Annotated in this window: 58 protein-coding genes, 1 tRNA gene and 2 pseudogenes (2 of these 61 running past the window's edge); 19 read left to right on the plus strand and 42 right to left on the minus strand. The window is 70.7% G+C overall.

Annotated features, from left to right (window positions below; translation table 11 throughout):
- The 17 genes from ACN6LD_RS02895 to ACN6LD_RS02975 all read right to left on the minus strand — a co-directional run.
- A protein-coding gene (locus ACN6LD_RS02895) for a hypothetical protein (RefSeq protein ID WP_445042423.1) crosses the window boundary here: on the minus strand, positions 1-1104 show its 5' portion. It extends 1098 nt beyond the left edge of the window; 1104 of the gene's 2202 nt are visible here — the first part of the coding sequence; the start codon lies at positions 1102-1104; its stop codon lies off the left edge, out of view.
- Between the two features lie 180 nt (positions 1105-1284).
- Complete coding sequence (locus ACN6LD_RS02900) at positions 1285-1695, minus strand: hypothetical protein (RefSeq protein WP_445042424.1); 411 nt, start codon at positions 1693-1695, stop codon at positions 1285-1287.
- Positions 1696-1702: 7 nt separating this feature from the next.
- Positions 1703-2215 carry a hypothetical protein gene (locus ACN6LD_RS02905; RefSeq protein WP_445042425.1) on the minus strand — a complete coding sequence of 171 codons (513 nt, stop codon included), beginning with the start codon at positions 2213-2215 and terminating at the stop codon, positions 1703-1705.
- Positions 2215-2625: a phage tail tube protein gene (locus tag ACN6LD_RS02910; RefSeq protein ID WP_445042426.1), complete on the minus strand. Its 411-nt coding sequence runs from the start codon at positions 2623-2625 to the stop codon at positions 2215-2217. The genes ACN6LD_RS02905 and ACN6LD_RS02910 overlap by 1 nt, the downstream gene beginning before the upstream one ends.
- A 69-nt stretch (positions 2626-2694) precedes the next feature.
- Positions 2695-3432: a hypothetical protein gene (locus tag ACN6LD_RS02915; protein ID WP_445042427.1), complete on the minus strand. Its 738-nt coding sequence runs from the start codon at positions 3430-3432 to the stop codon at positions 2695-2697.
- A gap of 1 nt (position 3433) precedes the next feature.
- Positions 3434-3640, minus strand: coding sequence for a hypothetical protein (locus tag ACN6LD_RS02920; protein WP_445042428.1), 207 nt, complete (start codon positions 3638-3640; stop codon positions 3434-3436).
- 1 nt (position 3641) lies between these two features.
- A complete protein-coding gene (locus ACN6LD_RS02925) occupies positions 3642-4088 on the minus strand; it encodes a hypothetical protein (protein WP_445042429.1) in 447 nt (148 codons plus the stop codon).
- Between the two features lie 8 nt (positions 4089-4096).
- Positions 4097-4693 (minus strand): head-tail connector protein, encoded by a 597-nt coding sequence (locus tag ACN6LD_RS02930; protein WP_445042430.1) that lies wholly within the window; start codon positions 4691-4693, stop codon positions 4097-4099.
- A gap of 7 nt (positions 4694-4700) precedes the next feature.
- Positions 4701-4958: a hypothetical protein gene (locus tag ACN6LD_RS02935; protein ID WP_445042431.1), complete on the minus strand. Its 258-nt coding sequence runs from the start codon at positions 4956-4958 to the stop codon at positions 4701-4703.
- A gap of 9 nt (positions 4959-4967) precedes the next feature.
- Positions 4968-5354 carry a hypothetical protein gene (locus tag ACN6LD_RS02940; protein WP_445042432.1) on the minus strand — a complete coding sequence of 129 codons (387 nt, stop codon included), beginning with the start codon at positions 5352-5354 and terminating at the stop codon, positions 4968-4970.
- A gap of 75 nt (positions 5355-5429) precedes the next feature.
- A complete protein-coding gene (locus ACN6LD_RS02945) occupies positions 5430-6851 on the minus strand; it encodes a phage major capsid family protein (protein ID WP_445042433.1) in 1422 nt (473 codons plus the stop codon).
- A gap of 137 nt (positions 6852-6988) precedes the next feature.
- Complete coding sequence (locus tag ACN6LD_RS02950; RefSeq protein ID WP_445042434.1) at positions 6989-7795, minus strand: HK97 family phage prohead protease; 807 nt, start codon at positions 7793-7795, stop codon at positions 6989-6991.
- The gene (locus tag ACN6LD_RS02955) at positions 7792-8970 is read right to left on the minus strand and encodes a phage portal protein (protein ID WP_445042435.1); all 1179 of its coding nucleotides are present in this window, start codon (positions 8968-8970) and stop codon (positions 7792-7794) included. Before ACN6LD_RS02955 ends, ACN6LD_RS02950 begins: the two co-directional genes overlap by 4 nt.
- On the minus strand, positions 8967-9146 hold the full coding sequence (locus ACN6LD_RS02960) for a hypothetical protein (RefSeq protein WP_445042436.1): 180 nt from the start codon (positions 9144-9146) through the stop codon (positions 8967-8969). Before ACN6LD_RS02960 ends, ACN6LD_RS02955 begins: the two co-directional genes overlap by 4 nt.
- Before the next feature lie 12 nt (positions 9147-9158).
- Complete coding sequence (locus ACN6LD_RS02965; RefSeq protein WP_445042437.1) at positions 9159-10700, minus strand: terminase large subunit domain-containing protein; 1542 nt, start codon at positions 10698-10700, stop codon at positions 9159-9161.
- Entirely contained in the window at positions 10663-10965 is a 303-nt protein-coding gene (locus ACN6LD_RS02970) for a hypothetical protein (protein ID WP_445042438.1), read from the minus strand. Before ACN6LD_RS02970 ends, ACN6LD_RS02965 begins: the two co-directional genes overlap by 38 nt.
- Positions 10966-11090: 125 nt before the next feature.
- Positions 11091-11384, minus strand: coding sequence for an HNH endonuclease (locus ACN6LD_RS02975; protein WP_445042439.1), 294 nt, complete (start codon positions 11382-11384; stop codon positions 11091-11093).
- A 63-nt stretch (positions 11385-11447) separates the two neighbouring features.
- Between ACN6LD_RS02975 and ACN6LD_RS02980 the strand changes: the two genes are divergently transcribed.
- The gene (locus tag ACN6LD_RS02980; RefSeq protein WP_445042440.1) at positions 11448-12005 is read left to right on the plus strand and encodes a PH domain-containing protein; all 558 of its coding nucleotides are present in this window, start codon (positions 11448-11450) and stop codon (positions 12003-12005) included.
- Between the two features lie 236 nt (positions 12006-12241).
- On the opposite strand, the gene ACN6LD_RS02985 is transcribed toward ACN6LD_RS02980, so the two are convergent.
- The 21 genes from ACN6LD_RS02985 to ACN6LD_RS03085 form a co-directional block, all read right to left on the minus strand.
- Positions 12242-12442, minus strand: coding sequence for a hypothetical protein (locus ACN6LD_RS02985; RefSeq protein ID WP_445042441.1), 201 nt, complete (start codon positions 12440-12442; stop codon positions 12242-12244).
- Positions 12443-12563: 121 nt separating this feature from the next.
- Positions 12564-14756, minus strand: a complete 2193-nt coding sequence (locus ACN6LD_RS02990) for an FtsK/SpoIIIE domain-containing protein (RefSeq protein ID WP_445042442.1) — start codon at positions 14754-14756, stop codon at positions 12564-12566.
- An 84-nt stretch (positions 14757-14840) separates the two neighbouring features.
- The gene (locus ACN6LD_RS02995; RefSeq protein WP_445042443.1) at positions 14841-15020 is read right to left on the minus strand and encodes a hypothetical protein; all 180 of its coding nucleotides are present in this window, start codon (positions 15018-15020) and stop codon (positions 14841-14843) included.
- 16 nt (positions 15021-15036) lie between these two features.
- Positions 15037-15222 carry a hypothetical protein gene (locus ACN6LD_RS03000; protein WP_445042444.1) on the minus strand — a complete coding sequence of 62 codons (186 nt, stop codon included), beginning with the start codon at positions 15220-15222 and terminating at the stop codon, positions 15037-15039.
- 95 nt (positions 15223-15317) lie between these two features.
- Positions 15318-15629, minus strand: coding sequence for a hypothetical protein (locus ACN6LD_RS03005; RefSeq protein ID WP_445042445.1), 312 nt, complete (start codon positions 15627-15629; stop codon positions 15318-15320).
- Positions 15626-15778 (minus strand): hypothetical protein, encoded by a 153-nt coding sequence (locus ACN6LD_RS03010; protein ID WP_445042446.1) that lies wholly within the window; start codon positions 15776-15778, stop codon positions 15626-15628. The genes ACN6LD_RS03005 and ACN6LD_RS03010 overlap by 4 nt, the downstream gene beginning before the upstream one ends.
- On the minus strand, positions 15775-16893 hold the full coding sequence (locus tag ACN6LD_RS03015) for a hypothetical protein (RefSeq protein WP_445042447.1): 1119 nt from the start codon (positions 16891-16893) through the stop codon (positions 15775-15777). The genes ACN6LD_RS03010 and ACN6LD_RS03015 overlap by 4 nt, the downstream gene beginning before the upstream one ends.
- Positions 16890-17270: a DUF6907 domain-containing protein gene (locus ACN6LD_RS03020; protein ID WP_445042448.1), complete on the minus strand. Its 381-nt coding sequence runs from the start codon at positions 17268-17270 to the stop codon at positions 16890-16892. Before ACN6LD_RS03020 ends, ACN6LD_RS03015 begins: the two co-directional genes overlap by 4 nt.
- Entirely contained in the window at positions 17267-17596 is a 330-nt protein-coding gene (locus tag ACN6LD_RS03025) for a hypothetical protein (protein ID WP_445042449.1), read from the minus strand. Before ACN6LD_RS03025 ends, ACN6LD_RS03020 begins: the two co-directional genes overlap by 4 nt.
- Positions 17593-17751 carry a hypothetical protein gene (locus ACN6LD_RS03030; protein WP_445042450.1) on the minus strand — a complete coding sequence of 53 codons (159 nt, stop codon included), beginning with the start codon at positions 17749-17751 and terminating at the stop codon, positions 17593-17595. The genes ACN6LD_RS03025 and ACN6LD_RS03030 overlap by 4 nt, the downstream gene beginning before the upstream one ends.
- Positions 17752-17850: 99 nt before the next feature.
- The gene (locus ACN6LD_RS03035; RefSeq protein WP_445042451.1) at positions 17851-18093 is read right to left on the minus strand and encodes a hypothetical protein; all 243 of its coding nucleotides are present in this window, start codon (positions 18091-18093) and stop codon (positions 17851-17853) included.
- 41 nt (positions 18094-18134) lie between these two features.
- A complete protein-coding gene (locus ACN6LD_RS03040; RefSeq protein WP_445042452.1) occupies positions 18135-18770 on the minus strand; it encodes a hypothetical protein in 636 nt (211 codons plus the stop codon).
- Complete coding sequence (locus tag ACN6LD_RS03045; protein ID WP_445042453.1) at positions 18767-18967, minus strand: hypothetical protein; 201 nt, start codon at positions 18965-18967, stop codon at positions 18767-18769. Before ACN6LD_RS03045 ends, ACN6LD_RS03040 begins: the two co-directional genes overlap by 4 nt.
- Positions 18964-19506 carry a hypothetical protein gene (locus tag ACN6LD_RS03050; protein WP_445042454.1) on the minus strand — a complete coding sequence of 181 codons (543 nt, stop codon included), beginning with the start codon at positions 19504-19506 and terminating at the stop codon, positions 18964-18966. Before ACN6LD_RS03050 ends, ACN6LD_RS03045 begins: the two co-directional genes overlap by 4 nt.
- 11 nt (positions 19507-19517) lie before the next feature.
- Positions 19518-21143, minus strand: a complete 1626-nt coding sequence (locus ACN6LD_RS03055; protein ID WP_445042455.1) for a DEAD/DEAH box helicase — start codon at positions 21141-21143, stop codon at positions 19518-19520.
- Between the two features lie 336 nt (positions 21144-21479).
- Complete coding sequence (locus ACN6LD_RS03060; protein WP_445042456.1) at positions 21480-24167, minus strand: bifunctional DNA primase/polymerase; 2688 nt, start codon at positions 24165-24167, stop codon at positions 21480-21482.
- Positions 24168-24250: 83 nt separating this feature from the next.
- Positions 24251-24553: a hypothetical protein gene (locus ACN6LD_RS03065; protein ID WP_445042457.1), complete on the minus strand. Its 303-nt coding sequence runs from the start codon at positions 24551-24553 to the stop codon at positions 24251-24253.
- Positions 24550-24864, minus strand: a complete 315-nt coding sequence (locus ACN6LD_RS03070; protein WP_445042458.1) for a hypothetical protein — start codon at positions 24862-24864, stop codon at positions 24550-24552. Before ACN6LD_RS03070 ends, ACN6LD_RS03065 begins: the two co-directional genes overlap by 4 nt.
- Positions 24861-25091 (minus strand): hypothetical protein, encoded by a 231-nt coding sequence (locus ACN6LD_RS03075; protein WP_445042459.1) that lies wholly within the window; start codon positions 25089-25091, stop codon positions 24861-24863. The genes ACN6LD_RS03070 and ACN6LD_RS03075 overlap by 4 nt, the downstream gene beginning before the upstream one ends.
- Entirely contained in the window at positions 25088-25765 is a 678-nt protein-coding gene (locus ACN6LD_RS03080) for a DUF6907 domain-containing protein (protein ID WP_445042460.1), read from the minus strand. Before ACN6LD_RS03080 ends, ACN6LD_RS03075 begins: the two co-directional genes overlap by 4 nt.
- Positions 25766-25831: 66 nt before the next feature.
- Positions 25832-26089, minus strand: a complete 258-nt coding sequence (locus tag ACN6LD_RS03085; RefSeq protein WP_445042461.1) for a helix-turn-helix domain-containing protein — start codon at positions 26087-26089, stop codon at positions 25832-25834.
- A gap of 298 nt (positions 26090-26387) precedes the next feature.
- On the opposite strand from ACN6LD_RS03085, the gene ACN6LD_RS03090 reads away from it, so the two are divergent.
- Positions 26388-27056, plus strand: coding sequence for a hypothetical protein (locus tag ACN6LD_RS03090; protein ID WP_445042462.1), 669 nt, complete (start codon positions 26388-26390; stop codon positions 27054-27056).
- A gap of 3 nt (positions 27057-27059) precedes the next feature.
- Here ACN6LD_RS03090 and ACN6LD_RS03095 read toward each other — a convergent pair whose 3' ends face one another.
- Entirely contained in the window at positions 27060-28544 is a 1485-nt protein-coding gene (locus tag ACN6LD_RS03095) for a recombinase family protein (RefSeq protein ID WP_445042463.1), read from the minus strand.
- 36 nt (positions 28545-28580) lie between these two features.
- Between ACN6LD_RS03095 and ACN6LD_RS03100 the strand changes: the two are divergent.
- The 6 genes and pseudogenes from ACN6LD_RS03100 to ACN6LD_RS03125 form a co-directional block, all read left to right on the plus strand.
- Positions 28581-29174 (plus strand): annotated as a pseudogene (locus tag ACN6LD_RS03100) (CpaF family protein); the annotation flags it as partial.
- Between the two features lie 400 nt (positions 29175-29574).
- A complete protein-coding gene (locus ACN6LD_RS03105) occupies positions 29575-30423 on the plus strand; it encodes a type II secretion system F family protein (protein WP_445042464.1) in 849 nt (282 codons plus the stop codon).
- A gap of 64 nt (positions 30424-30487) precedes the next feature.
- Entirely contained in the window at positions 30488-31297 is an 810-nt protein-coding gene (locus ACN6LD_RS03110; protein WP_319189967.1) for a type II secretion system F family protein, read from the plus strand.
- 134 nt (positions 31298-31431) lie between these two features.
- Entirely contained in the window at positions 31432-31662 is a 231-nt protein-coding gene (locus ACN6LD_RS03115; RefSeq protein WP_319189969.1) for a DUF4244 domain-containing protein, read from the plus strand.
- Between the two features lie 61 nt (positions 31663-31723).
- Positions 31724-32137 (plus strand): TadE family type IV pilus minor pilin, encoded by a 414-nt coding sequence (locus ACN6LD_RS03120; RefSeq protein ID WP_445042465.1) that lies wholly within the window; start codon positions 31724-31726, stop codon positions 32135-32137.
- A 539-nt stretch (positions 32138-32676) separates the two neighbouring features.
- Positions 32677-33033: pseudogene (locus ACN6LD_RS03125) on the plus strand (Rv3654c family TadE-like protein); the annotation flags it as partial.
- On the opposite strand, the gene ACN6LD_RS03130 reads toward ACN6LD_RS03125, so the two are convergent.
- The gene (locus tag ACN6LD_RS03130; protein ID WP_445042466.1) at positions 32987-35653 is read right to left on the minus strand and encodes a DEAD/DEAH box helicase; all 2667 of its coding nucleotides are present in this window, start codon (positions 35651-35653) and stop codon (positions 32987-32989) included. The pseudogene ACN6LD_RS03125 and the gene ACN6LD_RS03130 sit on opposite strands and share 47 nt — an antisense overlap.
- Before the next feature lie 81 nt (positions 35654-35734).
- On the opposite strand from ACN6LD_RS03130, the gene bldG reads away from it, so the two are divergent.
- The 11 genes from bldG to ACN6LD_RS03185 all read left to right on the plus strand — a co-directional run bounded on the left by bldG (position 35735) and on the right by ACN6LD_RS03185 (position 52436).
- Positions 35735-36076 carry an anti-sigma factor antagonist BldG gene (gene bldG, locus ACN6LD_RS03135; protein WP_009189842.1) on the plus strand — a complete coding sequence of 114 codons (342 nt, stop codon included), beginning with the start codon at positions 35735-35737 and terminating at the stop codon, positions 36074-36076.
- 112 nt (positions 36077-36188) lie between these two features.
- A complete protein-coding gene (locus tag ACN6LD_RS03140; protein WP_319189975.1) occupies positions 36189-36617 on the plus strand; it encodes an ATP-binding protein in 429 nt (142 codons plus the stop codon).
- A 307-nt stretch (positions 36618-36924) separates the two neighbouring features.
- Positions 36925-39333 carry a sodium-translocating pyrophosphatase gene (locus ACN6LD_RS03145; protein ID WP_319189977.1) on the plus strand — a complete coding sequence of 803 codons (2409 nt, stop codon included), beginning with the start codon at positions 36925-36927 and terminating at the stop codon, positions 39331-39333.
- 193 nt (positions 39334-39526) lie between these two features.
- Positions 39527-40126 carry a small secreted protein gene (locus ACN6LD_RS03150; RefSeq protein WP_319189978.1) on the plus strand — a complete coding sequence of 200 codons (600 nt, stop codon included), beginning with the start codon at positions 39527-39529 and terminating at the stop codon, positions 40124-40126.
- 64 nt (positions 40127-40190) lie between these two features.
- Positions 40191-41711 carry a DUF7059 domain-containing protein gene (locus tag ACN6LD_RS03155; protein ID WP_445042467.1) on the plus strand — a complete coding sequence of 507 codons (1521 nt, stop codon included), beginning with the start codon at positions 40191-40193 and terminating at the stop codon, positions 41709-41711.
- Positions 41712-42209: 498 nt separating this feature from the next.
- Complete coding sequence (locus ACN6LD_RS03160; protein WP_319189982.1) at positions 42210-42407, plus strand: hypothetical protein; 198 nt, start codon at positions 42210-42212, stop codon at positions 42405-42407.
- A gap of 269 nt (positions 42408-42676) precedes the next feature.
- Positions 42677-45517, plus strand: coding sequence for a type I DNA topoisomerase (gene topA, locus ACN6LD_RS03165; protein WP_319189984.1), 2841 nt, complete (start codon positions 42677-42679; stop codon positions 45515-45517).
- 208 nt (positions 45518-45725) lie between these two features.
- Positions 45726-48986, plus strand: coding sequence for a dTMP kinase (gene tmk, locus ACN6LD_RS03170; protein ID WP_445042468.1), 3261 nt, complete (start codon positions 45726-45728; stop codon positions 48984-48986).
- A gap of 237 nt (positions 48987-49223) precedes the next feature.
- Positions 49224-50429 (plus strand): DNA polymerase III subunit delta', encoded by a 1206-nt coding sequence (locus ACN6LD_RS03175; protein ID WP_319189988.1) that lies wholly within the window; start codon positions 49224-49226, stop codon positions 50427-50429.
- Positions 50430-50677: 248 nt separating this feature from the next.
- Entirely contained in the window at positions 50678-52255 is a 1578-nt protein-coding gene (locus ACN6LD_RS03180; RefSeq protein WP_319189990.1) for an alpha/beta hydrolase, read from the plus strand.
- 107 nt (positions 52256-52362) lie between these two features.
- Positions 52363-52436 (plus strand) — tRNA-Thr (locus ACN6LD_RS03185).
- 234 nt (positions 52437-52670) lie between these two features.
- Here the strand turns inward: ACN6LD_RS03185 and ACN6LD_RS03190 are convergent.
- Entirely contained in the window at positions 52671-53429 is a 759-nt protein-coding gene (locus ACN6LD_RS03190; protein WP_319189992.1) for a hypothetical protein, read from the minus strand.
- A 7-nt stretch (positions 53430-53436) separates the two neighbouring features.
- Positions 53437-55292, minus strand: the end of a protein-coding gene (locus tag ACN6LD_RS03195) for a putative T7SS-secreted protein (protein WP_445042469.1). The gene runs 2911 nt beyond the window's last position; only the last 1856 of its 4767 coding nucleotides appear in the window; the start codon falls outside the window, past its right edge; the stop codon is at positions 53437-53439.

Genomic DNA, 55292 nt, shown 5'->3' on the forward strand with positions numbered 1-55292 from the left:
CGCGAGTGTGTAGGCCAGCGGCTCGAACACCGCCTTGTTCTGCATGGCGAACTTGATGAACTCGCCGGACACTTCGGTCAGCTGGCTCATGGCCTTGCGGTGGAACTCCTCCAGGGCCACCGCGGCGTTGTCGTTGAGCGCGTCGCCGCTGCGCTTGGCGGCCCCGCCGAAGTCGTCCATCGACCCCGACGCGCCCTTCAGGCTGGAGAGGAAGGCTGGGATCTCCTGGACGTTCATGTCCTCGAGCGGCGTGCCGAACAGGGCGATCGCTGTATTGGCCTGCTTGGCCGGATCCTTGATCCCGAGCAGACCGTCGATGATCTTCTGTGTGGCGCCCTGCGCGGACGACCCTCCCGCGAGGATGGCGTTCGCCATCTTCTGGGCGTCCAGGCCGATCGTCTTGTACGCCGCCGTCGACCCGGCCGACATGTCTGTCGAGCGGATCGTGAACTCCTTGATGGCGTCGCCGGCCTTGTCGATGCCGAACTCGCCCTTGGCGGAGGCGTCGACCAGCATCGAGAACGCCTGCTCACCGCTGTAGCCGAGGGTGTGGAAGAACTGGCTGTACTCGTCGGACGCGTCGAGGATGTTCTCTCGCAGCGACGCGGGCACCTTCTGCGAGGCGGCCGTGATGAGGTCGAAGGCCTGCGTCGCGTTCGTGGCCAGGCCGGAGTTCATGAGCGTGCCCACGCTCTGCACGGCCCGGTCCACCTCGACGTCGAAGGTGCTGGCGAAGTTCAACGCCTTGGCCGTCGCGTCTTCCAGGGTCGCGCTGGATGCCGTCGACATGCCCTTGATGGACGACATCACGGAGCCGACCGCTGTGTTGACCTGCTCCATCGACTCGCCGTAGGCGTCGGCGTACAGGTCGCCGGCCACCCCGCCGATGCGGGCCGACTCCTCCTTGGTGAGCCCCAGCTGGGCGGCCAGCTTGCTGTTGGCCTGGTCGATGCTGATGCCCTGCACAAGGCTCGCGCCGAGAGAAACACCAGCCATGGCGCCGATGCCGGTGGCCACCTGGTCGAACCGCTCCCGAGCCGAGGACAGGCCCTGCTCGGTCCGGTCCCTCGCGACCAGGTTGAACACCAGTGACGTGTCGCTCACCGCTGACCTCCCGTCCTGCCAGGGGTCAGCGGCCCCTGCTCTTGAGTTTTTCGGCCGCCTCTTGCTGGGCCTTCTGGTAGCTGTCGAGCCAGTTGAGGAGGGCGTCCTCCTCCTCGGCCGTCATCCGCTCCCACTCCCAGGGGCGGACGTGCAGCAGATGTGCCGCATCGCCCAGGCGCTTCAGGCGGCGATCGGCGGCTGGGCTTTTCCCTCTTCGTCGGGATCCTCGAAGGCCTCGGCGATCTGCTCGTCGATACGGGCGAGGACGGCCGCTCGCATGTCTGCGGGGGCACTCTCGGCAGCGGCCTCGCGCATCTCCTGCAGCTCGCCCTTGGAGTACGCCAGCTCCAGCTCGTCCCAGGCGAAGTCGACGTCGTCGAACTTCAGTGGCGGGTTCGCGCGCTTGAGGAACGTGTAGAGCAGGGCGCGCCGGCACAGGCTGCTGCCCTGCACGACCTTCTGTGTGAACTCCGTCCAAGAGCTGCCGGTCAGCCGCTCGATGCTTTCGCGTTCCGCGCTCATGAGCTTGCGCGGGTTGTACTTCCAGCGCTGCGGCTCGTCGCTGCCCTCGGGGCTGTAGACCAGGTACACGTCTGTCCTATCCAGCCCGGGCGGCGAGGCGCCGGGCCATGTTCTCCATGGCCGCCTCGACGGCCTGCTTGTAGACGCCCTCGCGTCCCTGGAAGCTGCGGTCGAACCAGTCGACTTTGCCGCGCTGCTGCACCCACACCTCACGGTTTCCGAACACGGGGTGCCGCCATCCGCCGGCGCGGTTCATGCGCTTGGGCGCGTTGGGGAAGTTGCGCACGTTGCGCGTCTTGAAGGCCTTCACCCGTGCGCCGGACCAGCGGCCACCCAGCTTCACCTCGGGCCGGATCTTCTTCGCGATGGAGGACCGCAGAGCGGGGGCGGTGGGCAGGCCGGCCGATGACACCGCCATGATCGACGACTTGGCTTCGGCGGCCGCGGGTTTCAGCGCGTTGCGCATGTCCGCCGCGAGTTCCTTGCGCAGTTGCTTGCCGTCCTCCTCCGCGCGGATCGCGCGGGTGAGAGCGGCGAGTCCCTCGTGGGTCTCGACGCCCAGGGCGAACGGCGGGCCCCCGCCGGCCATCAGGCGGTCGCCCGGGTCACCGCGCCGCTGGTCGGGAAGGAGACACCCACCGTGGCCTCGTCGCCGACGGACCCTTCGACGGGGTTCCAGGCCTTGATGAGGATGTTGCCGGTGTACTTCGGGTTGGACGTGCCGACCGCGGCCTGGTCGCCGCGCACCTCGAAGGCGACGACGGTGCCGAGCAGCGGCCACATGATGGAGTCCAGCTGCGAGGCGGCGAAGTCCTGCAGGAACTCGACCGCGAGCTCCGCGGACTTCAGCCCGCCGAGCACTTCCTTCCAGCCGGCGGACGAGTACGTCGTGACGTCCTTGTCCTCGACCTCGACCGACAGCTCGGCCTTCTTCGTGTAGGCGCTCAGAGCAGTTCCGTTGATGGACAGGTACTGGGCGAGCAAGACCATCTTGGCCATGACGCGGACCCCCTTCCAGGGCATGCTGACGGCCCCGGTGTGGGCCGGGCTGTGGGGTGGTGCAGGTGGCTACTGGATGCCGAGCGTGGCGGCGAACAGGATGCTGGGCGTGGTGCCGGAGATGGTCCAGGCGATGCGCCACCAGGCGTCCGTGATGGCGGTGCCGTCGGTGCGCAGGGCCTGCCCGCCGGCGGCGGCCGCGGCGGCGAAGGTGAGCCGGGTGGTGGGCGAGGCGAACGTGTTGTCGGCGGACGACTCCACGCGCGCCGTGATGCTCGGCGTGGTGCCGGTCGCCGACAGGACGTGCAGGGCCGCGTACAGGCGCTTGCCTGTGGTGACGGCTCCCACGTTCAGGCCGGTCCCGGTGCCGGTCGAGGTGCGGGCCGTGCCGGGCGGGTGGGCGAACTGCCCGCGCACCAGCGGCCACGACGACTTGGCGGTTCCGGACCAGGGGGCGACCTCGCCGACCGCGTCGAACAGCGTGTACGAGGAGCGCAGCGCGGACACGAGATACGCCAGGTCGCCGACGGCGGCCGCGTTGTTCGCGCTGATGGACCAGGGGCCGACACTGCCCAGCTGAGCCCAGCTGGCGTCATCGATCTTGGTGGCGTCGCCTGCCTCCCACTGCCCCTCTGCGGAGAGCTCGGCAGAGCCGAGCCCGGCGATGCACTCGTGCCAGCCGGCGGAGGCGTAGTTGGTGGTGTCCTTGTCTTCGAATTCCGCGGACAGCTCCACCTTGTTGGACTGGCTGGTGAGGTCGACGCCCAGGGCGAACGTCCTCACGTTGGTCAGGATCGTCTTCGACACGTCACCCCTCCTTAGGATCTGACGTCTTGTGGCTGCGGCCGCGCGGCTTGGCCGGCGGGCCCTCGTCGACGACCTCCTCGGCAACGCCGGAGGCGACCAGGTGCGCGGCCTCCGCGGTCGGCAGTTCGGCCGGCTCTCCCTTGGCCGGCCACGGCTGGCCGTTGCGGGTGGCCCCCTCCGGCATGTCGACCAGCATGCGAATCCGCATGTCAGTTCCCTTCTCCGATGACCTTGATCATCAGTTCGGCGCCGACATACGTGGAGCCGGCGTGCTCGTACCAGCGGTAGCCCTGCACACGCATCACATGCAGGTCATGAGCCAGGCCGCCCAGGGCGTACTCGCCGGGCGCCCCGCGCGCGGCCTCGATCGCAGCCTTGAGCGAAGCCGGGCCGGAGCCCGCCAGCATGCCGTCGAGGATCCGCTGCGCGGCCATGTCGTCAGCGCGGCCGACCAAGACACGGCTGGTGAACGTCAGCTCGTCCAGGCCCCGGGCCATGGCCTTGTCAAAGTCCTGCTCATACTCGGCGACGAAAAAATGCGGCGCCGTCGCGGCGTCCGGGACGTACCCCGTGCACGTCAGCTTGCCGATTCCCTCGGGCAAGACGACCGCCCGGGCGGCGTCGGCGATCGCCTCGCGGACAGCGGAGATCTGCATGGTCGCTCCTATCCGAAGCCGGGGAGGATGAACGGTTCGATCAGGGCCCACACGTCCGGGTCCCGGCGGGACAGATTGCGCACGCCCCACTCCGCCGAGCCGATGATCCCCTCGGGGCTGTCCTTGCGTTTGTAGAGGCGGGTCGCCTGGATCAGCGCGGCCTCGGTGACGTCGTCCGGGACGGCAGGCCAGCCGAACCGGGCGGTGACCCTCACGCGCCCGGTGTAGATGCCCCAGGTCCCGTTCACGCGCAGCAGGCCGGTGACCGGGCGGCCGTCGGCCAGCGCGTTGTCGGGGCTGGTCTCGTAGCCGGTCACGGCGGTCCAGGACGAGCCGGATCCAGTCTCGACGACCAGGCCCGTGGTGGTGCCGACGTCGTCGACGAGCAGCAGCTCCCCGCCGTCCTCGCACACGACCCGGCCGCCGAGCCGGTAGGAGCGCTGAACGGTTGTCGCGTCGAGCCAGAAGCGCCGGCCGGTCGCCCGGTCGATGCTGCGGGAAGCGGACGCCAGAGCTGAGTTGAGCAAGGCGTCCCGGCTGTCGTCGTCGGCCTCGACGCCGAGCTTCTCCTTCAGCGCGGGCAGCGTGCCGTACTCGTTGGCCACCGACCGCTCACTCCGCCGGCGGCGAGGGCTGCGAGGCGGCCGTCTTCTTCGCGGCCGTCTTCTTCGCCGCAGGCTTGCCCTGATCGGCGGTCTGCTGCGGCGGGGTGGCCGTGCGGCCCTGCGGATCCTCGGTCTGCGGGTCGTCTTCGACACGGAGCCGGGCGATTTCCTCGTCGACCTGGGCGACGCGGGCGGCAAGGCCGCGGCTGACGTAGCCCGCGCGCTCCCGCTTGAGCGCGGCGAGCATGTTGTCGGTGCTGGCCATGAGGCCTCCCTAGAAGATCACCGCGTCGGCGGTGTTCGTGACGTTGGTGTTGGCGGAGTACGTCAGCCGCAGGAACCGCCACGGCTGGTTGGGCCGAAGGATCTTCAGCGTGGTGCCTGCGGCGGTGAGAGCGAACGTGGTGACTGCCCCCGTGTCAGGAGTGGCGGTCTCCGCATAGGAGACGGCGAACCAGTTCGTGCCGTCCGCGCTGCCCTCGATGGCGTAGGTGCACGTGGGGGTCGCGCCGACGGCGGTGGTGACGGCCAGGAGCACAGGGCGCGCGACGGCGGCCCCGCGGTCGAGGATGTTCGTCGAGACGCCGTTGCCGGTCTGCGCGTCCGACAGCCGTGCCGCGTTCGGCAGCCGGTCGCCGCCATAGGCCTGAATCGTCGACATGCGGGTCTCCCGTCCCTGGTGTCGAGGTGGACCGCGGGGCCCGGGGAGTCGACCGGGCCGCGCAGTCAGGGACGGTCAGAACGCGGGCGTGACCAGGCCGGTGCCGCCGACCTTCTGAGTTCCGTTGGTGTAGCGGCCGAAGGTGTACGCGAAGTACGAGTACGCCACCAGCAGCACGCCCAGCGAGGCGGCGGCCGGCTGCTCGGCGCGGATGAACAGCGGCGCGTTCGGGTCCTCCCACAAGTGGCACTCCGAGGACGGGACGACGTAGATCTCGTCCTCGTTGGTGCCCGCCCCGAGGTTCGTCGCGATGTTGTTGTCGACGACGACCTCCAGGCCGCAGGGCAGGACGCCGCGCGGGCCGGAGGCGTAGGAGCTGTTCGGGTTCGCGACGCCGCCCGCCTGGACCGGGATCCCCGACCAGTTGATCAGGGGCCAGGTCGAGGACATCTGGGACGACAGCCAGTACCAGCGCCGCGAGTGCATGACCGCGTGGCTCGGGCGGCCCATCGCCAGCAGGGCCGCCTCGACGCCGGCCGCCGCACCGAGGACTTTCGGGTACAGCTCGGCGCCGGTCGGCGTGCCGTCGGTGTAGGCGTTGGCGTTCGCCATGTTCGTCAGACCGGTGGTGGCCTGGTTGAGGAGCGTCGAGTCGAGGACGGTGGCGACCCGGTTGAACAGGTCCTGCATCGTGACGTCCTCGATGCCCGTACCGCGGTCGATCGCCTGACGAGAGACGGTCTGCTGGCCGGCCGCCGTCTGCACCGGGACGGTGAGCAGCGTGTCGTCCATGTTCGTCTCGGACACCGCCGAGTTCTCCGACGCCTGCAAGGCCGCGCTGGACGCCGTGGTGACGCGGGAGATGTTCACGGACATGCCCGCCTCCGGCAGCGGGTGCCGATTGCAGACGTCCGCGAACGGGCGCAGCGCCGCCGTGGCCGGGGCGTACAGGTCCGTCAGGTACTGGGGCACCGTCAGGCCCGCGAACGCGCCCGTGCCGACCGCGCGCTGCATGTACTCGGCCCGCTCCACACGCTCCTCCCGCATGTGCTGGGCGAGCCGGTGCGAGGCCTCCACGTCCTGGAACAGGAACTGCCGGGAGACGTCCATCAGGAAGCCCTTGCCGAGCGGGTCGGCGTCCTTGCGGTAGGTCCGCTCTTCCTGGCCGACGCGGGCGACCTGGTCGTAAGAGGGCTTGCGGGTCTGGGTCTCCCGCACTTCCTTCTGCTTGGCCTCCCGCTCCTGCTCCTCCACCTTGAGCTTGTTCGTGGTGGCGAGCTTGTTCTCGATGCCGGTGATGTCGCTGCGGGCCTGATCGCGCGCAGCGAACAGCTCGGCGACACGCTGGTCCTCCTCGACGGAGAGGTTCGAACGGCCGTCCTGCTGCGCCTTGTCCAGGATCAGCTGGACCTCGGCGCCGCACTTCTTCAGCCGCTTCTGGGCGGCCTCCAGCTCGACCTCGATCGAAGCGATCAGGTCGTCGATGGTTCCGGGCATGGGGATGTTCCCTCCGTGCAGATGGGGTCGTGGTGGGTGCAGCAACAGCGGGGCCACGGCCCACCCGGGTCATCTGCCGGGCGGCACAGGGCCTGCCTCCGGGCGTCTGCCGGAGAGCGGGCTGTGTCTGGGGTGGCTCAGTCCTCGCCGCGTTCGACGAGCAACTGAGTGCGAAGCATGGAGACGGACCGGCCGGTGACGGCCGGGGCAGCCGCGCGGGTGGGCGCCGGCATCTGCGGCGCGGGCACGGGCGGGGAGGCGAGATCGGAACGCTGGGCGAGGCGGGAGTACGCCTCCCGGGCGACCAGCGCGGGAAGGTTCGGGATCAGGTCCAAGAACTCCCCGGACCGGGCGGCGATCGAGGTATGCGGGTTCGCGCCGTAGGTAACGGGGCCGACGTCGCCGCGCTCCAGGTCGAACTCCTGGATGCGGTACTCGGTGTAGTCCGGGGACCACTGGCCCGACGTGATGCGGAACATGAACGACTGCTCACGCACGTCCTGATCCTCGATGGCCTGGACGAGGAGCTGCACGTCCGACCGCTTGGGGTTGAGGAACGCACGCTGCCCAAGGCCCTGGTCGTCCGCCCACAGCTCCAGACGACTGTTGCGCGTCGAGGCCATCGGCGTCCCGGCGTGGTTGAAGCGGAACACGACCTCGGGGTCCGCGCCGAGCGTCTTGTCCGCCGCGCCTTTGGAGACGACCTCCGTGTACGGGCCGAACATGTCCCACATCTCGTAGCCCTGCTCGAAGGCCGACGCGTAGCCCTCGACCTCGTACCACTCCATGCCGTCGTCGCGCTGGACCTTCTTCGCGCGCAGCTGAGAGGTGAACCGGATCTCGGGTGTCTCGGGCCGGTCGCGGGGAACGGCCATCGGGGTGGAGCCCGCCGCGCCAGCGCGGGCCTGGGCAGCCTGCTGCCGCAGGATCGCCGTGGTGGTCATGAGGGTGTGCCTCCTGCTTGCGGGGTCGCGGTGGTGGGCGTCGGCTGGGCGCCCTTGCCGAAGAGGCGGTCGAACTCCGCCTTCTGGTCTTCCGTCAGCGGCGGCTGGTCGTAGAACGCGCGGGCCTCGGACGGCGTCAGCGTCCGGGAGTCGATGCGCGTCTTGAGCACGCCGGCCTGGGCCTGCGGGTCCATCGCCAGCAGCGCGTTCCGGTTGAGCTTCACGAACCGCGGCCGTGACGACAGCCGGCTCAGGGCGCTCTCCCGCCGGGACACGGCCGGACCGAGAGACATGACGAGGAACTGCAGGTTGCGCTGCGTCATGTTGGCGTAGGTCACCGAGCTACCCGACACCGAGGCGTCGATCAGATCGGACGGGCAGTCGAAGAACCGGGCGATGTCCCCGATGCCGAACTGCTTCGCGGCGATCCAGTCGGCCCCGGCCTGCTCGGCCTGGATCATGTCGTAGTCCCAGTCGTTGCCCGTGACAAACAGATCTCGGTTCATCACGGCCGCCTTGAAGCGATCCTTCGCCCCGTCGGCCTGCTCCGGGGTCAACTGCTTCGCGGTGTTCTTCAGGTGCGCCGAAGGGATGGCACCGTTGCGGAACCAGTCCATGGCGAACTGCTGGATCGACAAGTACTCACTGATCGACCAGGCCGCATACGCCACTGGGGACAGGCCGACGGGGAGGCCGGGCACGGTGTACTGCTTCTCGTGCCATACCTCGCTGGGGTCGTACTCGGTGCCCGCGATCCGGTACTTCTTCTTACCTTTGCGTACCCGCACCGTGACGTCGCCGATCGGCACCAGCTCAATCCGGGCCGGGAGATTCAGCCCGTCCCGCGCCGTGATCAGACCGACCGTGTTCCCGGCCCGGTCGAGGTCGAACTGGCTGGAGTACATCCACTCCGGCATCTCGACCTCGTCGCCGCCCGGCGTGACGAGGACCGCGGGCTTGGGCACCTCGACCTGAATCCCGTCGACCTTGCGGTACAGGTCCACCGGCATCGTCGAGATGAGATTCGCCCGCAGCCGCAGGCACCCCCACACCGCGCTATGCCGCAGGGCCGTGTCGTTCGTGATGGCCACCGCCCCACCCGACGAGCCGGGCCGGGGCGGGATCAGCTGGTCGGCGGTCTGGCCCGCGTAGTCGCGGCGACGGAACAGGCTCACGTCCTACCGCCCTTCGCCCGGCCCGCCCCAGAGGCGAGCCAGGAACCGGCGAGGACCACGACACCGCTCACGGCCAGCGCCGCCCACCCCAGCCACCGATACACCCCAGCGCCCGCACCAGCCGCGACGAGCAGCAGACCGGCAGTGTCGAGCGCGGTCGTCATCCGCTCGCGCACTACGCCCCTCCTTCAGTAGATCGAATCGAGTGGGTCGTAGTCCTCGAGCACGTGCGGCCCCCGGATCACCAGCGCCCAGCGCGCGAACGTCGACGCACACAGCGGGCTGATGTCCACCAGAGAGTTCGTCCGGTCCAACGTCCACGCATCGCCCTGGCGTCGGGTCCGCGCACCGTTCACCGCAGCGGTGAGCGGCACCTGGTCGAGGTGGGCGACCGTGCCCTGATTCATGGCGTCCGCCAGCTGCCCGCACGCCTCAGTGATGTCGCCCGACCGCATCACGGCCAGGTCGCCGCGCTCCGGGTGCTCCTTGTCCTTGGGCACGTCGATCCCGGCCGCGACCAGGTCGTCGATGAGCGATGCCGCCGGCGCCCCCGAGGCGACCGCCACAGCTACCGGCTTCCACAGGCCATGGAGCCTCGCCACAGCGGGCACGACCCAATCCGTACCGGGACGGTGGGCCACCACTTCGACGTGCACCTTTCCGTCCGGCCGCAGCGACGCCGCACTGATCGCCGCCCGCTTCCGGTCCTGCGACACATCGATCGCCAGAGCAACGCTCGCCGCCACCGGCTTGCTCTCCACGTCGACCAGCCCCGGCCACTTCAACTTCGGCACGTTCGGGTCGGACGGCGGCGTCGGCTTCCGCGTCCGGTTCAGGTAGGCACGGTCGAACTCGGCCGGGTCCAGCTTCACGAGTTCTGCAGCGATGACGGCCTCGGTGACCGTGTGACCGAGCGCGGGCAGTGTCGCGTACCAGGTCGCCGGATCGTCGCGCGGCATGTCCTCCGGAGCGAACCACTCGAAGTAGCAGACGCCCGGCCACTCGCCGGACTTCCACGCTGCCTCGATCAGGGCCCGCCCGATGGCCCGCTTCTTGTTCAGCCACACGGACTTGGTCGTGCCGCCCGCCGACGCCCACCACAGCTGAGCCATGGGCCGGGTCGTCATCGCCGGAGAGAACGCCTGCTCCAGCCGGTCGTCCTCGTGCTTGAACGCCTCGTCGATGATCCCGAGGTCCAAGGCGGGCCCGTGCCCAGCCGACTCGGTGTTGGCGGTGATGCCCATGCGCGATCGGGTCGCCGGCCACAGGATCTTCTCGTTGCCATTCGACTTACGGATCCGCGCACGCTTCGCCAGGTCGGAGTCTGAGATCTTCTCCCAGAACTCATCCTCCCAGCGCTGCCGCGCCATGTTCCTGTCCTGCGCCGCGTAGATGATGTTCTGCCGGTGCCACGCCATCGCCCGGTGGACCTGCAGCCCCAGGACCAGTTCCGTCTTGCCCTGCTGCCTGGAGACGGACAGCCCGGCCTCGCGGTGGACGAACACCCCGGTCTCAGGATCCAGTTCGAGGGCGACGTCCGTGACGTACTTCTGCCACGGCATCGGCGGGGCGCCGAGCTTCTCCATGACCTTCCACAGTTTCGGCCCCAGGGACGGCCGATCCGGATGCCGCGGCGTCCCCCACAACGGCGGGCACTCCAGCCCGTACCGCTCCTTGAGATCCTCCGCGAACTCAGTCGGGGGACGCCAGGTCTCCGAGGTCGTCGTCATCGTCAGCGGCCCGCCCCTCCAGCAGCTGGGCGAGCGTCTGACGGAGCTCGCGGTTCAACTGAGGCAGCGTCCGGCCGTCCTCGGCGCCGGCCACAGCCTCCCCGCAGGTCTGGCACTCCCCGGTCGCGGCGGTGTCGATGGAGCGGGCCAGGGTGAACGCCATCTCGGACAGGGACGGCTCGACGCCGACCAGGTCGCCGAGCTGCTCGACGTCATCCCGGACGGCCTTCTCGACGGGGCCCATGCCGCCCCCCTCCAAGATCATCCCGACGCCGTCGGCTCGGGGGGAGAAAAATAAAAGCTGGGCGCGGGGTTGCGATATGTCCGATTTCTAAAAGATCTTGGGAGATCCCGGGAGGTCGGAGATCGATGTGCCTTTGACCTGCGGGTTTACGGTCCGGCGAACCAGTCGACCGACGTGCGGAGCTGAACCACGTCGGTGAGTGGTCGGTCGCCCTTCTCGCTGTTGCACTTCCGCAGGCAGACGGGGCAGCCGGCTACGCCGTGGATGGGGGCGAGGTTGTCGGGGTCGCGGCGGGCGCCGCCTTTGCTGACGGGGATGACGTGGTCGGCCGCGTCGGATCCGCTGTGGCCGCAGACGATGCAGACGTCGGACGCGGCGAGGAGGCGGGCACGCATCTGTCTGAACTCGTAACTGGTGAGCTCGTCCCGATCTGTGGCCACATCATCCCCTCGACGTCCAGGCGGTCGGTACGATCCGTCCACCTATGCAGGAGGGGGGACGTCATGGTGGCGTTCAACGTGCGGCCGGACATCGACGCGGCGGCCGAGAAGCTGTCCAGCTCGTTCGGCGCGAAGCGAGAGATCCAGAAGCTTCCCGAGGTGCTGTGGGAGGGCGAGACGGTCGAGATCCTCGCCACCGGCATCTACGGCAAGGGCAACGGGCTGCTCGCGATGACGAACCAGCGCCTCGTCTTCTACTTCCACGGGGTCATGTCCCAGAAGGTGGAGGACTTCCCCTACGCCAAGATCAGCTCTGTTCAGTGGGCGGGCGGCATGCTGATGGGCACGCTGACCGTCTTCACGTCGGGCAACAAGGCGGAGATCAAGCAGGTGCCGAAGGATCAGGGGAAGGCGCTGGCCGATGCGCTGCGCCAGCGGATCTCTGCAGGATCGGCGCCTGCTGGACCGCCAGTCGCTCCGGCCCCCGTCGCGGCGGCTGCTCCCGCGCCGGCGCAGGACATCGCGAGCAGGTTGGCCACGCTGGACCAGTTGCGGGCGCAGGGGCTCGTCTCCGACGAGGAGTACGCGCAGCGGCGGACTCAGATTCTCGACAGCCTGTAGGGCTGGCACGGCGAAGCCCCGGCCGGGGGGACCGAGCCGGGGCTTCGCCGTGAGTCTGAAAGGGTCCCGGCTGCTCTCCGCGACGAGCGTTGCGCCGGGCCCAGGCTTGGCCGTTGCCCGCGGATCGCGGTCTGGGGCTTCGGACCTCGTGTGCTTCGGTCTGGCCGAAGCGGTCTGTGGTGCCGGTTGAGGGCACAGTTGTACACGCGGATCGTGACATGTTGCCTGACCTGCGGTCAAGCAACCTTGGCCGGGGGGCGCTTCGCGGCGATGGCTGCGACGTCGGCGGCCGTGTACCAGGGCTGGCGTTCGGTGCCGCCGGAGCGGGTGAGCCGGCCGCGTTGGACGAGCTTGCGGACACCGCCGAGGGTGATGCCGAGGACGCGGGCGGTCTGGTGTGCGGTGAGGTGGCCGGGCCGGATGTTCTGCGACTCCATGCCTTCCATGATGCGCTCTGACCGCTGCCCGGGGGCGCGATCAGGCCCCCTCTACGGGCATTACTTCGCAGGTGGGGGCCCTCTACCAAGGTCACTACCCGGGTAGCGGGCCCCCTCTACATCAGGGCCCTTCCGGGGCCGGTCCGTCGCGGGTGTCCGTAGCGGGGTTCGTAGAGGGGTCGGCCTCTACCCGTCGTGCGGCGAGGAGGAGTTCGGCGGGCACGGCGGCCTCGAGGTCGGCCCGCCGGTAGCCGGCCAGGTTCTTCCCTTCGACCTTCACCTGCTTCGTGGTCCGGTCGACGCCCGCGGCCTCGAGCTCGGCGGCCAGGCGCTCGGCGTCGAAGTCGCCGTAGCGGTCCTCGTCGACGTTCACGAGCCGGTCGAGGAGGACGACCGTGTGCATGCGGTCGGTGTGCCGCATCACGTCGAGGCAGTCGGACAGCACCGGCGCGATGGTGACGCCGGCCTCGTCGGCCGCGGAGGTGACGTCTCCGACGGCGTCGCCGGTGAGCTGCTGGTGCTTGACGCGCAGGGCGCGGCCGCGCTGGCACAGTTCGGAGAATCCGGGCCCGTCGAGGAAGTCGGCCCGCACCGTCACGAAAGACGCCGGGCCGGTGACGAGGACGCCCGTACCGCGGTGGTCCTCGGACAGCACGGACGCGTCGGCCCCCTGCGCGGCCTTGCCCTTGCCGAGCACCATGTCCGAGCTGGTCTGGTCGACGACCTGCGTGCAGTACCGCAGGGTGATGATCTCCCGCAGCTTCGTCGGCACCGACTCGGCGTCGGGGCGCTGGCTCGCGAAGTTGCAGACGAAGCCGGCGGCCGGACCGCGGCGGGCGATGCGGCACAGGTCGTTGATGACCTGGTCACGGTCGTCCTTGTCCATGGCGGTGAAGTACTCCTGCAGCTCGTCGATCGTGACGAAGATGATCGGCACGTTGTACTTCTCGACGATGGCCGGGGTCAGCTTGCCCTCAGGGCAGATGGACACGGGCAGGCCGCGCAGCAGCACGAACCGGCGCTCCATCTCCGCCAGCAGCTCCTTCAGCATCGCCTTCAGCGCCTCGACGGCGTCGTCCTCGGCGCCCATGACCAGCCGGTGCGCGACCGCCTTCATCGGCATCCAGTCGGCGCCGCCCTTGCCGTCGGCGACGTAGTGCCGCACGAACGGGTCGAGGAGGCCGGCGGCGGTCATCAGGCGCTGCGTGAACGTCTTGCCGCGCCGGGGCAGCCCGCCGAAGAACAGGGACTGCCACATGACCGGCACGGTGATCCGGTTGCCGCGGGCGTCCTGCCCGAACGGGATCGGGTCCCACACGGAGAACGTCTCGGCCTTGACCAGCGGCGACGGGTTCGGCGTGCCGAGGTAGGGGTCGTCGTCGGCGACCCACATGCTCATACGGCCCGCGTTGCCGCCGGCCGCCGCACGGACCCGGGAGGCGATGACCTGGATCTCGTCGACGCCGAGCTCGGCGGCGATCGCCGTGCGCTTGGCGAGGACGTCGGCCGCCGTCTTCCCGCCGCCCTTGGGCAGGTCGAAGATGACGGCCCATCCGTTGCCGTCGCGGACCGGACCCATCACGCAGGTGACGCGCGGCCCCTCGTCGTCGCCCTTGCCCTGCTTGAGCAGGCCGGCGGCACGCAGGGCGTCGTTGAGCTGCTGGGCGGACATGTCGACGCGGAGCGGCGGGGTCGGGTTGTCGAGGAGCTGGGCGTCGTCGCCGCGCCCGAGGTAGGCGAGCGGAATCGCGGCGGCAAGGGTCATGCCGGTCTGCAGGAGCGGGGCGGCCAGCTGGAAGCCGACGGCGACGGCGACGACGGCGACGGCGGCCGTGCCGAAGCGCCAGCGGCGGGCCGTGGTCCGCTCACGGTGCAGCACCGCGTACTGCACGGCGAGTTCGACGTTCTCGGGCTTCGCCTTGCACATCGCACGCAGCGCCTTCACGGCCGCGCTGCGGTCCTGGGCGGTCAGGGTCGGCCACAGGCCGCGGGCGCCGCGCCAGGCCCCCTTGGTGGCGAGGTATGCGAGCCGGAACGCGTACTTGGGGACGCGCAGCAGGTGGTAGCGCGAGTGCCACCACGACAGCCGGCAGAAGGCGGCCGTGTTGGCTTTCAGGGAGGCCGCCGAGCGGGCCCACACGGGCAGGATCGGCGCGTCCGGCACGGTCAGCCAGTCGGCGAGCGGGTTGTCGGCGCGGTCGACGGCCTCGACGACGTCTTCCTCGACGGCGGCCCGCGGCTCGGGGGCGAACTTGAGCAGGCTCACCTGAGGCTTGGCGTGCCCGTTGATCCGCTCGGGGATGGTGTCGGTCATGCTGGTGGTTCCTTCTCTCTGCGGAGGGACGGGAGGCCCGGGGCGGCCGGCTTCCTTGGCCGGGTGACGGCCGCCCCGGGCGGTCTACTTGCCGTTGGCGATGCGCTTGCGGGCCTTGTCGTAGACGGCCTCGACGCGGCGGTCTACGGCCGGGGTGCCGCTGGCTCCGCGGAGCATCTGCCAGCCGCCGCGCAGGTCAGCGCGCAGGACCGCCCGCTTCTCGGCGGCGTTCAGGTCGTCCCAGGCGACGTCGTTGTTGGCCATCGGGTGTCCTTCCGGGTCAGCGGTGGCGGAGGATCCGGCCGAGGAGGCTGCTGACCTCGTCGGTGCGGTCGACGACCTTCCCCGAGTCGAGGCGGTCGGCGTAGGTCTCGAGGCGGTTGGCTTGCTGCTCGTTGCCGCGGGCGCGGACGGTGTCGGCGGCCTGTCGTGCCTTCTCGGCCTGCTTCTTCATGCGGTCGCTCATGGGGTTCCTCCTTCGTTGCGGGCCGGGCTGTCCGGCCCCACCGCACCCCCGCTACTGCGTCATTTGACGCAGTAGGCGGAGGACGGAAGGGCAGGTCAGCGGCCCTTCTGGAAGTCGCGCCACAGCGAGCGCAGGACGAGGGCGAGGATCGCTACGGACACGGCGCCGATGGCGACCGCGACCGCGAACAGCGAGGCGACCAGGCCGCCCGCGATCCCGAGGCCGCCGATCGTCCACCACTTGCGGGCGTCGAACTTCGAGGCGGGCGCGGGCGGCGGGGCAACCGCCTCCCGCTGGGCGGTGGCGGCCTTCGCGAGCTCCACCGCGGCCAGGGCCAGCTGTACGGCGACGGAGTCCACCTCGGCGGCCCGGACGGCTGCCTCTGCCTTCTCGACGGCGTCGCTCACCGAGCCCACCCCCCGATGCGGCGGGCGATGCGCGGCCACAGGATGATGCCGGCGGCCGCGGCGAGGATGGGGGGCTGCGCGACGGCGCCGAGCAGCGGCGGGTAGGCGACGAGGAGACCGAGGACGGCCCCGAAGGCGAGGCGCATCATGCGTATCCGCCTTCCATCGGCTTGGCCGGAGGCTGAGGCTGCGGCTTCTTCGCGGCCCGGGAAAGCGCCGTGCGGATGTACGGCTCGTCGACCACCAGGCGGCGGGTGTGCTCGAGGTGCTCGGCGATCGTCCGTGGTGATGCGTCCGCGCCGAGGGCTGCTGCGGCTTCCTCGACCGCGCCCTGCAAGTTCACGGCGGGCAGGGCTGTGACCTGCTGATGCGTGGTCGCATCAGGTCGCTCGACGGTGTACTCCGAGGGCTGCTCGCCGAGGACGAGGGCGACGACGACGGGGTCGACGTGGACGCCGTAGGTGCTGAGGATCGCGGCGAGCTCGACCGGCGGCGCATCAGGTCGCGCATCAGCTGCGAACCGGATCGCGTCGCCCGGGTCCATGTCGGCGAACCGGGCCCGCAGGACGTCCGTCGCGGACACAGCCCGGACCGGCTCGGCGGGACCGGCCGACTGCTCGGCGGCTGGTCCGCCGTACATGGCGGCGAGGGCCGCATCAGCTCCCTCGCGGACGCGGACTCGCTGGACGTCGACCAGGCCGGCGCCGAGTTCGGTGTCGCCCACACCGACGTAGCGGGCGAGTCTCCAGTACCGGCGCACGGCGAGCTTGCGTCGCCACTCGCCGGGGTGCTCGTTGGCGACGGCCCGGTGGTAGGCGAGCTGTCGGGCGGCGTCGGCGTTGCGGCGGATCACTTCGGCGTCCAGGCCGGTGCGGTAGACGACGACGCTGCGAGCGATCAGCCCGAGGCCCTCGGCGGCGCCGGACATGGCGAGCGGGGTGACCGCGTACACGGCCGCCTCGCGGGCGTCTCCGGCGATGGCCAGGCCGATGCCGGACGCGGAGAGCGGGGCGAGCCACATGCCGCCCCGGACGACGGTCGGGGAGGCCTGGCCGAGCATCGTCCGCCCCAGCATGATCAGGGCCAGGATCAGGGTGAGTCCCTCGCCTGCGGCGACGATGCCGGCGGCGGTGGCCTGCCGGTGGAACGCGGTCACGGCGTTGGTGTAGGTGCCCCATGCGCCGACACCGCCGACGAGGGTCATGGCGACCGCGGCCGCGCCGAGGACGACGGCTTGGCCTTGGGTGAGTTCGCGGGTGTTCATCGGCCCTCGCTCTCGCGGACGCGCTGCAGCTCGCCGGCGAGCCGGTCGAGGACGTCGCAGTGGGCGCGCACGGTGGCGGTGAACTCGTGGACACCGTTCGGGTCGAGGTTGATGATGTCGCCGCCGACCTCGATCGCCAGGAGCGGCAGGGGCTCGGGGGCCAGTTCGGAGTACGGGGCCTGGGAGATCCAGGCGGTGAGGAAGTCGGAGAGGCCGCGCCGGATCTCGACGGAGGCGGAGACCTCGGGCCCGTTGTGGGTGATGTCCGTCTTGTATTGGGCGCGGTCGTCGTGTCCGGCGCACCAGTCGGGTTCGTCGATCTCCAGGCTCTTGGTGACGAAGACGTTGACCTGCACGGTGCGGGGCTCGGTGCTCACTGGGCCTCCCCGCCGGGGAGGGTGACGGCCTCGGACCAGGTGGCGCCTGCGTCGAGGGCGGCGTGCGCCTGGTCGGCGGTGACGTATCCGGCGACGGGGTGCTCGGCGAGGCGCTCGCGCAGGTACTTCGCGCTCCAGGCGAGGCCGAGGGCGGGGCCGTCGTCGAGGAGGTTGCGGAGGGTGATCCTGGCGTGGACGACGCGGGTGGCGAGGAGGCGGTCGTGTACCTCGGAGCCGCCGGTGGTGGCCGGGTGGGGGAGGTCGATCGCTTCGAGGACGGCGGTGAGGAGGTCGCGGACGTCGTCGGCGAGGGCGGGAGTGGTCACCGGGCCACCGCCTTGCGGATGGTGCCGGTGACGCCGGTCGGGGTGACGCGCACGGTGAGGGTGCGGCCTGAGGTCCGGCGGATGATCCCGGCGGCGATGAGGCGCCGGGACGGGGAACTTGCGGGCAGATCTGCCCGCAGGGAAAGATCGGTCATGCCGACTCCTGGGTTCATCAGGATGTTCGGTAGAGGGTCGGGCGGTGCGATCGCCCCGGGCGCGCCAACGCCTGGGAGCTGCTGTCCGGCCCTCGCTGTCTATTCGGTTGTGGCGGCGTCCGGGTCGGGCGCCTTCTTGCGGTCGTGCTTCTTGAGCGCCTTGTCGACGGCGTTCCAGCTCCGGCCGAGGACACGGGCGACCTCGGCGACGGAGCCGAGTTCCTTCACACCGTCGCGAAGGGCTTTGGCTCGTCGTGTGGCGGACTCGGAGACGAGGCGGTTGAGCTGCGCCAACAGCTCTTCCTCCTCGTGGACCCGATCCCGCCAGGGCTTCGGTTCCATCGCTACTACCGTAGTCCAACCCCGGGTTGGATTCAAGATGGTCATGCCGATGCCTTCGGCTGGTAGTGCCGGAGCAGGAGGAGATCCTGCTCCGTCCGGTACGCCGTCCCGCACCACCGGCACCGCACCGGACCGCCCGGCAGCCGGGACAGCACCGCGCCGCACACCGTGCCCGCGTCGTCCGTCACCGCCACGCACAGCCCGAGCCGCTGCGGCCGCGGCGGCGGCTCGCCCACGATCGACAGCGCGGCACCCTCCATCTCCCGCACCTCCAGGGCGAGGTCGCCGGCCGCCGGATACCCGGCCGCGATCCACTCCAGTTCCATCCCCAGCCACCGGCACGCGACCGTCACCCGCCGGTCCATGCCGCCCTCGACGGGCGGCGCCCCGTGGTCGGGCCAGCGCACCCGCTGTACGTCCGCCCGCCAAGACTCCAGGACGAGGGCGATGCCGCCCTGTCGGAGGTCGATGACGTCCACGTTGAGGGGCGACCGTGAGCCGGCCGGGCCGGACGAGACGTGCTCGCCGAACCCGGACCGGCGCGGGACCAGGTGCACGGCCAGCTCCTCGAACAGGGCGGGCAGACGCTCCAGCCGCCCGGCGAGCGCGAGGGTGTCCCGCTCGCAGAGGTAGCCGTGCTCGAGGTCGCGGTCACACAGTCCGCAGCTGGCGCTCATACCCGGCTCCGGTGCTGCAGCTGGTAGAGGCGGAGGCTGTTGAGGTACTGGTCGCCGCGGGCCTGCTTCGCGGCGACCCGGGCGCGGACGGCGGCACGCTGCGCGTCCTTGCTGGCCCAGTAGGCGTGCAGGAGGTTCATCCCCTGGCCGCCGAGGGCGATGCCGCTGCAGAGCATCAGGATCTCGTTGTCACTCATGCCGCGAGTCCTTCCGTGTCGGGCCACTGGCATCCATCGAGGCCGCGGCGGTGGGTGTCGGGGACGACGGCGAGCGGCCAGCCCAGGTGGTGCAAGCCCATCGCGAGAAGGGTGTACGCGTCGGCCTGGTCGTAGCGGCCGGGCCCGTCGCAGTCGACGCGGTAGCGGGTGCGCACGGCGTCGCGCACCTCGCCCTTGGAGCCGGAGCCCTTGCCGGTGGCGTATAGGGCGCGGCAGGACGGGGGGATGACGGCGTAGGGGATGCCGCGCCGCCAGCAGGCGTGGCGGACCATGACGCGGAGTCCGGCGAGGTCCTCGTGCCGGTGAGCGACCCCGCCGCCGAACGAAGGGCCTTCGATCACCACCAGGGCGGCGCCGCCGATGTGCTCGGTGACGCGGTCGACGATGAACGCGAGCCTCGGGTGTCCGCGCAGGCCGGCGCGGGGGCGGATGGTGTCGGTCCAGCCCTCCCCGGCGACGCCCGTGCAGGTGAGGCTGACGTCCAGCCCGACCACCTTAGGGACGGTTGCCCTCCGCATCAGCTCCTCCTTCATGCTGCGGCCCTGACGCTGATCCGGTTGAGGATCGTCGTGAACTGATGGATGGCCTGGAGGTCAGAGACCTCGCCAGCGCTGCTGCCGTAGGGGACCTGGATGCCCTTCATGCGGCAGTAGGTGAGCTGCTTGGCGCTGGCCGGCCGGTCCCTCCAGGCGGCGGCGCGGGTGGCAAGCCACCGGCTGCCCATCGCGCGGGCCTGGTGCTCCAGCCACGCCTTCGCGGCCGAGAGAGGCAGGGGCACGTCGTTCTTCGGTCCGACGATGCCGTTGACGGCGTCGAACCGGCGGAGCCAGTACGTCCGGTCGGCCGGGTTACGGACCAGGAAGACGTACACGGCATCGGTGACGGGGATGAACCACACCCCGGAGTCCGTCTTCAGCCAGCGCACAGACGACCCGTGGAACAGGTCGATCTCCTCGACCTGAATCCGGGAGAGGTCCAGCTTGCGCTTCACCTTCTCATCGGCCTCCCGCACGGCCTCGCGAAGGGTCTGCTCCTCGTCCTGCATGACGACGTCGCGGCCGGTGAGGTCGACGATCGAGGCCAGTTTGTGGCGGGTGGAGGCGCCCATCACGTCGAGGATCAGGGCGTCCTTCTTACCCTCGTGCAGGCGCAGGCCACGACCGGCCATCTGGCAGTACAGGCCCGCCGACTTCGTAGGCCGGGCGATCACCACGCACGACGTCCACGGCGCATCGAAGCCTTCCGTGAGCACCATGCAGTTCGTGAGGACTTGGACGTCGCCGCGCTTGTACTTTTCCAACGCGGCCGCACGGTCGTCGCGAGACATGTCACCCCAGACTGCGGCGGCCGGTATCCCTGCGGCGGTGAAGGCCTCCGCCATGGACTGCGCGGTGTCGACGGTCGGGGTGAAGACCACGCCGGGACGGCCGCCCGCATGTTGCCGGTACGCCTCCGCCACAATCTTGGGTGCGCCGGAGTCGTCGAGGGCCTGCCCGAGCTGGCCTTCCTGGAGGTCGCCGTTGCGGGTCTTCACCGCGTCGAGGTCCAGGCCGTCGACGATGACGCGCTTGCCGCGGACGTCGCACAGGTAGCCGTCTTCGATCATCTCCAGGATGTCGAGGGTGAAGACGACCTCTTCCCAGACTTCGGCGAGGCCGCCGTCGGCGCGGGTCATGGTCGCGGTGAAGCCGGCCACGGGCACGCCGTCCCATGCGCCGAAGTGGCGAAGCACGGCTATGTAGGTGCGGGCGGCTGCGTGGTGGCATTCGTCGACGATGATCAGGCCGATGTCGCTGATGGCGTTGCGGCGGCGCTCGACGGCGAGGGTCTGGATCGAGGCGACGATGACGTCGACGTCCTGGTGTTCGTCGCGCTCGGCTTTGACCACGCCCACCCGCAGATCGGGGCGGACGGCACGGATCTTGTCGGCGGCCTGCTGGATCAGTTCCTCGCGGTGGGCGATGACCAGGCCGCGCCGGCCGTTCAGGTCGTCGAGCATCTGGCTGATGAGGTTGGCGAAGACGACGGTCTTACCCGCTCCGGTCGGCAGGACGACGGCGAGCCGGTTGTTCAGCCCGGTCCAGCCGGCGGTGAGCGCCTTGATGGCCTCCAGCTGGTACGGGCGGGGCTTGAACGTCTCGGGCGTATCAGACATGACGGTCACCTCGGTTCGGCATTGCGGGGATGTGCGGGGTTCCTGCGGGGATCTCTGCGGGGATGGCGCCCCGAATCCAAACCGGCTCTGAGCTGGCGTTAAGCAGGGATTGCGGGGTTCTCCGGAATGTTTTGGAGGTCTTCGCATATAGAGACCGAAGGTTTTTTGAGTGACGCACTGCACCGTGTGTTGCACACGATGCGTGTGGTGCGTTCCCTATATGGGTGAGGGAGCGCCACTCCCCGCAATTCCCCGCAACCCCGTGTACACGCAGGTCAGGGCCGCCTTTGGCGCTGCGGGTAAACCCCGCGGATTGCGGGGTTCTCCTCGCCGCGGTCACCGCTCAGCCCGCCCGGTGCCCTTGTCGACGTGCTGCTCGACGCGCCAGGTGTTCTGCTTGAGGTGGCTGTCGTAGACCAGGACGACCTTGAGGTCTTCGAAGTAGCGGCCCTGCCGTGCCTTCAGCCAGTGGCCGAGCTGCTTCCCGGACGGCAGGTCACCGTTGTGCAGCTGCGGCACGGTGTCCTTCAGGCCGAGCAGAGCCTTCGTGGTGACGGGCTCAGTGCCGATCCTCTGGTGCCAGTCCGTCAGGAAGGCGGCCCACTCTTGGGCTTCGTCGTCCAGTGCCGTGCTGGCCTCACCGCGGTTGGCGAGCCAGCCGGGCACCTTCAGGTAGTCGAGGATGCCGGCGATGGTGGAGGCCCATCGCGAGTAGTCGCCCATGCGGGTGTTGATGGTCTTGGCGCCGGCCGCGAGCCAGCCGCGCACGATCGTGACGAGGGCGGCGACGACGGTGGACGCGTTGGTCTCAAGCCAGTTGCGGAGGTCTCCCACGGTGAAGTTGTCGCGCTGGTCCGGGTTGGGGCAGTCCGGGTCCAGGCGAACCCAGAGGGTGCGGCGGAGGTTGTCCCCGCCGGTGCGCAGGTTGTTGCCAGTCAGCACCCACAGCCTGTCGTTGGGCATGGTGACGCTGCTGGTGCTGCCGAGGAGGCGGTCGCTCCAGGTGGCACCCGTTACGAGGGACGACAGGATGGGGCTCTTGATGATGTGCCCGTTGGGCAGGTTGTCCATGGCGATGATGGGGTCGCCGCAGTCCCACATCTTGGCCGTGATGGCCTTGCGGAGTTCGGCGTCGTTCTCGGCCCACGGCGTCTCGGCCAGCCCGTACAGGCTTCCGAACACGTCCTTCAGGAGGGTCTTGCCGGAGGCCTGCGAGGTGCCCGTGATGACGACAAGCGGCGTCGGCCCGGGAACGTAGGGCCGGATGATCGGCGAAAGGAGCGCGCCGAGGTACTGGGCGCGGTCGGAGTCGTCGACGAACGGAAAGTCGGCGAGCATCTGGTTCAGAACGATGTCCTTCGCCCGCTGCACAGCCTCGTCGCTGACCTGCGGGGCCAGTCTCCGCAGCGGGATCCGGGGGTGGAGATAGAGGCCGGTGGCCCGGTCGTAGCCGGGGGACTGGACCAGGGTTCCGTCTGGGCGGACGACGGGTGACGTGACGATTCCCCTGAGGGGGAGCAGCGGCCAATCCTTTCGGCCGAGGATCGTGCCGCAGGTCTTGGGCATGAACAGCTCGCGGACTTCCTTGGTGCCCTCGGTGAACGGGTCTCTGACGACCTGGAAGGTGGTGACGTGGTCGGCGAGGTAGGCGCGCAAGTTGTCCGTGCCGAGCTGCTTGACGAGCGGGTTGCCCTGGTCGTCTTCGTACACCCAGCACGGGCCGCTCGACCGCTTGTACAGGCCGGGGAGTTGCTCGGCGGTCATGATGCCGAGCAGCCCGTCGATGGCGTCGGCCTCGTTGGTGATGTCCAGCTCGGGCTTGGAGGTGACGATCCTGAGGCCCGGACCCGCTGGGGCTTCGTGGTCGTCCGGGATGCCGTCGGGGGCGAGAGCGGAAGAGCCGTCGGTGAAGGGCCCGGACTGTTGGACAGCGGGGCGCACGCGCTCGCGGTGCGGTGCGGAGCCGAAGCCTCGAAGCCGCAGGTTGGCGGCCGCCCGCTTGAACGCGCTGTTGCTCGTGCTGCCTTCGGTGAGCAGCGTGTGAGCGGCGAACTTGTCGTAGGGCACCTCGGCCTCGAACACCGTGGAAGTGCTGAAGACGAAGAGGCGGTCGCGATCTTTGGCGTGGCCGGTGGTCGCGGAGATGCCGCGGTTCTTCCCCTTGCGCCGCCAGTACGTGGTTGAGCCGCGGGTGAACACCGGATCGAACTCGTCGCCGATGATGTCCGGCCAGTCGACCTTGTTCTCGAAGTCTTCGCCGGGGCGAACGACACCGGCGGGCAGTTCGCGCTTCGGCCGCGGGGCGGTCTTCGCCCTCTCCTCGGAGGGCAGGCTGTCGAGCATTCGGCAGACGTCGCGGATCGCGTCCATGGTGTCCGCGTCGATGGTGGGGATGCTGCCCGGTCCGCCGGCGAGCCGGAGGTAGGGCTTGCCGCTGGGGTGGACGGTGCCGCCGGATGGTTCGACGAGCCCGTATCCGCCCTCGCCGCGGGTCTCGATCTGAACGCGGACGATGCGAGCGTTGGGTTTTTCGCGGAGCCGCTGCTTCTCCTCGGGGGTGTACTCGTCTTCGCGGGCCAGCCGGGATGCGAGCTTGGTGTTCCCGGGGACGTCGCCGTCGACGACGCGGGCGCGGTAATGCCTGCCGCCGGAGGGGGACTCGGAGGCCCAGCCGTTGAGGATGGCGTGCCATCCCTCGCCGAGTCCGGAGGCCTCCATGATCTCGGTGAGCTCTTCGAGGATGCCGTCGCGGATAGCGTGGCCTTCGAGCTCGATCATCTCGATGTTGCCGGAGACCGCGCCGTAGACGACGGCGATGCCGCGTCGGCGGCCTCCGCCGAACCACTGATCGTGTTCGGCGGGGGTCGATCGCTGGACCTTGTAGGGGGTCCAGGTGCGGACGTCGGCGGCCTTGCTTCCGTCCGCCTTGATGGGCAGGACACACAGGCCGGCGTCGTCCAACTCGCGGGCTGCTGCCCGGAGGTCGGGCGGCTGTTCTTCTGCCGGACTGGAGAGGTTGTTCACGAACGTGTCCCTTGTGCTGGGTCTGGTTGTGGTCCGTGAGCGCCGGGGGGCGGGCGGGGGGAGTGCCCGCCCCCGGCGGGTCCTCAGCCGGTGCCTCCGTGGAACCGGGCCACGAGCTCGATCGCGTCGTCGAGGTGCCCTTCGCAGACGGGGATGTCGCGGCGGACCGGGGTCCCGTCGTGGATGCGGAGGATGGACCCGGCCGGCTTCGGGCAGCCGCCGCAGCGGTGGTCCTTGAAGTCGGCGAGGGTGCAGTCGCACCAAGAGCACTGTTCGCCGTTGGGGAAGTCGTTGACGACGGCGACGGTGCGCCCGTCGGCGGCGACGTCCCGGGCGGTCGCCAGCGCCTGGTCGGACCAGAACGTCTGATTCGGAGTACGGGTCACGGCCGGCCTTCCTTCTTGGCGACGGCGGCCTGGGCCGCGCGGTAGACGTGGGGACTGGACCGGCGCCTGCCGGAGGCGATGGCCCGCTCGTCGAACACGGCGGACGCGGACAACGGGGAGTGCGTGGTCCAGGCGGCGGCGGGCCAGCCGGGGCCGGGCGGAATCTCGGGAAGACCCTTGAGCGCGTTCGGGGTGTGGGCCGGACACCGGCGGCCCGGGAGGTACAGGCGGACGCCGTCGTCCGCCTTGCAGTACCGGCGTTCGGCGCCGATCCAGTGGCCGCACTCGGGGCGCGGCTTCTCGGCGGTCAAGCTGCCACCCGCCGATCCTGCGGCGCGTGGAACGCTGTGCGAATGATCGCCTTCTGCTCCATCGTGAGCGGGGGAGCCGCGTCAGCGTTGGCGATCACGCGCGCCCAGTAGGCGTCATTTCGGGCGTCGTCGGCGAAGCGGCGGGGCCGGTCGTGTCGGGCCGGGCGGCCGGGGATGTCCACGAGCTGCACACCCCCGGCCGAAACGGTCGAGGTCGAGGCCGTCACGCCGCCGCCCCAGTGATCCGCTGGATGCGCCGCGCCTCGGCCTCCTCGTGGGCCGCCGCGATCTCCGGGTCGCCCTCGAAGTCGTCCTCGGCGATCTCGTCGGCCTGGTCGCACACGGCCTCCAGCTCGGCCGCGAAACCGCGCAGGGCCTCCAGCACCTGCCGGGTGCGGGCGGGGGTGAGCTCGGCGAGCTGGACGCCGTACCCCAGCAACACCCGGGTTTCCCGGCCGTATGCCTGCTGCTTGTCGTTCATGACGACGGTCTCGGCGGTCAGCCAGGGCTGGTCATCGCCGCCGGTGCCGAGGTCGGTGGTGCGGAGTTTGGTCGCGACCGGGCCGGCACTGTGGAACTCGGGGGCGGCCGAGTCGGTGTGGTCGTTGATGCACCAGGGGGTGCAGTTCCAGCGGAGCATCCACTCGGTGCCGCGCTCGGCGCCGGTGAGGGGCGCGGGCGGCTTGCACAGTTCGGCGATCATGGTCTCGGCGAACTCGGCGGCCAGCTCCGGGGTGTACATCTTCGGGATGGCGGTCCGCATGGACTGGTCGACGGCCCCGGGCAGGACTGCGATGACTCTTTCGAGGCTCGCGTCGAGGATGCGCTTCGTCATCTCGTCGGCGGTGCTGATGGTTGTGCTGGTCGACGCCGTCGTTGCCGTCGTGGCACTGTTGGACATGAGGATCCTTTCGCAGCGGCGTTTGGGGGCGGCCTGGCAGTTGGCCCCGGCGCCGCTGTTTTTCAGTTAGCGCTGGTGAGAGGTGACTCGTTCGGCGTTGGCGTCGAGGTGGCCTGGCAGCTGTTCCTCGGCGCCTTCGCTCTTGCTGTTGCTCTTGGCTAGTAGCTCCTGGTCGAACGCCTGGACTGCGGTGGCGGGGTAGAGATACCGCCGGCCGACCTTGGCGCACTTGGGGCCGTAGCCGACGTGCCGCCAATACCTGACCGTTCCTGGAACGGTGCGGTAGTGGGCGGCTACCTCGGCGGTCGTGAGGTAGTGATGCATGATCAACTCTTCTCGAGGATGAAGGCTCATCCCTTTCCATCCCTGCTGGGGATTCTGTGTCGCCTGGTAGGAGGGTACCCCCTCGATGGTGCCTGTCAAGCGACTGTCAACCTTGCCAGGGCTCAGATTGTCGGTACTCTCAATCCTCATGAGGGATAAACGCGAGCCAACGCAGCCCAACGCTCCACGGGGCGGCTCAGAGGAGGGGCTGGCGGACCGACTGCCGAAGACCCTGGGCGCGCGACTTCGCACGGCGCGTATGGCTGCTGGGTTCTCTCAAGGGAGCGCGGCTCTGGCAATGGCAGAACGTGGGTTCTCTTGGCGGCAGTCGACGGTGGCGAAATCCGAGGCAGCCGATAGGCCAGTGCTCTTTGCTGAAGTCGCTGCGCTCGCCCAGCTCTACCGTCGGCCCATCGAGTATTTTCTCTATCCGGGCACGGAGCTTGATTCGCTATTGGACCAAGCGATGGCCGAGCTGCGCTCGCTCGCCGGGGCACTGGAAGGAGCGCAGCAGCATGTCGAGATGCTGAAGAGTGATATGCGGCTACACGAGTGCAATGCCGGACTCATTCACTCCTTGGTGCGCTATCGCAACACCAGTGATGGAGGGCTGCTACTCAGTGACCTGCAGTTTCTTTTGCTGGAGTACGGCAGGATGGTGCTGGAGATGGACGACGTCTACGAGTCGATTGGGCTCGGTGAAGAGCATCCCGCGATCATCGATCATGAGGTCCTAGCCGAGCTCGCCAAGGCTGAAGAAGCAAAATACCAAAAACTCTCCGAAGAGGACTTGAAGTGGGAGAGCCCCGAGCTTCTAAACAACCTATCCGCAATGGCCCAGAAGGGGGATGTCGACGACGCGTTTGTTCACTTCATGCGCAAGTCGACGCCGTGGCCCGACTTCGTCGGTTTGCGGCTTGCTGATCTAGTGATGGGGGCCATTGATCGACAGCGCGAGGAGGACTGACCCTTAGCCCCGCTTCCACTTGAACACGACGGCCTCGTAGTCGAAGTACCCGCCGTCCGGCATGCGGCCCGGGCGCGGGGTCTTCAGCGTCACCTCGACCAGGGACCGCAGCACCGTCCGCTGCCGGTCCAGCGGCATCCCCTTCCACGCCTTCCGCACATCCGGCGCCCCCACCAGGTCGACGAGCGGATCCACTGTCGCCGCGCGCGCCAGCCGCACCGTCACCCCGTCCAGCTGCGCGCGCGCCGTGTCCGTGCCCTCGGTGAACGCGACCATGTCGATCTGCCCGGCGCCGAACAGTCCGCCAAGGTCCCGCATCCGCCCGCGGATCTCCTCGGCTTCCGCTTGCAGCCCGGCCACGTCCACGTCGTCCGGGGCGGGCAGCAGCAGCTCGTGCGCGTCAGCGCGTGACAGGCGCTCGACGATCGTGTCCTCGACGAACTGATCGACGGTCTCGGCGCGCCGGCCGCCGCCGTGCGGGGACTGGCACCGGTAGCTCGGGTACGCCTTGCCGCCGGACTGGGTGACGTACACGAAGTGCGGGCAGTCCCCGCGCCCGCACCGGTACAGCAGCGAGCCCAGCCACTTCGGCGTCGCCCCCGGCGTCGTCCGCCGCGCAGGGTCCTTCAGGATCGCCACGACGGCCCTGTACTTCGTCTCGTCGACGATCGGGTCCCACTTGCCGCGGCCGACCTCCTCGCCCCTGTAGACGGCGATCCCGGCGTTCCTCGGGCGCATCAGCATGTCCCGCATGTCGGCGTGCGTGACAGCGTTCCCCCGCGTCGTCGTGACGCCCTTGTCGGCGCACCACCGCACGAGCGACTTGATCGACCCCCCGGACAGCATCTGATCCGTCCAGTAGCGCAGCGCCTCGGCCTCCTCCGGTACGGCGCGCATCATGTCGAGTTCGGGCACCTCGACTTCCTCGCCCGTCTTCCGGTCGACCTTCGTGCGCATCGCGCCGGTGGGCATGCCCCACCCGAACGGGCGGATCCCGCCCATCCACTCGCCGGCGAGAGCCTTCTGCCGGCGGGCACGGGCTACGCGCTCGCCCTTGTGCTCGGACTCCTGGCGGGCGACGGCACCGAGGATCCGCGCGGTCATCCGGCCCGACGGAGTGGCGAGGTCGACGGTCCCGGCCTGCACGGTGTGCGTTGAGATGCCGCGCCGGTCCGAGAGGTCGATGTACTCCTCCAGCTCGACGATCGAGCGGGTGAGTCGGTCCGTGTGCCAGACGATGACGACGGTGGCCTTGCCCTCGTCGAGGTCGGCGAGCATGCGCCGGTAGGCCGGCCGCTTCTTCCCGGAGAAGGCGGAGATGTCGTTGTCGACGTAGGTCTCGAGGACGTCCCAGTCCATGCGGGTGGCGAGGGCTTCGCAGTCCTCGCGCTGCCGGTCGACGCCGAGGCCGGCGCCGGTGCGGTCTTGGCTGATGCGGCAGTAGATGACGGCGCGCGTTCGGCCGCCCGCCGTCTGGGTGGTCTTCATGTCCTGAGTCTGCCGCAGCAGTGGTGTCTTTGTCCGGGGTTCGGGAAGACGACTTTGCTGAGTGCGCTCCTCGGCCTGGTCGGGCCAGGGGAGCGGATCGTCCTGGCAGAGGACTCGGCGGAGCTGCGACCGGATCACCCGCACGTGGTCCGTATGGAGAGCAGACCCGCCAATCAGGAGGGCGCGGGGCTCGTCACGCTCGAAGACCTGGTGCGCCAGGCCCTGCGGATGCGGCCGGACCGGCTCGTCGTGGGCGAGGTGCGGGGGCGGGAGGTCGTCGACCTGCTGGCCGCGCTCAACACGGGCCACCAGGGCGGGTGCGGCACGGTCCACGCCAACGCCGCCGGTGATGTCCCCACCCGACTGGAGGCGCTCGGCACGGCGGCAGGGCTCGACCGGGTCGCACTGCACAGCCAGTTGGCGGCAGCGCTGTCGGTGGTCCTGCACCTGGCGCGCGACCCGGCGGGCCGACGGCGGATCGCGGAGGTGCACGTGCTGGAACGGGACCCGTCCGGATTGGTGCGGACCGTGCCGGCACTGCGCTGGACACCCGAGGCCTTCGCCCGCGAGCGGGGATGGGAGCGGCTGCAGGAGCTGCTGCGGAGCGAAGAGGACGACGTGTGGGCGTGATGAGGCGTGGGGGAGGGCGAAGGGACGCAATGCGGTGAGGGCGAGGACGAGGGCGAGGGCGAGGGCGAGGACGAGGGCGAGGGCGAGGGCGAAGGGGCGGAGGGAGGTGACGAACGGGGTGCAGCGCAGGGCGGTGTGAGGGATGGGGAGAAGGCGGAGGCCGGTGACGAGGGAGGGAGAGCGGAGGCACCGGTGACGAGAGGGAGCGCGAAAGCCCGTGACGAAGGGGGAGAAGGCGGAGGCCTGCGACGAGGAGGGAGAGCGGAGGTCGGTGACGAGTGGAGAGAGAGCAGTGGATCGGTGACGGGTGAGGAAAGGCCGGGACCCGTGATGGGCGAGGGAGAGGACAGGGCTGTGACGAGTGACGAAGGGGTGGGCGGTAGTGATGAGTGAGATGCCCATGGCTGCTGCCGTGGCCTGTGCCGGGGCGGCGGCCTGGCTGACGGGCGGGCCGTACGCGGGGGCCAGGAGGGCGCAGTTGCTGCTCGCCGGAGGCGGAGCGGTCGGCAGTGGACCGCCCGCGACCTGGCGGCGACTCGCCGGAGAACTGCGCAGGCTCCAGGGGCGGTGGCGGCCCGAATGGTGGGCGCCGGTCGCCGGTCTGATCCTCGCGGTGCTGGGCGGCTCGGCACTGCCGGTCGTCGCGGGGGCGGCCGGAGTGCCCCTGCTGCGCCGGGCGCGGCGGGCCGCCGAGAACAGGCGGGCGGGCGAACGGCGAGGCGATGCGGTGATCGCGCTGTGCGCGGCGCTCGCGGGGGAGGTGCTCGCGGGCCGCCAGCCCGGGGAGGCGTTGCAGTGGGCCGCGCGGAACTCGGGCGGGCTGGGCGAGGCACAGCCCATGGTGCTGGCGGCGGCGCGGTTCGGCGGCGACGTGCCCCGGGCCCTTGTGCTCGCCGCGCGGTCACCGGGAGCCGAGGGGCTGCTGGGACTCGCCGCTTGTTGGCGGGTGGCCGTGGACCAGGGCGCGGGTCTCGCAGCCGGACTCGACCGCCTGGAAGCGGCGTTGCGAGCAGAGCGGGATCAAAGAGCCGATCTACGGGCCCAGTTGGCCGGGCCCCGCGCCACGGTGGTGATGCTCGCCGGCCTGCCGGTCCTGGGCCTGTTGCTGGGAGCCGCGCTCGGCGCCGACCCCCTGCACGTTCTGCTGCACACCGGAGCGGGGTTGGGCTGCCTGCTCGTCGGCGGAGCGCTGGAGGGGGCGGGGGCCTGGTGGGCGCTGCGGATCGTGCGCAAGGCGGAGGCGACGTGAGCGAGACACGCCGGGGGCATCCGGACCGGGGTCACGGGAGACGGGCGACGTGGACGGAGCGGGCATGAACGAGGAATTTGTCCACAGGCTGGGGACGGCCGTGGGGATCGCGTCGGCCCTGTGGTGGTCGGTGCGACGGCTGGCGACGATGAGGCGCGAGCGCGGGGCCCGTCGGCGGCTGGCCGGGCTACTGACCTCGGAACCGGCGTCGGGTACGGCGTTCGAGCCGACGTCGGACGGACGGCGTCCCGGCCCCCGGGAGGTCGTAGGGCAGTGGCTCCCCGAAGTGCTCGTGGTGGGCGCCGGATGGGTGGCGCTCGGCGGTGTCATGGGTCTTGCCCTGGGGTTGACGGGTGCGCTGGGCCTCGGGAGGTGGCGCCGTCGGCAGCGGGCCACGGGTACGGCGAGCGAGGACGACGCCGGGCTCGCCGCACGGCAGCTCCCGCTCGCCGCGGATCTGCTGGCCGCGTGTATCGCGGCGGGGGCCGGACCCGTGATCGCGGCCCAGGCGGTCGGTGAGGCTCTGGGGGGTCCCGTCGGGAACGGGCTGGCGCGCGGCGCGGCCGAGGTGCGGCTGGGCGGCGAACCGGGAACCGCCTGGCGGTGGTTGGCCTCGACGCCCGGCGCGGCAGCGCTGGCCGGGCTGCTGGAGCGAGCTGACGTGTCGGGTCTGCCGGCTGCCGCACCTGTCGCCCGGCTCGCCGCGGACACCCGGGCCGGGTGGGCGCGCACGGCGACGGCTCGGGCCCGGCGGGCGGCCGTCATGGTCACCGCGCCTGTGGGGCTGTGCTTCCTTCCCGCCTTCATCGCGGTCGGGGTGCTGCCCATCGTGCTCGGACTGGCGGGCGGGGTCATGGGAGGAGGCGGGCCATGACGACGTGACGCGCATGAGCGGCGGACGACAACGGACCGACTGAACTGAACTGAACTGGGCTGGCTGGGCTGGGCTGGATAGGGCTCAGCCGAACTGGGCTCAGCCGAACTGAACCGGAAATCACGGGGGTTGTAATGAACAAGACGACGGCACGGGTGGTACGGACGGTCAGGGCAAGGCTGCTCGCCCTGGTGCATGGGGCGCAGGGCCCACGGCGGGACGCGGGAATGGTGACGTCCGAGTACGCGATGGGAATCGTGGCGGCGGTCGGCTTCGCGGTGCTCCTCTACCAGGTGGTGACGAGCGATGTGGTCGCGGAGCAACTGCAGGCGCTCGTGAAACGGGCGCTCAGTGCGGGCGCGTAGGCACGGAGGCCGGCTCGCGCGCGGGTGCCGGCGGCAGCGCGGCCGCGGGGACTGCGGGTTCGTGACGGCGGAGTCGGCTGTGGTGCTGCCGGTACTGGTGGCTTTCGCGATGTCTCTGGTCTGGGGACTGCTCGTCATGTCCGCCCAGATCCAGTGCGTGGACGCGGCCAGGGCCGGCGCCCGGGCCGCGGCCCGGCAGGATCCCGCTGCCGCGGTGCTCGAGGTGGCCCGCGCCACGGCGCCGCGTGGGGCGCGGGTGACCGTCGGCAGGGAGGGCGACCGGGTTCGCGTGGTGGTCGTGGCGAAACCGCCAGGGCTGCGTGGGTTGCCCTTCGAGGTACGGGAGGAGGCCGTGGCCGCCGCGGAGGATGCCGTGGGCGACCCAGGAAGCGCAGAGGACCCAGGGGCCCCAGGGAGCGCCGGAGGCCTGCCCGAGGGCTCAGGGGCGACCCCGGGCGCGGAGCCGGCGTCATGAGCCGCCTCGGCCACGTCGGTGAGGACGGGTCGAGCCTCGGCAACGTCGGAGAAGACGGGACGAGCCTGCGCCACGTCGGTGAGGACGGGACGAGCCTCGGCCACGTCGGTGAGGACGGAACGAGCCTCGGCCATGTCGGAGAAGACGGGACGAGCCTGCGCCACGTCGGTGAGGACGGGACGAGCCTCGGCCACATCGGTGAGGACCGGACGAGCCTGCGCCACATCGGGGAGGACGGGTCGAGTCCCCGCCATGTCGGCGCGCACCTGAGGCGTCTTCGTGCACTCACAGCGGACGTGAGGCGTCTCCGTCACGTCGCAATGGACGGGAGGGACCATCGTGATCTCGGCGGAGACGCGAGGGGTCTTCCTGGCGTCGGACAGGGTGCGAACCGTCGTCCTGGCGGCGGAGATGGCAAGAACGGCCTGCGGGGGCTCGGCGAAGGCGGAAGGAGCGATGTCCGTCGCTCGGGGCAAAGCCTCGGCGGGTGCCTCAGCCGCGCCGGTGGGGGCCGGACTCGCCTCCGGCGTCTCGCGGCCGGCCGCCGCGGCGGAGGAGATCGCGGCTCCGCCACAGTCTGGAGCGTCGGTGCGATCGCCGTGCTGTGCGTGGTGTTCGGCGCGGTGCTCGCCCTCGGGCAGGCCGTGACGAGTCGGCACCGGGCCGCGGGCGGCGCCGACCTCGCGGCGCTCGCGGCCGCCGACCACTGGTCGGACGGCGCCGACCGGGCCTGTGCCCGGGCGGACCGGGTCGCTCGGGCGCAGCGCGCACGGCTGGTGCGGTGTTCCGTGATCGGCCGGATCTCGGACGTGACGGCGGCCTCGGGACGCGGACCGTTCGTGGCCGAGGTCAGGGCGCGGGCGGGACCGCCGGTGGCGGCGGCACGTCCGGCGCCTCAACCGCCCCAGCCATCTCCGTCATCTCCTGCCGGCGCACTTCCGGCTCTGCTTGAGGAGGGTCGTTCGTCTCCTCCTGCGCGGCCGGTTCCGCCATCTGTTTCACGGCCGGCTCCCCCATCTGCTTCACGGCCGGTTCCGTCGCCTCCTGGGAGGTCGGCTCGGGCTTCTCCTGCGGAGCCTCCCGCAGGAGTTCCGTGAGGAGGCGGACCGCGCCCCTCTTGTGCAGCGGATCGTTGCCGTTGCCGCACTTGGGGGACTGGATGCAGGACGGGCAGCCGGCGTCGCACTCACAGGAGGCGATGGCCTGGCGCGTGGCGGTCAGCCAGGCACGGGCGGTGTGGAAGGCCCGCTCCGCGAAGCCCGCGCCGCCGGGATGGCCGTCGTAGACGAAGACCGTCGGCAGCAGCGTGTCGGGATGGAGCGGTACCGAGACGCCGCCGATGTCCCAGCGGTCGCAGGTCGCGAAGAGCGGCAGCATGCCGATCGACGCGTGTTCGGCGGCGTGCAGGGCGCCGCCGAGGATCTCGGGGTTGATCCGGGCCGCGTCCAGCTGGTCGTCGGTGACGGTCCACCACACAGCGCGCGTGCGCAGCGTACGGGGAGGGAGGTCGAGCTTCGACTCGCCCAGGACCTCACCGGTGATGACGCGCCGCCGGAGGAAGGAGACGACCTGGTTGGTGACTTCGACCGACCCGTAGCACAACCGTCCCTGGCCCCAGGGGACTTCGACGTCCGTCTCCAGGACGGAGATCGACGTCGTGTCGCGGGCGACCGTCGAGTACGGCGGGCTGGCCTCCTCGACCAGGGCGACGGAGTCGTCCAGGTCCAGGGATCGCACGAGATACGTGCGGCCCTGGTGAAGGTGGACCGCGCCCTCGTGGACGGTGGTGTGGGAGGCCCCGGCGTCGACCGTGCCGAGCAGTCGGCCCGTGCCTTCCTCGACGATCTGGACCGGACGACCGCCCTGCCCGCGGATGTCCGCCAGGTCGGCGGCCCGTTCACGGCGGGTCCAGTGCCAGGCCTTCGTCCGGCGGCGCAGCAGCTTCGCGGCCTCCAGTTGCGGCAGCAGGCCTGCGGCCTCGGGGCCGAACAGCGGCAGGTCCTCGTCGGTCAGCGGCAGCTCGGCGGCAGCCGCGCACAGATGCGGGGCGAGAACGTACGGGTTGTCGGGGTCGAGGACCGTCGACTCCACCGGACGGTCGAACAGCGCCTCCGGATGGTGGACGAGGAAGGTGTCCAGGGGGTCGTCGCGGGCGATGAGCACGGCCAGCGCGCCTTGACCCGCGCGGCCCGCCCGGCCGGCCTGCTGCCACAGGGAGGCGCGTGTGCCCGGGTAGCCGGCGATCAGGACGGCGTCGAGTCCGGAGACGTCGATGCCGAGTTCCAGGGCGGTGGTCGCGGCGAGACCGAGGAGCTCGCCCGAGTGGAGGGCCTGTTCCAGGGCACGGCGCTCCTCGGGCAGGTAGCCGCCGCGGTAGGCGGCGACACGCCGGGCGAGCGAGCGGTCGACCTCGGCGAGACGTTCCTGGGCGATCACGGAGATCAGCTCGGCGCCGCGCCGGGAGCGGACGAAGGCAACGGTGCGCACGCCCTGGACGGCGAGATCGGTCAGCAGGTCGGCGGTCTCGGCGGTGGCCGTACGCCGGACGGGTGCACCTTTCTCGCCCACCATCTCGGTGAGCGGCGGCTCCCAGAGGGCGAACACCAGTTCCCCCCGGGGGGAGGCGTCGTCGGCGACCTCGACCACCGGGAGGCCGGTGAGGCGGCCCGCGGCGACGGCCGGGTCGGCCGCGGTCGCGGAGGCCAGCAGGAAGACCGGGGAGGCGCCGTAGCGGGCGCACAGGCGGCGCAGACGCCGCAGCACCTGGGCGACGTGCGAGCCGAACACGCCGCGGTAGGTGTGGCACTCGTCGATGACGACGTACTTCAGGGACTTCAGAAAGGAGGACCAGCGGGGGTGGGACGGGAGTATGCCCCGATGCAGCATGTCCGGGTTGGTGAGGACGTAGTTGGCGTACTGGCGGATCCATTCCCGTTCCTCGAACGGCGTGTCGCCGTCGTACACGGCCGGCCGTACGGCGTTGCCGAGAGGTTGTGAGAGTTCCTTCACCGAACGGCACTGATCGGCCGCCAGGGCCTTGGTGGGAGCCAGGTAGAGGGTGGTGGCGCCGCGGCCGTTGGGGGCCTCGGAGCCGTCCAGGAGGGCCGAGAGGACCGGTACGAGGTAGGCCAGCGACTTGCCGGACGCGGTGCCCGTGGCGACGACCACGCAGTCGCCGTCGAGGGCGTGCTCGGCGACCCGGGCCTGATGGGCCCAGGGGTGTTCGACGCCGCAGGCCTGCACGGCCGCGACGACCTCGGAACGAATCCGGTCGGGCCAGACGGCATGGCGGCCCGCGCGCGGGGGCAAGTGCTCCGTATGAGTGATGCGCGACGCCCGGCTCGGTCCGGGGGCGAGCCGGTCGAGGACCGCGCCCGGAGACAGGCGGGGCGCGGTCTCGGGCGAGGTTCGATCGGATCGGAGATTATTGGCCATCGGCACCGAGTGTGTCACTGGCGTGACGGACAATGGAGCCAAGGCGTCGTGCACGCCTGCCGGTAAGTGATTGAATGCCATCGCGGCTGGCGTACCGTCCCGGGGGCTCCTGTTCAGGTGTTCCGAGGGACGACCGCTCGATAGCAAGGTGCTGGAGGATCCGTGGACCTGTCCCTGTCGACCCGTACCGTCGGCGATCGTACGGTCGTCGAGGTCGGTGGCGAAATCGACGTATATACCGCGCCCAAGTTGCGCGAGCAGCTGGTCGAGCTGGTGAACGACGGGAATTTCCACCTCGTCGTCGACATGGAGGGCGTGGACTTCCTCGACTCCACCGGGCTCGGCGTACTGGTGGGCGGACTGAAGCGGGTGCGTGCCCATGAGGGCTCGCTCCGTCTGGTCTGCAACCAGGAGCGTATTTTGAAGATCTTCCGCATCACTGGTCTGACCAAGGTGTTCCCCATTCACACCTCGGTCGACGAAGCGGTCGCTGCCACCGACTGACCACCCCTGCCGGGCCCGCGCGGCCCGGCACGGATGGTCGAACAACGTAGGGGGTCCGGGCCTCGGTGGTCCGGCCCCCCTGACAGCACGCCCGTAGTTCCGAGGGGGACGTATGGCCACCGTTGAACTCCGCTTCAGCGCGCTGCCCGAGCACGTCAGGACCGCCCGACTGGTGGCGGCGGCGGTGGCGCGCAGGGCCGGGGTGGACGAGGCCGTTCTCGACGAGGTGCGGCTCGCCGTCGGTGAGGCCTGTTCCCGCGCCGTCGGACTGCACCAGACGGGCGGTATCACCGCGCCCGTGAAGGTGCTGCTGATCGAGGAGGAGAAACAGTTCTCCATCGAGGTCGGCGACGAGGCGCCGCATACGGCGCCCGGCGACCGGGCCCCCGGTTCCGGCGGCGACGTGGAAGCCGAGGAGGACGAGATGGGCCTCGCGGTCATCAGCGGCCTCGTGGACGACGTGGAGGTCACCGCCGGAGAGCACGGCGGGCAGATCCGTATGACCTGGCCGTCGGCTGCGGTGACGGCCACGCTGACCTGAGCCGTCCACAGCGTTAGGGTTTTTCTGAGGGGCCCCACTCCGGTGGGGCCCTTTGGCATGCGCGGACCCGGGTACTCGTGCATGCTTGCAGTGATCTCGTGGAGTGAATCATGAGAAGTCAGTCACGAGAAGTGAATCATGCGGCGACCTGAATCGACCGCAATTCGTGAAGCAATTCACGATCAATGCCTTGAAGGCATTACTTGACGAAAAGGCGAATTTCGTTTGCCGGACACTGTTTTGATCAGGTTCCGGTACCTACAATCCGTCCACATCTTGAGCTCAGCCCAAGCGTCAAGGAGGACGAATGGCGGGGCTTCCCACCTCTCATCCGTTGGATCACCCGACTACCCTCGCAGCCGCGGAGCTGACCGACGGCAACCGCCTCCTGGTGGTGGTCATCGCGGTCGTGGCGTTGGCCGCCCTCGTGGTCGCGGGCGTGCTGCTGCGCCAGGTGCTCGCGGCCGGCGAAGGCACCGACAGCATGAAGAAGATCGCGGCGGCGGTTCAGGAGGGCGCCAACGCCTATCTGGCCCGGCAGCTGCGCACACTCGGCGTATTCGCCGTCGTCGTTTTCTTCCTGCTCATGCTGCTGCCCGCGGACGACTGGAATCAGCGGGCCGGCCGATCGGTGTTCTTCCTGATCGGAGCGGCGTTCTCGGCGGCCACCGGCTATATCGGTATGTGGCTCGCCGTGCGAAGCAACGTACGTGTCGCCGCGGCGGCGCGGGAAGCGACGCCGGCGGAAGGCGAACCGGAAAAGGATCTCACCGCCGTATCGCACAAGGCAATGAAGATCGCATTTCGTACGGGCGGCGTCGTCGGCATGTTCACGGTGGGGCTCGGCCTGCTCGGCGCGGCCTGCGTGGTGCTGGTGTACGCGGCCGACGCGCCGAAGGTGCTGGAGGGATTCGGACTCGGCGCCGCCCTCATCGCCATGTTCATGCGGGTCGGCGGCGGCATCTTCACCAAGGCCGCCGACGTCGGCGCCGACCTGGTCGGAAAGGTCGAGCAGGGCATTCCGGAGGACGATCCGCGCAATGCCGCGACCATCGCCGACAACGTGGGCGACAACGTCGGCGACTGTGCGGGCATGGCGGCCGACCTCTTCGAGTCCTACGCGGTGACCCTGGTCGCCGCACTGATCCTGGGCAAGGCGGCCTTCGGCGACGCCGGACTCGCCTTCCCGCTGCTCGTGCCCGCGATCGGCGTGCTCACGGCCATGGTCGGGATCTTCGCGGTCGCCCCGCGTCGGGCCGACCGAAGCGGGATGTCGGCGATCAACAGGGGCTTCTTCATCTCGGCGACGATCTCGCTCGCGCTGGTCGCCGTGGCCGTCTTCCTCTACCTCCCCGGCACGTACGCCGACCTCGACGGCGTCACCGACGCGGTGATCCGGGGCAAGAGCGGCGACCCGCGCCTCCTCGCGCTCGTCGCGGTGGCGATCGGCATCCTTCTGGCAGCCGTCATCCAGCAGTTGACGGGCTATTTCACGGAGACCAACCGCCGACCGGTGCGCGACATCGGCAAGTCGTCGCTGACGGGACCGGCCACCGTGGTCCTCGCCGGAATCTCCGTCGGTCTCGAATCGGCCGTCTACACCGCCCTGTTGATCGGCCTCGGCGTGTACGGCGCGTTCCTGCTGGGCGGTACGTCGATCATGCTGGCGCTGTTCGCGGTGGCGCTGGCCGGCACCGGTCTGCTCACCACGGTGGGCGTGATCGTGGCCATGGACACCTTCGGCCCGGTCTCCGACAACGCCCAGGGCATCGCCGAGATGTCCGGTGACGTCGAGGGCGCGGGCGCGCAGGTGCTCACCAACCTGGACGCCGTCGGCAACACCACCAAGGCGATCACCAAGGGCATCGCCATCGCCACCGCCGTCCTCGCGGCGTCGGCGCTCTTCGGGTCGTACCGGGACGCGATCACGACCGGCGCGCAGGACGTGGGCGAGAAACTGTCCGGGGCGGGCGCGCCGATGACCCTGATGATGGACATCTCGCAGCCCAACAACCTCGTCGGGCTCATCGCGGGCGCGGCGGTCGTCTTCCTCTTCTCGGGGCTGGCGATCAACGCGGTGTCGCGGTCGGCCGGCGCCGTGGTGTTCGAGGTGCGGCGGCAGTTCCGCGAGCACCCCGGGATCATGGACTACAGCGAGGAGCCGGAGTACGGCAAGGTCGTCGACATCTGCACCCGGGACGCGTTGCGCGAGCTGGCCACACCAGGACTGCTCGCCGTGCTGGCGCCCATCTTCATCGGGTTCACCCTCGGGGTCGGGGCGCTGGGCGCGTTCCTGGCGGGCGCGATCGGCTCCGGCACGCTGATGGCCGTCTTCCTCGCCAACTCCGGGGGCGCGTGGGACAACGCCAAGAAGCTGGTCGAGGACGGCCACCACGGCGGCAAGGGCAGCGAGGCGCACGCGGCGACGGTGATCGGTGACACGGTCGGCGACCCGTTCAAGGACACCGCCGGCCCCGCGATCAACCCGCTGCTGAAGGTCATGAACCTCGTGGCGCTCCTCATCGCGCCCGCAGTGATCAAGTTCAGCTACGGCGACGACAAGAGCATCGGTGTGCGGATCGTGATCGCACTCCTTTCGCTCCTCGTCATCGTGGTCGCGGTGTACGTCTCCAAACGGCGCGGCATCGCCATGGGTGACGAAGAGAACAACGCCGAAAGCGCGGCCAAGTCGGCCGATCCGGCGGTGGTTTCCTAGCGCGGCACACCGGAGCCCAGCTCAAGGGGCGGGCGGCCGACGCGGGTTGACGCGTCGGCCGCCCGCTGTGTCGTCGGTGTGACCCGGCCGTGAGCCTTCTCTCTCTTGGTGTAAATGGTGCACAAGCTTCCATAGCGGTCATTCGTTCTGGGGTTGTCGCCCGGTTGCCGTGTATGTTCCGGGGCCGAGAGCCATGGAAGGAACCAAACCGGTGAACAAGAAGCTCACGGCCGCACTGTCCGGCGGTGCGGTACTGGTACTGGCGCTGTCCGGATGCAGCAGCGACGAAGGCAACAAGGAGCTCGACGCCTGGGCCAAGCAGGTCTGCGACGCGCTGCCCGCGCAGGACGCCAAGGTCGACGCGGCCAACGCCGCGATCAAGCAGGCCGCCACGGACAACAACGCTCCGGTGAACGTCCAGAAGACCGACTCGAAGGCCTTCCAGGACATGTCCGACGCCTACAGCGCGCTCGCGCAGGCCGTCCAGAAGGCGGGAACGCCGCCCGGCGTCGACAACGGCGAGAAGAAGCAGAAGGACGCCGTCGCGGCGCTCACGACCCTCTCGACCTCCTACGCGGGCCTGAAGAAGCAGGTCGACGCCCTGGACACCAAGGACCAGGGGAAGTTCGCCGACGGCCTGCAGGACATCGCCACCGATCTCGGCCAGCTCAGCAAGAGCGGCAACACCGCGCTCAAGAACCTCGAGCAGGGTGACGTCAAGGAGGCCATGGCCAAGCAGGACAGCTGCAAGAAGGTGGCAGCCTCGGCCTCGGCCCGCGCGACGAAGAGCTGAGTGGGCGCGAACAGACGGACCGGGGCCGGGAGCGCCCCCAGGGGCGACGGGAGACAATGGGGGCGTGAGTAACGCCACCCTGTCTCCCCTGCCCTCCGCCGACCGCCGCGACGTCGCCGCCCGGCTGCGGGAGGCCCTGCTCGCGGCCTCCTTCACCGCGGACGGTCTGCTCGACCTGCTCGGCGCTCCCGCCTACGCGGCCCTGGCCCGCAGTGAGACCGTGCCTGCGCTGCGCGCGACCCGCGGGGACACACCGCTGGAGACGCTCGTGCGCCTGTTCCTGCTTCAGCAACCGGTCCCGCACGCGCGCGTGGCGGAGTTCCTGCCGGTAGGCGCGTGCGTGGAGAGCGGCTGGCTGGTCCCCACCGGCGGGGACGAGATCGCCGCGACCGTCGACGTGCGGCCGTACGGCGGCCCGGACGGCGAGGACTGGTTCATCGTGTCCGATCTCGGGTGCGCGGTCGGGGGCGCCGGCGGTATCGGCAGCGCCGACGAAGGCGTCGTCCTCGGTGTCGGAGGCGCGTCGACGACCCTCGCCGGCATCACCGTGCGCAGGCCCGTCTCCGCCGCACTCGACGTGGGCGCCGGCTCGGGCATCCAGGCGCTGCACGCCGCCCGGCACGCCACACGCGTGACGGCGACCGACCTCAATCCGCGCGCGCTGCACATCACTGCCCTCACTCTCGCGCTGTCCGCAGCCCCGGCGGCCGAGCTGCGCGAGGGTTCGCTCTTCGAGCCGGTCCGGGACGACGAGACCTACGACCTGATCGTGTCGAACCCGCCGTTCGTGATCTCGCCGGGAGCCCGGCTGACCTATCGGGACGGCGGGATGGGCGGGGACGATCTGTGCCGCTCGCTCGTTCAAGGGGCGGGGGAACGGCTGAACGAGGGCGGGTTCGCACAGTTCCTCGCCAACTGGCAGCACGTGGAAGGGGAGGACTGGCAGGACAGGCTCAGGTCGTGGGTGCCCCGTGGGTGCGACGCGTGGATCGTGCAGCGCGAGGTGCAGGACGTCACGCAGTACGCCGAACTCTGGCTGAGGGACGCCGGTGACCACCGCAGCGACCCGGCCGAGTACCAGGCGCGCTACGACGCCTGGCTGGACGAGTTCGAGGCGCGCAAGGTGAAGGCCGTCGGCTTCGGCTGGATCACGCTCCGCAGGACGTCGGCCGCGGAGCCCGTGATCACGGTGGAGGAGTGGCCGCACCCGGTGGAACAGCCGCTCGGCGACGCGGTCCTGGCGCACTTCGAGCGGCTCGACTACCTGCGAGCGCACGATGACGCGGCTCTGCTCGCCGGTCACTTCAGGCTGGTCGAGGAGGTCGTGCAGGAGCAGGTGGGGCTTCCCGGCGCGGAGGACCCGGAACACGTGGTGCTGCGCCAGCACCGCGGCATGTGCAGGGCGACCAAGGTCGACACGGTGGGCGCGGGCTTCGCGGGCGTGTGCGACGGCTCGCTGAGCGCCGGCCGCATTCTCGACGCGATCGCCCAGCTGGTGGGCGAGGACCCGGTGCGGCTGCGGGACCGCACTCCGGCCCAGATCCGCCTGCTGGTGGAGCAGGGATTCCTCGAACCGACGCAGTGACGCCGTCCGGCGGCCGGATTTCGACTCCTCGGGACGGAACGTCACGCCCGTCGCCGGACACGAGCGCCCGCCGAACGCCACCACGTCTCCGTGGCTCCGCGCTTCCGTGGCTTTTCGTCTCCGTGGCGTTTCGGCTTCGCGGCTTCGCGGCTTCGCGGCTTCGCGGCTTCGGGGTCGAGGGCCGTCGGGATTCGCGGGGCCGCCCTGCCCGCACGTCCGGACGCCTCGCACCGCGCCACCGCCCCTGCCTGCCCCTGGCTCTGCTCCCACGCCTACGTCTGTCTGTTCCTTCCTGCCTTCCCCGCCTGCCTGCCCCTGCCCTCGACCGCCCTGTCCCCCTCCTGCCCCGGTGATGCGGTGTTCGCCCCGTGCGTAGTCCGGGCGTTCACCTCGGGTTCGCCGGATCGCCGCCCGCACGTGACAGCGTCCGGGCCGGGGCCGGGACGGACATGGGCAGGCGCGAGCAGGCACGGGCAGACGAGGGGGGCGGAGGCGACCATGGAGAGTGTGTCGATGATCTTCGCGGGAATGGTGTTCGCCCTGTTCGGGGGCGGCCTGCTGGTGTGGACCGCGGTCCGGGTGGGGCAACGGGAACCCGTGGCCCAGGGTGTGAGCCCTGTCGCATCGGCGGCTCTGGCCCTGCTGGCTTCGTGTGCGGCACTGGTGGTCGGCGTCTGGTGCCTGGCCCGCCTGTGACTCGATCTCGCCGCACGCACGTTCGGCCGGCGTGAGGGTGCTCACGCCGATCGCGGGGAGGGCGACCTGCGGACGTACGGAAAAGGGCCGGTCGGTACTCCGGGCGGCAGGAATGGCGGTAGTCGGGTTACCGTTCGAGTGGCCGTTGCGGGCTTTTCCCGTTTGACACGGGGGCGGGATGTACCGTCACACTCCGCAGCGTCACCATGACCCGACCCCGGGAGCAAGGCCTGGGGAGGCCCCAGCCTCGACCGGAGAGAAGAGCGAAGTTGTCCCCGACCAGCGAGACCGCACAGGGCGGCCGCCGACTCGTGATCGTCGAGTCGCCTGCCAAGGCGAAGACGATCAAGGGTTATCTCGGCCCCGGCTATATCGTCGAGGCCAGCGTCGGGCACATCCGCGACCTTCCCAACGGCGCCGCGGAGGTGCCGGACCAGTACACGGGTGAGGTTCGCCGTCTCGGTGTGGACGTCGAACACGACTTCCAGCCGATCTATGTGGTCAACGCCGACAAAAAGGCGCAGGTCAAGAAGCTCAAGGACCTGCTGAAGGAGTCCGACGAGCTCTTCCTCGCCACCGATGAGGACCGCGAGGGCGAGGCGATCGCCTGGCACCTCCAGGAAGTCCTCAAGCCGAAGATCCCGGTCAAGCGGATGGTCTTCCACGAGATCACCAAGGACGCGATCCGGGCCGCCGTGGCCAACCCGCGCCAGCTCAACCAGAAGCTCGTCGACGCCCAGGAGACCCGCCGCATCCTCGACCGTCTCTACGGCTACGAGGTCTCGCCGGTCCTGTGGAAGAAGGTCATGCCGCGCCTGTCGGCCGGGCGTGTCCAGTCCGTCGCCACCCGGCTCGTCGTCGAGCGGGAACGCGAGCGCATCGCGTTTCGTTCCGCTGAGTACTGGGACCTGACGGGCACCTTCGCGACCGGCCGCGCCGGCGACCCGTCCGACCCGTCGTCGCTGGTCGCCCGCCTCCAGTCCGTCGACGGCAGGCGTGTCGCGCAGGGCCGCGACTTCGACTCCCTGGGACAACTCAAGAGCGCGAACACCCTCCCGCTCGACGAGGCGAACGCCCGTGCCCTGGCCGCCGCCCTGGAGAACACGCGGTTCTCCGTGCGCTCCGTCGAGTCGAAGCCGTACCGCCGCTCGCCGTACGCCCCGTTCCGTACGACGACCCTGCAGCAGGAGGCCAGCCGCAAGCTGGGCTTCGGCGCGAAGGCCACGATGCAGGTCGCGCAGAAGCTGTACGAGAACGGCTACATCACGTACATGCGTACGGACTCCACGACGCTGAGCGACACGGCCGTATCCGCGGCCCGCGCCCAGGTCACGCAGCTGTACGGGGCCGACTATCTGCCCGCCCAGCCGCGCACGTACGCGGCGAAGGTCAAGAACGCGCAGGAGGCGCACGAGGCGATCCGCCCCTCGGGTGATCGTTTCCGCACCCCCGCCGAGACGGGTCTGGCCGGCGACCAGTTCAGGCTGTACGAGCTGATCTGGAAGCGGACAGTCGCCTCGCAGATGAAGGACGCGACCGGCAACAGCGTGACCGTCAAGATCGGCGGCGCCGCGGCCGACGGCCGGGACGTCGAGTTCAGTGCCTCGGGCAAGACGATCACCTTCCACGGCTTCCTCAAGGCGTACGTCGAAGGCGCCGACGACCCGAACGCCGAGCTGGACGACCGTGAGCGCCGGCTTCCCCAGGTCACCGAGGGCGACCCGCTGTCCGCCGAACAGATCACGGTCGACGGGCACGCCACCAAGCCCCCGGCCCGCTACACCGAGGCAAGCCTGGTCAAGGAGCTCGAAGAGCGCGAGATCGGCCGGCCGTCCACGTACGCGTCGATCATCGGCACGATCCTCGACCGCGGCTACGTCTTCAAGAAGGGCACGGCGCTCGTCCCGTCCTTCCTGTCCTTCGCCGTGGTCAACCTTCTGGAGAAGCACTTCGGGCGGCTCGTCGACTACGACTTCACCGCGAAGATGGAGGACGACCTCGACCGCATCGCCAACGGCGAGGCGCAGTCCGTGCCGTGGCTCAAGAGGTTCTACTTCGGCGAGGGTGCGGCCGAGGGCCGTGCCGCCGACGCCGGCAACGGCGACGGGGACCACCTCGGCGGCCTCAAGGAACTGGTCACCGACCTGGGCGCGATCGACGCGCGCGAGGTGTCGTCGTTCCCCGTCGGCAACGGCGTCATGCTGCGGGTCGGCCGTTTCGGCCCCTACATCGAGCGCGGGGAGAAGGGCGAGGAGGGTCACCAGCGGGCGGACATCGCCGAAGAGCTGGCGCCCGACGAGCTGACCCTCGAGATGGCCGAGGAACTCCTCGCCGCGCCGAGCGGTGACTTCGAACTGGGCGCCGACCCGGCGACGGGTCACCAGATCGTCGCCAGGAAGGGCCGCTACGGCCCGTACGTCACCGAGGTGCTCCCCGAGGGCACCCCGAAGACCGGCAAGAACGCCGTGAAGCCGCGTACGGCCTCGCTGTTCAAGACGATGTCGCCGGACACCGTGACGCTGGAGGAGGCCCTCAAGCTCATGTCCCTGCCGCGTGTCGTCGGCGCGGACGCGGAGGGCCAGGAGATCACCGCGCAGAACGGCCGCTACGGGCCGTACCTGAAGAAGGGCACGGACTCGCGGTCGCTGCAGACCGAGGACCAGCTCTTCACGATCACCCTCGAAGAGGCGCTGGAGATCTACTCCCAGCCCAAGCAGCGCGGCCGGGCGGCCGCCAAGCCGCCGCTGAAGGAGCTGGGCGCGGACCCGGTCAGCGGAAAGGCCGTCGTCGTCAAGGACGGCCGCTTCGGCCCGTACGTCACCGACGGGGAGACCAACGCGACCCTGCGCTCCGGCGACAGCGTCGAGGAGATCACCCCGGAGCGCGGCTACGAGCTGCTCGCCGAGAAGCGTGCCAAGGCGCCCGCCAAGAAGACGGCGAAGAAGGCCCCGGCGAAGAAGACGGCGACCGCGAAGAAGGCCGCGCCGGCGAAGAAGGCCGCGGCCAAGAAGACCACGACGGCCGCCAAGAAGACGACGGCGAAGAAGACGGCGGCGAAGACGAGCACCGCGACGAAGACGACGGCCGCCCGGTCGACGTCCGAGGACTGAGCGGACCGGACCGGACGCGACCACCGTCCGGACGGATCGCTCCTTTCGGGCGAACGGCGCCTTCAGGGCATGGTCGGCCGCGGATCCGACACGGTTTCCGCACGGCGCGTTCACGAAAACGACCGCCCCGGCATCACTTTGGTGTCGGGGCGGTCGCACGCCCGGACGGGGGCCACGGGCTGTCAGCCGCGGCCGATAGGCTGAAAGCATGACGCGAGCCGAGCAGCCAACGGCCCACCACCCGGCCCCGGACGACGCCCTGGTGGCGGACTCCCGCGAGCGCGCCGTGCGCGCACTGTTGCGCGAGCCGCAGCTCAAGCGGCTCTGGAGCGCGCAGCTGGTGGGCGGTGTGGGTGATGCCCTCGCCCTTCTGGTCTTCGTCCTCCTCGTCCTCCAGGCGGCCATCGCGGAGGCCTCCTTCGGGGGCGGCTACCGGGGCGTGGCCTTCGCGGTGGCGACCGTCTTCGGGGTGCGCATTCTGGCCACCCTGCTCTTCGGAGCGGTCCTCCTGGGCCCGTTGACCTCGCTCACCTCGCCCGACGGCCCGCTCGACCGCCGCTGGACCATGGTCGCCGCCGACGGTCTGCGCGCCGCCCTGCTGATCGTCGCGCCCCTGTGGATCGACTGGACGCCGGACGACGCGCTGCCCCTGCTGCTCGTCACGGTGTTCGTGACGGGTGTCGCCGAACGGTTCTGGACGGTCGCCCGGGAGAGCGCCGCCCCGGCCCTCCTGCCCGCGCCGCCTCTGGAGGGCGCGACGGTACGGCCGTTGCCCGACCACATGGACGCCCTGCGCCGCCTGTCGCTGCGCACCGGCTTCGTGACGATCCCGCTGGGTGCGCTCACCCTGGTCGTCGCGGCGTTGTTCAACAATCTTCTGGGCGTCGGCGTCGCCTGGTTCGACCAGCACCAGGCGGCTCTCGCCTCGTACGTCGCCGGGGGGCTCTTCGCCGGGTCGCTGTCCATCGTGACGTTCCTCGAACTGCCCGCGGTGCGCACCCCCCGCGCGCGGTCGCCGCTCGAGGGCCTGCGCCGTCCCCGCACCGCCACCGGCGTCGACAGCGGCCGCACGGGCGCGATCCCGCTGCTGGTCCTCGCCTGCGCCGCGGTCGCCGGGGCGATCGCCGCCGCCGTCGCCGTCGCCGTGCTGCACGCCAAGGACCTGGGCGGCGGACCCGTCCTGTACGGGCTGCTCGTGCTCGGGCTGACCGGCGGCGTCGTCATCGGCGTCCGCACCGCCCCGAAGGTGCTGGTGTCGCTGTCCCGACGCAGGCTGCTCGCACTGGCCATCGCCTTCACCGGCGTGGCGCTGCTGGCCGCCGGCCTGGTCCCGGACGTCACCAGCGTGCTGCTGATCGTGACCCTGGCCGGTGTGGGCGCGGGCGTCGCCGCCAACACGGGGCACACGCTGCTCGACCAGGAGACCGAGGACCACCGCCGCGCGCGGACCACCGAGCACCTGCACGCCGTGGTCCGGGTCATGGTGGCGCTGGGCGCGCTGCTCGCCCCGCCGGTCGCGGCGCTCATCGGCCCGCACCGGCTGGAGAACGGCCGGTTCGTCTTCGCGCACGGCGGAGCGGCGTTCGTGCTCATGCTGGTCGGCGCGCTGCTGCTGCCGGTGGCCGCACTGGTGCTCGCCAAGGTCGACGACCGCTCCGGCGTCCCCCTCCGGAAGGACCTGCGGGACGCGCTCCTCGGCGGCGACGACCCGGAGACCGTTCCGGCCGCGAACGGCTTCTTCATCGCCCTGGAGGGCGGCGACGGCGCCGGCAAGTCCACCCAGGCCGAGGCGCTCGCCGAGTGGATCAGGGCCAAGGGGCACGAGGTCGTCCTCACCCGCGAGCCCGGGGCCACGCCCGTGGGCAAGCGACTGCGCTCGATCCTGCTCGACGTCTCGAGCGCCGGGCTGTCGCATCGGGCGGAGGCGCTGCTGTACGCGGCGGACCGTGCGGAGCACGTCGACACCGTCGTGCGGCCCGCTCTGGAGCGCGGCGCGGTGGTCATCACCGACCGGTACGTCGACTCGTCCGTGGCCTACCAGGGCGCCGGCCGTGACCTGTCCCCGACCGAGATCGCGCGGATCTCACGCTGGGCGACGAACGGCCTGGTCCCGCATCTGACGGTCCTTCTGGACGTCTCGCCGGAGGCCGCCCGCGAGCGTTTCACGGAGGCGCCGGACCGGCTGGAGTCGGAACCGGCGGAGTTCCACGCGCGCGTGCGCTCCGGTTTCCTCACCCTGGCCGCCGCCGACCCGGGGCGCTACCTGGTCGTCGACGCGGCGCAGGAGCCCGAGGCCGTCACCGCCGTCGTCCGGCACCGGCTCGACCAGTTGCTGCCCCTGTCCGAGGCCGAGATCAAGGCCCAGGAGGAGGCGCGCAGGAAGGCCGAGGAGGAGGCCCGCCGCAAGGCGGAGGAGGAGGCCGCGCGCAAGGCCGAGGAGGAGCGCCTCGAGCGTGAGCGCCAGGAGCAGCTCGCCAAGCTGCGCGCCGAGGAGGAGGAGCGCAAGCGGCGCGAGCTGGAGGAGGCGCAGCGCCGCGAGGCCGAACGGCAGGCGGAGGAGGCCCGGCTGCGCGCCGAGGAGGCCCGTAGGCGTGCCGAGGAGGAGCGGGTCCGGCTCCTCGCCGAGGAGAAGGCCCGCGCCGAGGAGGAGGCCCGCCGCAAGGCGGACGAGGAGCGGCGTCGCAAGCAGGCCGAGGAGGAGGCCAGGCTGCGCGCCGAGGCCGAGAGCCGGCGGCTGGAGAAGCAGCGCAAGGCCGAGGAGGCGCTGCTGCGGGCCGAGCAGGCCAGGCGGGCGGCCGAGCAGGCCGCCGCCGCCGCGTCGGTCGGCCCGAAGTCGCCCCGCCCGGCCGCTGCCGCGGCGGTCCCGCCGGAGGCGGTGACCGTGCCGACGCCGGTGGTGACTCCGACCAACGCGTCCGGCGGCCCGGTGGACGAGACGGCGGTGCTGCCGCCGGTCCGGATGGACAAGGAGCCCGAGCAGTCCCCCCGGACGTCGGCCGGGGCCGCAGGGCCGTCGGCCGACGCAGAGGTGACGACCGAGCTGCCGCAGCCGTCGATCCCGGCAGGCGCCGCGGACGAGACGGCGGTTCTGCCTCCGGTGCGTGACCAGCGACCCGAGGACGAGACGGCCGTCCTGCCTCCGGTGCGTGACCAGCGACCCGAGGACGAGACGGCCGTCCTGCCTCCGGTCAGGGACGAGAGCCCCTCGGACCGGGTGCCGCCGGGCTTCTTCCGCGACGAGCGGGGCGGACGGGCCGAGCGGGGCGGTGCGCGTCCCGACGGCGCCGACGACCGGACGCGCGAACTGCCGCAGCTGGACGAGGAGGGCGCACCTCGTCGGCGCCCGCGGCCCGACTGGGCCGAGGAGACCCCGCTGGACGATCTGCCGACGCTGGCGGACGAACTGCTGGGACCGCACCGGGACGAGGACGACCGCGACGAGGGCCGCGGACGGGGCCGTCGCCGCTGAGCGCCAGCCGCCGAAGGCCAAAGGGCGAAGGTCGAAGGCGGAAGGTGGCGGAAAGTGGACGGCGGAAGGTCGACGTCCCGCCTCGAGGGGTGAGCGTGGGGACGCGGCGGGCGGTTCGCGGCGTGGTGGGCCCGGGCCGCGGAGTCGCCCCGCCCCGCGGCCCGGCGCCCGGTTGTCAGTGGCGGCCCGCACAATGGAACCCGCAGCGCGAAACGTGACGAAAGGGCGGCGTGACGCATGACCGTGTGGGACGACCTCGTCGGGCAGGAGAAGGTGAGCGAGCAGCTGATCGCCGCCGCTCGGGACGCCGACGCGTTCGTCACCGCGGCAGCCTCCGGGACAGCCCCGCCGGAGACGTCGAAGATGACGCACGCCTGGCTGTTCACCGGCCCGCCGGGCGCCGGCCGCAGCCAGACGGCACGGGCCTTCGCCGCCGCCCTGCAGTGCGTGAGCCCGGACCGGGCGCTGGGCGGCACCCCGGGCTGCGGGTTCTGCGACGGCTGCCATACGGCCCTCATCGGCACGCACGCCGACGTCGCGACCGTCGCCGCGGTCGGGTCGCAGATCCTCGCCGAGGACATGCGCGACACGGTCCGCAAGTCCTACACCTCCCCCGCGACGGGCCGCTGGCAGGTCATCCTCGTCGAGGACGCGGAGCGGCTGAACGAGAAGTCGGCCAACGCCGTGCTGAAGGCGGTCGAGGAGCCCGCCCCCCGCACGGTCTGGATGCTCTGCGCGCCCTCTCTGGAGGACGTGCTGCCCACCATCCGCTCCCGCTGCCGGCACCTGAACCTGCGCACGCCCTCCGTCGAGGCCGTCGCCGACATGCTCGTACGGCGCGAGGGCATCGAGCCGGCCGTCGCCGCGGCCGCCGCCCGGGCCACCCAGGGGCACGTCGACCGGGCCAGGCGGCTCGCCACCGACCCCGCCGCGCGCGAGCGCAGGGCGACCGTGCTGAAGGTTCCCCTGCGCGTCGACGACGTAGGCGGCTGCCTCAGGGCCGCCCAGGAGCTGGTCGACGCGGCCGCCGAGGACGCCAAGCAGCTCGCGGAGGAGCGGGACGGCAAGGAGACCGAGGAGCTGAAGGCGGCACTGGGCGCGGTCCAGGGCGGCCGGATGCCGCGCGGCACGGCGGGCGTCATGAAGGACCTGGAGGACAAGCAGAAGCGGCGCAGGACGCGCACCCAGCGCGACAGCCTCGACCTCGCGCTCACCGACCTCACCGCCTTCTACCGTGATGTCCTGGCCCTCCAGCTCGGCTCCCGCATCGCGATCGCCAACGCGGACGCCGAGGACGCGTTGGAGCGGCTCGCCCGGGGCAGCAGACCCGAGTCGACGCTCCGCCGGATCGACGCCATCGCAGCCTGCAGAGACGCCCTCGACCGCAATGTGGCCCCGCTGCTGGCGGTGGAGGCGATGACGCTCGCGCTGAGAGCGGGCTGACGAGGGCACCGAACCCGGGCGGCCCGCCGAATTCGGGCGGTTTCGGGCGGCCGCTCAACCCCCGCCGAAGCCGGGGGCCGCCGGACCCCCGGCGGCCGCCGAACTCGGGGGGTCGCTCAACCCCCGCCGAACCCGGGGGGCCGCCGACCTTGGGGAAGCCGTCGGCCGTGGGTTGACGGCGTCACTCGTCCGTGAGCACTTGGTGTACGCAGAGCATGCGGATCGTCGCTCACAGTTACGCTCGTCGGATGGACATCAGGCGTTCCCTCCGCAGGTCCCGTACCGGCGTCACCCTTCTGTCGCTCGCCGCGCTGCTCGTATCCGGCTGCTCCGCCGGGAAGCCGACGGGCACCGCCGGTTCGACGGCGAGGGCGGCGCTCGCCGCGCTCCCGCGGGCCACGCCCTCGTCACTCGCGCCGTACTACGCGCAGAAGCCGAGCTGGCGCGACTGCGGTGTCCCCGGATTCCAGTGCGCCACCGTCAAGGCGCCGCTCGACTACGCCGACCCGGGCGCGGGCGATGTCCGGCTCGCGGTGGCCCGCAAGAAGGCGACGGGCCCGGGCAAGCGCCTCGGCTCGCTGCTGGTGAACCCGGGCGGACCGGGCGGCTCGGCGGTCGGCTACCTCCAGCAGTACGCCGGCATCGGCTACCCCGCCGCCGTCCGAGCCCGTTACGACATGGTCGCCGTCGACCCCAGGGGGGTGGCCCGCAGCGAGCCCGTGGAGTGCCTCGACGGCCCTGAGATGGACGCGTACACGCAGACGGACACCACGCCCGACGACCGGCGGGAGAGGGACGAACTCGTCGGCGCGTACAAGAAGTTCGCGGAGGCCTGTGGCGCACGTTCGGCACGGCTGCTGCGTCACGTCTCCACCGTCGGGGCGGCCCGCGACATGGACATCCTGCGCGCGATCCTGGGCGACGGGAAGCTGACGTACGTGGGGGCTTCCTACGGGACGTTCCTCGGGGCGACGTACGCGGGCCTGTTCCCGAACCGGGTGGGCAGGCTCGTCCTCGACGGCGCGATGGATCCGGCGCTGCCCGCCCACCGGCTGAACCTGGACCAGACGGCCGGGTTCGAGACGGCGTTCCGGTCGTTCGCGAAGGACTGCGTGCGACAGCCCGACTGCCCGCTCGCCGCGAAGGGCGCCCCTCCCGCCGAGGTCGGCGAGAACCTGAAGGCCTTCTTCCGCAAGCTCGACGCACACCCCCTCCCCGCCGGCGACCCGGACGGCCGCAGGCTCGGCGAGGCCCTCGCCACCACCGGTGTGATCGCCGCGATGTACGACGAGAGCACGTGGGAGCAGCTGCGTGAGGCGCTGGCTTCGGCCATGAAGGAGGGCGACGGCGCGGGGCTGCTCATCCTCTCGGACGCCTACTACGAGCGCGACGCCGAAGGCCGGTACGCCAACCTGATGGCCGCCAATGCCGCGGTGAACTGCCTGGACCTCCCCGCCGCGTTCTCCACCCCGGAGCAGGTGGAGAAGGCGCTGCCGTCCTTCGAGAAGGCGTCCCCCGTCTTCGGCGAGGGCCTTGCCTGGGCCTCCCTGAACTGCACGTACTGGCCGGTGGGACCCACCGGTGAGCCGCAACGCATCGAGGCGAAGGGCGCCGCGCCGATCGTCGTCGTCGGCACCACCCGTGACCCGGCGACCCCGTACCCCTGGGCTGTGTCCCTCTCCCGCCAGCTCACCTCCGCACGCCTCCTCACCTACGTGGGCGACGGACACACCGCCTACGGTCGCGGCAGCGCCTGTATCGACTCCGCGATCAACGCCTACCTGCTCGACGGGACGCCTCCGGCGAAGGGAAAGCGCTGCTCATAGCCCCTCGCCCGGCCCCGCGTGTCGCACCCCCGGAGCTGGTGCGGAGCACCCCGGGAAACTGTGTAGACTTACCGACGTTGCTGACCGCACCATGGTGCGGACAGCGCGCCGCCTTAGCTCAGATGGCCAGAGCAACGCACTCGTAATGCGTAGGTCTCGGGTTCGAATCCCGAAGGCGGCTCTGCCGAAGCCTCAGGACTCACTCGCCGTGACCTGGGGCTTTTGCTTTGTCGGGGTGCGGCGGCGAGGCCGCAGGCGTAGTCCTCGACCAGGGTGGCGACGAGGGCCGACAGGGCGTCGACGCGGTGCCGGTCCTCGGGCTGCTCGCGCAGGGACCGTTCCAGGGCCCGGAGTCGGTCCAGGGCGGCCGGGCCTCGCGCTCTCCTGAGACGGGAACGCCCGCTTTCTGACTCGGTCACCAGTTTCCGTAGTCCTCGACCATGGTGGCGATGAGGCCGAGCAGGGCGTCCGCCCGGTGTCGGTCCTCCTGCTGGTTGCGCAAGGCTTCGTCGGCGGCCCGGAGGCGGGCCAGGGCTGCCGGTTCGCCGTCCACCAGGTCGTCGACCACTGGCGGAGTGATCAGGTCCAGGCATTCGGTGAGCAGGCGACAGGTGGCGGGCGAGGGCGGGTCGGGGTCAGGGGCGGCGAATCCAGGGGTCAGGTACCGGGCCGGGTCCGTCAGGCTCCAGCCGACGACGGCGCCGTGCTGGACGAGGAGTGCCACGTCGGGGGCGATGCCGATGCGGGCCTCCAGCGGCTCGTCGAGAACGGCGAGGTCGCGCAGACAGGTCAGCACGGCATCGCCGGGAGCACGGCACACCACCGTGCACATCTCGTGCCGGAAGTCCTTGACCTCGTCCGCGCGGAGCCCGCCCGGGCGCACTTCGGGCGGGACGGGAAGGCGGGCCGAGTCCTCGGCTGAGGCGGATTCTTCCGGAATTCGGAATTCAGCCCCGACCAGCCGTCGGTCGCTCGGGGCGAAACGGAAAACGTCGGGCAAGTCCCACAGCAGGTCCTGGCTGCCGAACGTGTCCGCGAGGAACTTCTCCCGTTGCACCCGGTCCGCCCAGGGGGAAACGATCAGGAAAGTACCGAGGAGACGGGGCACGAGGTCGAGCGGCTCGTCCGTCACCGTCGCGGACCAGCCGCCGTCGAACGTCACTTTCGTCGTCATCACTGCCTCATCTGATCTGTACCGCCGGAGGCTGGAAGCGGCCGTCCTTCGCGGGAATCCTGCCGTTCACGATGTCCTCGTGCGTCACCGGGGCACCGGGGTCCGTGGGTTTCCCGCCGAGCGCCGTGGCCCCGGAGTCGCCCTTGATTCCCGACGGTCCGTATGCGGTGATGGCCTGGCCCTGGGTGGTGCCGGGGCCGTCGATCACCACGATGTCATCACCCTGTCGGAAGGTGAACGTCCCGGCCGTGCCCGTCGAGTGGTACACGGCGTCCGGGTTCTTGAGGATCTCGATGACCCGTTCGTCGCTGAAGGCGTGCCGGGTGTCCCCGTGGTAGTCGTGGCGCTTCCTGAACCCGCCGTCCTGTGCTCTCTCGACGATGTCGTCCACGACCTTACTGATCCGCTTCTGGGCCCGCTCCTCCTTCGTGTACTTGGGCATGAGGCCCAGCGGGTCGGATCCGCTGAGCGGATTGTCCACGTACGCGAGGGGGTTGGGGGCGGGAGCGAGGCCGAGGGGGTCGGGGGAGGTGTAGCGGCCGGTCTCGGGGTCGTAGTGGCGGAAGTAGTTGTAGTGCAGGCCGGTCTCGGGGTCGTAGTACTGGCCGGGGAAGCGCAGCGGGGTGTAGGCGCTGCTGTCCCGGGCCCAGGCGGTGGTGCCCCAGAGCGTGCTGCGGCTGCGCCACGCGATGTCGCCGGACTCGTCGATCAGCTCGGTGGGAGTGCCGACGACGTCGGTGGCGATGGCGAAGAACCGGCGGTCGATCTCCTCCTGGCGGGCGTCGGCGGTGAGGATGCGCTCGGTCTGGGCGAGGACCGTGCCGGCGCGGTGGTCCCAGGTGAGGGCGACCGTGTGCGGGGAGTCCGGCTGGTGGCCGGTCTGTTCGCACAGGGTGAGGCCGTCCCAGGTGAAGCGGGTCTCCTCGACCACGCTCTCACCGTCGGACGCCAGGCGCTGCTTCGCGGTGCGGCGGCCCAGCGGGTCGTAGCGGTACCGCCAGAGGGTCCCGTCGGGGGTGGTGACGGAGGTGAGGCGGTTCTCCGTGTCCCAGGCGTAGCGCCAGGTGTCGGGCTTGCGGGAGAGACGGGTCTTCTGCCGCAGGACGACCCGGCCGAGGGCGTCGTGCTCGAAGCGCACGTCTCCGGCGCGGGTGATGCGGGTGCCGGTGTAGGAGCGCGCTCCGGTGGCCTCGCTGCCGGGATGGCGGGACGGCCAGGACGCCGAGGTCTGGTTGCCGGCGCCGTCGTAGGCGTACCGCTCCGTCCAGTTGTGGGCGTGGACGGCGGTGACCCGGCCCCTTGCGTCCAGGTCGAAGGTGCGGGTGCCCGACTTCCGGTCCGCGACGGATATCAGGTGGCCGTCGGCGCGGTAGGCGTAGTCGCGGCTGTTGACGAACCGGGCGCCGGCGGTGATGTGCTGCGCGGCGAGTCGCCCGGCTTCGTCCCAGGCGGAGGACACGGTGATCGCGTCGCCGAAGACGCGGGACAGTTCCCGGCCGACGGCGTCGTGGGTGAAGCCGACCCGGTGACCCCCGGTGGCCAGGTGCTCGAGTCGTCCGTCGTCACCGTAGGCGTAGGAGGTGACATGGCCGGTGGGCGTGGTGCGCCGTGTGCGCCGTCCGAGGGCGTCGTAGGAGTAGGAGACGGGACGGCCGTCCACCAGTTCGGTCTTGACCTTCCCCCGCCGGTCGTACTGGTAGCGGAGCTCACCGTCCGGGCCGGCCGCCTCCAGCAGGCGCCCGGCCCGGTCGTGGACGTAGGTGGTCACGCGGCCGTCGACGTCCTTGCGGACCACCTGGCCCAGTCGGTCGCGCTCGAAGGAGACGGTCCCGCCGAGCGCGTCGACACGGGCCGCGAGCCGGC

The sequence above is a fragment of the Streptomyces sp. SAS_272 genome (assembly GCF_052543235.1).

What these genes read in the sequence shown, in the direction of transcription:
- ACN6LD_RS03110 (WP_319189967.1), top strand. Translation starts at nt 30,488, where the DNA reads ATGAACGAGGAATTTGTCCACAGGCTGGGGACGGCCGTGGGGATCGCG.
- ACN6LD_RS02990 (WP_445042442.1), bottom strand. Translation starts at nt 14,756, where the DNA reads ATGACCGACACCATCCCCGAGCGGATCAACGGGCACGCCAAGCCTCAG.
- ACN6LD_RS03010 (WP_445042446.1), bottom strand. Translation starts at nt 15,778, where the DNA reads ATGATGCGCCTCGCCTTCGGGGCCGTCCTCGGTCTCCTCGTCGCCTAC.
- ACN6LD_RS03080 (WP_445042460.1), bottom strand. Translation starts at nt 25,765, where the DNA reads ATGTCCAACAGTGCCACGACGGCAACGACGGCGTCGACCAGCACAACC.
- ACN6LD_RS03040 (WP_445042452.1), bottom strand. Translation starts at nt 18,770, where the DNA reads ATGAGCGCCAGCTGCGGACTGTGTGACCGCGACCTCGAGCACGGCTAC.
- ACN6LD_RS02965 (WP_445042437.1), bottom strand. Translation starts at nt 10,700, where the DNA reads ATGACGACGACCTCGGAGACCTGGCGTCCCCCGACTGAGTTCGCGGAG.
- ACN6LD_RS02980 (WP_445042440.1), top strand. Translation starts at nt 11,448, where the DNA reads ATGGTGGCGTTCAACGTGCGGCCGGACATCGACGCGGCGGCCGAGAAG.
- ACN6LD_RS03105 (WP_445042464.1), top strand. Translation starts at nt 29,575, where the DNA reads ATGGCTGCTGCCGTGGCCTGTGCCGGGGCGGCGGCCTGGCTGACGGGC.
- ACN6LD_RS03050 (WP_445042454.1), bottom strand. Translation starts at nt 19,506, where the DNA reads ATGCGGAGGGCAACCGTCCCTAAGGTGGTCGGGCTGGACGTCAGCCTC.
- ACN6LD_RS03175 (WP_319189988.1), top strand. Translation starts at nt 49,224, where the DNA reads ATGACCGTGTGGGACGACCTCGTCGGGCAGGAGAAGGTGAGCGAGCAG.
- ACN6LD_RS03160 (WP_319189982.1), top strand. Translation starts at nt 42,210, where the DNA reads ATGGAGAGTGTGTCGATGATCTTCGCGGGAATGGTGTTCGCCCTGTTC.
- ACN6LD_RS03095 (WP_445042463.1), bottom strand. Translation starts at nt 28,544, where the DNA reads ATGAAGACCACCCAGACGGCGGGCGGCCGAACGCGCGCCGTCATCTAC.
- ACN6LD_RS03190 (WP_319189992.1), bottom strand. Translation starts at nt 53,429, where the DNA reads ATGACGACGAAAGTGACGTTCGACGGCGGCTGGTCCGCGACGGTGACG.
- ACN6LD_RS02935 (WP_445042431.1), bottom strand. Translation starts at nt 4,958, where the DNA reads ATGGCCAGCACCGACAACATGCTCGCCGCGCTCAAGCGGGAGCGCGCG.
- ACN6LD_RS03150 (WP_319189978.1), top strand. Translation starts at nt 39,527, where the DNA reads ATGGAAGGAACCAAACCGGTGAACAAGAAGCTCACGGCCGCACTGTCC.
- ACN6LD_RS03085 (WP_445042461.1), bottom strand. Translation starts at nt 26,089, where the DNA reads ATGCATCACTACCTCACGACCGCCGAGGTAGCCGCCCACTACCGCACC.
- ACN6LD_RS02985 (WP_445042441.1), bottom strand. Translation starts at nt 12,442, where the DNA reads ATGGAGTCGCAGAACATCCGGCCCGGCCACCTCACCGCACACCAGACC.
- ACN6LD_RS03140 (WP_319189975.1), top strand. Translation starts at nt 36,189, where the DNA reads ATGGCCACCGTTGAACTCCGCTTCAGCGCGCTGCCCGAGCACGTCAGG.
- ACN6LD_RS02925 (WP_445042429.1), bottom strand. Translation starts at nt 4,088, where the DNA reads ATGCAGATCTCCGCTGTCCGCGAGGCGATCGCCGACGCCGCCCGGGCG.
- tmk (WP_445042468.1), top strand. Translation starts at nt 45,726, where the DNA reads ATGACGCGAGCCGAGCAGCCAACGGCCCACCACCCGGCCCCGGACGAC.
- ACN6LD_RS02905 (WP_445042425.1), bottom strand. Translation starts at nt 2,215, where the DNA reads ATGGCCGGCGGGGGCCCGCCGTTCGCCCTGGGCGTCGAGACCCACGAG.
- ACN6LD_RS02950 (WP_445042434.1), bottom strand. Translation starts at nt 7,795, where the DNA reads ATGACCACCACGGCGATCCTGCGGCAGCAGGCTGCCCAGGCCCGCGCT.
- ACN6LD_RS02940 (WP_445042432.1), bottom strand. Translation starts at nt 5,354, where the DNA reads ATGTCGACGATTCAGGCCTATGGCGGCGACCGGCTGCCGAACGCGGCA.
- ACN6LD_RS02995 (WP_445042443.1), bottom strand. Translation starts at nt 15,020, where the DNA reads ATGGCCAACAACGACGTCGCCTGGGACGACCTGAACGCCGCCGAGAAG.
- ACN6LD_RS03090 (WP_445042462.1), top strand. Translation starts at nt 26,388, where the DNA reads ATGGCAGAACGTGGGTTCTCTTGGCGGCAGTCGACGGTGGCGAAATCC.
- ACN6LD_RS02970 (WP_445042438.1), bottom strand. Translation starts at nt 10,965, where the DNA reads ATGATCTTGGAGGGGGGCGGCATGGGCCCCGTCGAGAAGGCCGTCCGG.
- ACN6LD_RS03130 (WP_445042466.1), bottom strand. Translation starts at nt 35,653, where the DNA reads ATGGCATTCAATCACTTACCGGCAGGCGTGCACGACGCCTTGGCTCCA.
- ACN6LD_RS03145 (WP_319189977.1), top strand. Translation starts at nt 36,925, where the DNA reads ATGGCGGGGCTTCCCACCTCTCATCCGTTGGATCACCCGACTACCCTC.
- ACN6LD_RS03180 (WP_319189990.1), top strand. Translation starts at nt 50,678, where the DNA reads ATGGACATCAGGCGTTCCCTCCGCAGGTCCCGTACCGGCGTCACCCTT.
- ACN6LD_RS03030 (WP_445042450.1), bottom strand. Translation starts at nt 17,751, where the DNA reads ATGACCGATCTTTCCCTGCGGGCAGATCTGCCCGCAAGTTCCCCGTCC.
- ACN6LD_RS02910 (WP_445042426.1), bottom strand. Translation starts at nt 2,625, where the DNA reads ATGGCCAAGATGGTCTTGCTCGCCCAGTACCTGTCCATCAACGGAACT.
- ACN6LD_RS03115 (WP_319189969.1), top strand. Translation starts at nt 31,432, where the DNA reads ATGAACAAGACGACGGCACGGGTGGTACGGACGGTCAGGGCAAGGCTG.
- ACN6LD_RS03000 (WP_445042444.1), bottom strand. Translation starts at nt 15,222, where the DNA reads ATGAGCGACCGCATGAAGAAGCAGGCCGAGAAGGCACGACAGGCCGCC.
- ACN6LD_RS03045 (WP_445042453.1), bottom strand. Translation starts at nt 18,967, where the DNA reads ATGAGTGACAACGAGATCCTGATGCTCTGCAGCGGCATCGCCCTCGGC.
- ACN6LD_RS02945 (WP_445042433.1), bottom strand. Translation starts at nt 6,851, where the DNA reads ATGCCCGGAACCATCGACGACCTGATCGCTTCGATCGAGGTCGAGCTG.
- ACN6LD_RS02920 (WP_445042428.1), bottom strand. Translation starts at nt 3,640, where the DNA reads ATGCGGATTCGCATGCTGGTCGACATGCCGGAGGGGGCCACCCGCAAC.
- ACN6LD_RS03035 (WP_445042451.1), bottom strand. Translation starts at nt 18,093, where the DNA reads ATGGAACCGAAGCCCTGGCGGGATCGGGTCCACGAGGAGGAAGAGCTG.
- ACN6LD_RS03055 (WP_445042455.1), bottom strand. Translation starts at nt 21,143, where the DNA reads ATGTCTGATACGCCCGAGACGTTCAAGCCCCGCCCGTACCAGCTGGAG.
- ACN6LD_RS03015 (WP_445042447.1), bottom strand. Translation starts at nt 16,893, where the DNA reads ATGAACACCCGCGAACTCACCCAAGGCCAAGCCGTCGTCCTCGGCGCG.